Raw genomic sequence first — 55,920 nt, forward strand, 5'->3', positions numbered from 1 at the left:
GGAGAGCCCCCGACTTGGTCATGCCGTCAGATCGAACTGCTTGAGCCAATCCGGATCGGCGTCGCCAACCGTCGCAACCAGGCCGCCGCAGAGCATCACCATGTACAGGGTGAACGTGATCGGGTTGCCCCCGTAGTGCTCGATCCCTTCGTTGAGCGTCAGATTCGGCGCGTCCGGATGGCCGATGAACCCTGCTGCTTGGACGAGGTCATCGTGTTTGATTCCCAGGCTGTCGGAGACCCACGTGACGGCGTCGCGCGCCTGGTCCTCGGTGATCTGCTCCCGTGCCCCGACAAGCCAGCCCATCAGGATCGCCCAGACTGCAGTGGGATCTGAAGGGTGCTCACCCTCAATGAATGAGGCCCCCGGCCCCTTGGAGGGGTTCTCCATCCACGTTGCTATATCTGCGCGCAGGCGCTTCGCGGTCCGGACGCGGGAGATCTCAGAGAGGTCCGGCCTGACATCGCGCCCTGCCTTGGCAGCTCGTGCGCTCCGCCGGCGCTTGCTGTTTCGTCCCATGGACCGAGCATGACGCCCGTGCCCGCCAGAGGGAGTGGAAATGGCCCAGAACACGGAGATCTGCTATCGATCAGGCGGGACGCCGCGGCGCGGTTCTAGCTCGCAGTGCGGTCGTGATCATTGCGCTCCTTCGGGTCGATGGCTTGAGCAGATGCCACGCAGGAGGGGTGACTGACCGTCGCAGTCGACCTCATCTCGCTGTAGCGGAAGGGGAGTTGCGCGGGAGGGCTCCGACTGAGGTAACCTGCCCGCCATCGACCTTTGTCGACTGGGCGCAGAGGCCCAGGAGCTCCGGCGTGCGGGCCCGGTACTGAAATCGCCGTCTCACGGGTGTTAGTGCACTCACTCTGTGGAAGCGGTGCAGGAAGCATCTGTTTTGGCGTGCCACTCAAACGCTACCGGGGGCGAGTGAGGTTTTTGCGTGTCAAATTCAGTGAAAAAGCAGGCCGCACGCTCCCGTATGAAGTACTCGGGTGAGCTGTATAAAGCGGCACTTGCGGGAATCCCCAACGATCGTTCGCACGGCTTGGATTCTTTCGCACCGCAACAGCGTCAGTTGAATGCAATGCTAGCCCTTGGCCTGTTCAATCGAGGCGACGAGGGTGCATCGCCGAAGCAATGGACGATCAACACCCTGACGTGGTATACGATCAAGGTTTCGCCGCGTTGGAACCGTTTGATCTTTATCGCGGACGCCCCGATGAACGTTGCGCAGTATCTCGTCCCGGACAGTGAAGATTACCTGCGGGTTCCAGGTATGCGTCTTAGGGGTGGAGTGTTCGGTTCTTGCTACGTGTTGGAGCATGTTCCGACAGGTGGGGAACTGGTAGTCACTGACGATCCAAACGGTAAAGTGGTTGGACGATTGAGCGACACCGATCGTCGAATGCTGTCGCTCGATACCCCCTTGCTGCCGGAGGAGAAGCGTCTCTGCGAGGCACTACCAGTCATGACCGCTGATGCTCAAACCCTGCTAGCCGGCATTGCTGTGAGGATGTCTATGACTGACCCGGGCCGGCGCTGGGCCACGGGTAACTGGTATTGGGACCCGCTGGAGCGTATGGGGCATACGGAGGTTGAGGGGTACGACGACCCCCAGCGGCGACTCTGGGGGGAGGGCGACGAGTGGGCAGCGCAATGGACGGGATATCCCTACGCGCAGGATGTTGCGCTCGCACTGACTGACCCCGTGATCGGAGTGCGCGATGCGAAAATCTCTACCCGGCGGCACGGATATGAGGTAACCCTGAAGGGATCGGTACTCAAGATTCGACGCTGATCGGACCGGATGGCCGAGTCGATCAACCTTCCCATACGGAGAGTCGTTGAATCATGATTGAGATCCCTCAGAGTGCGATCGAAGGGATGCCGTGGTGGGCATTCCTACTCATCGTTTTTCTCTTCTTCCTGCCGCTGGCTTTGGTACGGCTACTCATGCCAAAGGAATCCCGATATCGCTATCTGTGGTGGGTGGCTTGGTGGGAGCATCGGCGGAAGCGCGCCGCTATGAGGGGCAGACTGCGGGAGCGGGACTAAATTCCCTCGTCTCCATAAGGGCCCGATGGACTTCGGCCTGTACGCGGGTGCTGTTTCGACCCGCGTACAGGATGAGCCTCCTCGTGTCGGTGCCCGCAGCCTCAGCCTGCCTTAGCGGATGTGACTGTGACCTACGCATTGCGCGCGACTTGAGCGGCCGAATCATTAGCGGCCGGACGCGACCTGGGGATCAACTTTGCTGCCTTCTCGGCGATCTCACGGTCCAGCTCAGGCAGCAGGCTCGTGTACGTGTCCGAGGTCAGCGTGATGGTGGAGTGCCGCAGCGTCTCCTTCACCGTGTGGATGTCGCCGCCGCCTCCGTGCGTGAGCGTCGCGGTGACGTGGCGCAGGTCCCGCAGGGTGATGGGCGGCAGGTCGGTCATGGCGAGGATGCGGCGGAAGGTCTCGGAGACCGTCCCCGGGTGGAGCCACGAGCCGTCTTCCTTCGTGAAGACCTTGCCGGTGTCCTGCCAGGCTTCGCCCCACTGGGCGCGCTCCTTCTCCTGGCGGGCTTTGTGGTCGCGCAGTTCGGAGATGGTCGTGCTGTCGAGCGCGATCGTGTTCGCGCTGCCGTCCGTCTTGGGCTCCGACTCGTAGGGGTCCCAGCCGTCCACCACGATCTCCTTGGCGGGCGTGATGAGGCCGGCGTCGAGGTCGATCTCGTGCCAGTCCTGGCCGACCGCCTCACCGCGTCGGAGACCACGGATGCCCATGAGGTGGAAGATCGCGTACAGCCGGTCGCCCTCGGCCGCGTCGAGGAAGGCGCCGAACTGCTGTGGCGTCCATACCATGACCGGGCCGGGGATCTGACCTGTCACTCGCCACCGCCGGACACGCTCATCGGTCCACAGAAGAGGCTTCGGGCGCCTGCCGGACTCCAACTCGACGTGGGACGCCGGGTTGAAGGTGATGAGCTGCTGGGCGATCGCGGAGTTCAGGGCCGCGCGCAGGGTGCGGCGGATCGCCTGACGGCTGGCCGGGCCGGTGATCTTCCGGAACGGCTTCATCTCGTCCAGCTTGGCCCGCTCGGCCGCGAGCAGCTTCCGCTCGGCTTCCACGGGGCGGCCGGGCTTGCTCGGCTTGCAGCGCGCGATCTGCTCGCGACGGGCTTCGTTCTCGGCCGCGATCACCTCGTTCTCGTCGGCTATCGCGTCGAACATCTCCACCAGGTGACCGACGTTGAGCCGGTCGAGGCGTACATGCCCGATGCGAGGCTTCAAGTGGACGCGGATGTGGGAGGCGTAGCCGTTGAGCGTGGTCTTGCGGCGCTTCTTCGCGGCGAACCACTGGTCGAGCCACTCACCGACGGTGAGGCTGCCGCGGAGCGCCAGACCCGCCCTCAACCGGCGCCGCGTCTCCTCAATGGCGGGGAGCGGCGCCTTCTCGACCGCGACCTCCTCCAGCATGTCGACGAGACGCTGGAGGCTGTCGGGGTCGTCCTTCTCCGCCAGGGCGAGCAGAGAGCGGACGTGGTCGAGGTCTGCCTGCGCGTCCTTGAGGGACTCGTAGCCGGCGCGGCTGAAGGAGCGGCGGGTGCCGTCTTCGTGCGGCGGGAGTTCCTGGCGTATGGAGTACGAGCCGTGCTTACGGTTGGAGAGCTGGGGGCACTTCTTGCCGAGCGGCTTACCGGTCTTGGGATCACGGCAGTAGCAGCGGCGGTGGGTGGAGCCCTTCAAAGGCGTTCCTCCGGGGTGGTGTTGGGGTCGGGTTCGGGCAGGTCGACGTCGCCCAGGGCGGGTGGGAGATCGGGCGGGGTGGCGCCTTCGTCGCGGAGGTCGCGGCGGAGGTAGCGGAGTTTGTACTTGGCGGAGATGGCCTCGTCGGAGTACTTGGTCCGCCTGCGTTCGGCTTCCTCCTGCTGGGCGCGGTTGCTTGCCGTCTTGGCCGCGAACCGTGCCTGTTCCGCTTCTTCGAGGGCGGCCAGAGCGGTGCGTACGAGGTTGTCGTGCGCTTCGAAGTCGGGGATGAGGCCCGCGTCGTACAAGAACGTGGCCTCGTCGCCGGTGAAGCGACGCAGTGCGTCCCAAGTGGGCACGAGGTCCTGGAAAGGGAGTTCCTGGGTTCGGTCGACGTAGCCGACCGGGAAGATCAGGCAGACCGGATACGTCTCCAGGGCGGCGGCCAGGACGATGACGTCAACCAGAGGCAGGGTGGCCCGGCGGCCGGACTCCATGTTGGCGATCACGTTGCGCGGGATGGGATGCCCGAGCTGCTCGCACCGGTCGGCCAAGTCCTGTGCGCTCCATCCCATTTCCTTCCTTCTGCGCCGGACCTCGCCGGCCACGTTGGCCTTGACCCGGTCCTCCCACTCGGGAACCTCGTCCTCATCAGCATCCACACCGCGTTGTGTCATGGAGACACATTAGCTTCCCGATGATGGTTATAGACGCCTGGAGCCGGACGTCAAGGCCACGTTCGCCGAGGGCTGTACAGAAAAGGGGCGCACTGCATGCGCGAAGACGCGACGGCCGGACGGATGAAGGACTCGAAGGGGATGAGCCGGGAGGAGCTTCTCGCCCTCCCCGTGTCCGTTGACCTGGACACAGGCAACCGTGCTCTCGGACTCGGGCGGAGCAAGGGCTATGAGCTGGCGAAGCGGGGCGAGTACCCGTGCAAGGTGCTGCGGCTCGGCAACGCCTACCGGGTAGTGACCGCGGATCTGCTCGATCTGCTGGGTCTGGCGGCGTGATGACGCAGCACCGTAGCAAAGAGTTCTGCGCTGAGCTGACACATAAACGCTGGACTGTTGCCGGGTGTGGACGTACGGTCCGTGTTCCCTCGCGATGGCCTGGTGCCCGCGAGGCGGGGATGGGCCCCCGGCGATGCAACGCCGGAGGCCCGAGCAACCCCAACCGGCCCGTGAAGAACCAACCCGGCGGCCAGGGCGCACACGCCCGCAGCCGCCAGACGAGGAGCTGCCCCGTGGAACATGCGGGAGCCGAGCCCTATTCCGACTCCGACAAGCCCTCGTGGCCGCCCGTCACCGTCCCCGGCCAGCTCGGCCACCGCACCGGCGAAGCCCCGCCGGCCGCCAACGACGGTGCGCCTGACGCCACTTCGGTGGAACAGCCTGCCGAGGAGACTGTGCCGGATCCTGAGCCGACGCCCGGCTCGGCGCTGCTGGACGAACTGCGTGCGCAGATAGCGAAGTTCGTGATCCTGCCCTCGCAGGAGGCGCTGGACGCGGTCACGCTGTGGGTGGCAGCGACGCATCTGCAGCCCGCGTGGCAGCACGCGCCGCGTCTGGCGGTGGTGGGACCGGCGAAGCGGTGCGGCAAGTCGCGGCTGCTGGACGTGCTGACCGAGACGGTCCACGAGCCCATGCTCACCATCAACACCACACCGGCGGCCATCTTCCGGTCGATCACCGAGGAGAACCCGCCCACGCTTCTGGTGGACGAGGCGGACACCATCTTCGGCACCCCGAAGGTGGCCGAGAAGAACGAGGAGATGCGCGGCCTGCTCAACGCTGGCCACCAGCGCAACCGGTACGTCACCCGGGTCGTGGGCAACGACCACACCCCGCACCGTTTTGCGACCTTCGCCATGGCGGCCATCGCGGGCATCGGTGACCTGCCCGACACGATCATGGACCGGGCCATAGTGATCCGCATGCGGCGCCGGGCCGAGGGCGAGAAGGTCAAGCCCTTCCGCTCCCGCCGCGACATCCCGGCCCTGCATGATCTGCGCGACCGTATCGCTGCCTGGGTCAGGCCGTTGCTGGACGAGGCGGCGGAACTGGAGCCGGTCATGCCGGTGGAGGACCGGGCGGCTGACACCTGGGAGCCCTTGGTCATCGTCGCCGACCTGGCCGCCGGGTTCTGGCCCCGTCGCGCTCGCGAGGCGTGTGCGCGGATGGTGGCCACTGAGGTCGAGGCGGAGGAGGAGCGGCCCGGCGGCGCGCGGATCCTTGCCGACATCCGCCGGGTCTTCGTCGCCCAGCGCGAGGCGGACAGCCTCTCCACGGACGAGCTGCTGTACCACCTGCGCCAGGACGCAGAGGCCCCGTGGGCGGAGTGGGGGCGCAGCGGGCTGGACTCCCGAGTTCTGGCACGGATGCTCAGCCCGTATGACATCAGGCCGGGCAACGTCCGCCTCGCCGACGGAACCCAGCGCAAGGGCTACATGCGCAACAAGTTCCTCGACGCCTGGCGGCGCTACTGCCCCACCGTCCACCCTGTGGACGCCGGGCCTAGCGCCTCCGCCTCGGGCTGAGCCCCGCATCCCCGGATAACCGTCCCTGCCGTCCCTGCCGTGATCCCGCAGGTCAAATGGCATGCAGACAAGACGGCAACTGGGGGCAAGACGGCAACGCGATCATGAGGGCCGCGTTGCGGGGCCGGGACCACGTCCCGATCCGTCTTGTGCCGTCCCGAGCGTCCCCGCCGTATCGCCTCAGGTCAGAGTGCCAGCCGCTGGGACGGCACATCACTACTAAGCCGTCCCGGCCGATGCCGGAGAACGCCTCCGGCATCGGCCGGGACGGCAGACCAAACCTCGTGCCGTACCTGCCCTGACCTGCGCTTGCAACGGCCAAGACGGCAAAGACGGACCACACCAACGCCCAGGAGCACCCCGCTTGACGAACATCTCCACCGCCAGCAACCCAGACGACCGCCTCGACGAGGGAGGGCCGACCACGATCCAGCAGGCCGCCGAGCGATTCACGCTCATCGCAGCGGGTGTGGTCATCGTGGCCCTTACGGCCGGCGGGTTCTGGCTCTCGTACGCGCATCTCGCCGAGGTCGCCGGACAACACGGGCTCAGGAACTCCCCGGTCCGCCAGTGGGCCTGGCCAGCGACCCTCGACGCGTTCATCATCGCGGGCGAACTGCTTATGCTCCGCGCTGGTTTGCGCCAAGCGACCGACGGGTGGGCCATCGCCCTCACCGCCACCGGATCGGTCGGCTCCATCGCACTCAACGTGGCGGGCGTCAGTGGCACGGGTGGCACCGGCGCCCTGCCCCTGCTCGACTACGTGGTCGCCGCGGTCCCGCCGACCGCCGCGCTGCTGGCCTTCGGTGTCCTGATGCGGCAGATCCACCAGCTCGTCGCCGAGCCCGCCGACGCCACTCAACGCCACAACGCTGCCGACAGCAGCCACAACGGCACCCAGATAGTCAGTCTCGCGGGAGACGGTTCCGGTCAGCCGCAGCCAGCTGCCCTCGAAGCGGCGGACCGGCACTCCGACGTGGCGCAGGACGCCACCAACCTGCCAGAGCTCCCGCATCCTTCGGACGAGCCGGAAGGCAAAGAGTTCAGCACGGTCTCCGAGGAGTTCCTCGCCATCGCCCGCACCGCGCCACTCGGACGGGGAGGCCGTGCTTCGCGCCGCCACATCGAAGCGGCGATACGGGGCGCGGGCCTGTCCATCGGCAGGGCCGACGCGGAAAAGGTCAAGGACGCCTTGCAGACCGAACTCGACGAGTCCGCCCCTCAGCGGCAGGCCGAACGCGACAAGACTTCTGCCCGCGCCTTCTGAGTCCACAGCTTCCCGCCCCACGAACGCGCCACGGAGAACCCCCTCATGCATAACCCGGGCTACGAACTCCCCACTACTCAGCGGGAGATGACCACCACCGCAACCCAGCCAGCAAGGTATCCCGTTGGACCGTCCAAGGGCCGGTCCAACGAGGGTGCCTCCGCCCCGGGGGTGGCGGAGGGGCTCGGGCACCAGGGGGTGCCCGAGGAGGACAAGCTCGTCGAGACCCCCGCCTTTCCACTGACACGAGCAGCCGATGCCGCCGCGCTGCACCGCGTCGCCCGCCGCCGTCAGCGCGAACCCGTCCAGCGCAAAGAGCGTGTCGACGTGCGCTACAGCCTCGACGAGAAGACCGCGATCCTCGCCAAGGCCCGGTCCTTGAACATCGCCGGCGCCCACTACGTCGGCGCCGTCGTCATGGCTCACCTCCACGGCGACCTCGCCCTGCCGGGCCAGCGCACCCCGCTCGACGACTACATCGACGAACTGACCGCCCTGCGCAGGGAGGTCGCCAGGATCGGCCACAACATCAACCAGATCGCCAAGAAGCTCCACTCCGGCGGCCATCCACACCCTGGGGACAACGCCATGCTGGCCCAGGTCGAACCCACCTTGGACGCAGTAAGCGCCACCGTCCGCCACATCGCGTCCGCCGCGAACCAGGCCGTCGCGAAGAAGCGCGCTCGATGATCGCGAAGATCAGCGGCGGCAAGGACACAGCTGGTCTGATCCGGTACCTGTTCGACACGAAGAAGGCCAAGAACCACACCGACCCCCACCTGGTCGCCTCCTGGGACGGCTTCGCCCCCGACCCCGGCCGCACTGACGACTTCGAAGCCACGAAGAGGCTCCTCGTGGCCGACCTCGACCTGCACGTCAAACAGGCCCGGCGACTGGGCCGCGCCCCCGAGAAGCACACGTGGCACTGCTCGATCCGGGCGGCCGAATCCGACCGCCACCTCAGTGACGAGGAGTGGGCCGACATCGCCCGCCGGGTCGTCGCGGCCACCGGCATCGCTTCCGTTGACGATCCGGACGGCTGTCGTTGGGTCGCCGTCCGCCATGCGCCGGACCACATCCACATCGCCGCCACCAAGGTCCGTGCCGACTTGCGTACGGCCCGCCACTGGAACGACTACCTCACTGCCGACCGTGAACTCGCCGCCATCGAGAAGGAGTGCGGACTCTTCCAGGTCGTCCGCGGAGACCGCACCGCCGCCAAGCGCCCCACCCGCGCCGAACAGGAAAAGGCCCGCCGCGCCGGCCGCGACACGACCGCTCGCGAACGCCTGCGCGCCACCGTCCGCACCGCCGTGGCCGCCGCCTCCACCATCGACGAGTTCGTCGACCTGCTCAGCCGCCTCGACGGCGTGCTCGTCGAGGTCGTGCACTTCCCCGCAGGCGACGTACGGGGATACAAGGTCGCCGTCGCGGACGACGCTCAGGGCCCTATCTGGTACTCCGGCTCCAAACTCGCCCCGGACCTGTCCCTCCCCAAGATCCAAGAACGCCTGGCGAGCATGGGGCCGCAGCCCACCGGCCAGTCGGGCAGGCGCAGGCCCAACCCCTGGCACCAGGCCGCCGCCGCGGCCGAACGCATCCCCCACCACTTCGACCAACCCGACGACGAAGCCTCCCAAGGTCACCTCGCCGCCTTCGGCGAAGCTCTCGACGCCCTTCCGCTTGTCACACCCCACACCGTGCGAACCCAACTCCGAGAGGCGGCAACCGCGTTCGAGCGCGCCACCCGCTCCCGCATCCGCGCCCATCACCACCACGCCCGGGCCCTGCGCGGCGCCGTACGCGCGATGCTCCGAGAGCCCGCCCCAAAGGACGGCGCTGTTCTGGCGATGTTCCTCGATGCCGCGATCCTCGTCGTCATCGCCGCTGCCCGCTGGCACCAACTCCGCCACCACGACCAGCAGGTCGCCGCCGCCCACCAGACCCTGGTCCACCTTCAGGCTGCCTATGACCAAGCAGCCGCCGTACCGCTGGCTGCCCTCGCCCAACGCCGACCACCGCAGCAGACTGTGGACCGGCACATCTACCACCTGCGCCAAGCTGTCCCCGACCATGCCGAGCAGGTCGTCGAAGACCCCGCCTTCGGCGCGCTCACCGCCGTCCTCGCCGAGGCCGAGGTAGCAGGCCACGATCCGCAGCAGCTCCTCCAACAGGCCGCCGACCAACGCGCCCTGGACGACGCCGACTCCCTTGCACGGGTCCTGACGTGGCGAATCCAACGCCTCAGCGCACGGTCGGCACCCAGCCCACGAGCCCGAGCAGCACAGTCCCGCAGCACTGCCGCACAGCACACCGGCGCTTCGGCTCCGATGACAGCAGTCGCTCCAGCCTCGCAACAGCCGACCCAAGCACGGCCGCGCTCCCGGTGACGCCCAACGCCGGAGTTTCGGCGGAATGTCACCTACGCCGTCGGTATCCCCACAACACGGAGGCGCCTTTCGGTCATTGTTCGATCCGAATGCCCTAGTGCGCGGCTTGTGCGGGTTTGTGGTATGGCAGCGCTTGCCATGCGCGAGGACGATGCCCCTCTGCGTCCGCCGTATTCAGGTGTCGCGGTGGGGCATCGGAGACACGGGGGTGGGGGACTTGTCCTACGGGGAGCATCAGTCTGTCTTTTCGGCACCAGCGGTGCCGTTGGGGACTGCGGCTGATGCGCGGGAAGTGATCAAACATGGGGTCTATACCGAGGGAGTCACCCGCCGATTAAGCGCTGCGGCCTTCGCCCGTACGGACTGGCTGGCCGTGTTGCGCGCCGAACTGGCCCGACTCTGGAAGAAGTTGAAAGCAGCCGTAAAGAAGCGGCTGCGGTGGCTCTTTCCTCCCAAGGAGGCGGAGAAGGCCGCCGGTTCCTCCGAGCCGGTACCGCCGTCGGTCGTGGTGGGTGAGGATTACGCGGTCTGGGTTCGGCGGAGGATCAAGAAGTCGAAGCGGCCGGTGCCGGTGTATGGCTTCCACCAGGAACCCGTGGTGGAAGCCTCGGACCGCGCCATACGACATATGCGGAAACGGCGATGGGCCGTCGCTGCGATGGTCGCGGTTGTCGTCTGGCAGGCCATCGCCGGCAGTCTGACGGTGGGATGGGCCGCCCTCACCCTGGTCGTCGGGGTGTGGGGCGTGTACCTGGTCGAGCGCTACCTGGCACAGACGCGCCTCAACGCCCTGTTGGCCGGTGAGCTGCACGCGGCTCCGACAGCCGTTCAGGCACACGCTCTGCCGTATCTCCGCGAGCGCCGCGACAGCGGCGACCGGGACCGCTTTCTCGGAGCGGGTCTTCAGGCATGGCCGCCCGCGGTCATCGGCATCGACGTCGAACCGGCCCCCGAAAACCAGGATGCGGGAGACGACGACACCGGGCTGCCTTCGGGACTAGGTTCGCCGGCACAGCGCCAAGGCCAGCCCGACATGGCCGAGGTGGCAAAAGCCGTTCTGGATGCCCTGTCTCAGCACAACAAGCCAGTGGCCCGCAAGCCGCTGAAGCACTTCACCGTGGCCCAGCTGCACACCCATGTCGCGCGCCGACTGGACGACCCGGCACCCGCCCATCACCGCGATCACCCCATCCCGCGCATGGAGGTCATCGGCATCGCCGGCATCCACTACAAGCGCTGGGATCAGATCGACGACGACGCCTGGCGCACCCTGCACGCCCTCGCCGAAGACAACATTGGCGACAAGCCCGTTGAGGAGATCGCCCGCCGCTATATCTGGGCCCGGGTCACCGCCTGGAACGGCGAACTCATCGCCGCCGTCCTGGTTCACCTCGCTTACCAGGGCGGCTTTCTGCGCGTCACCGTCCGGCCGCACATCATGGCCCCGCTCAACCCGAAGGTCGCCGGTCTCAAGCCCGCCGACCCGCGGAGCCTGAGATGGCTAAGCCGCACCGCGTTCAACGCTCTCGGCGACATCTACATCGGCCTCGACCGGCTCATACGCCGCACAGCCCGCAAACGGCCCGAACTGGACATGGGCAGCGGGCCGGTCAGCCTCCGCGAGGTCTACAGCGTGCGCTGGATCGAGGACATGCACACCAATGACGACGCTCGTTACTACGTGCAGATGATGCAGCGCCGCGTCTTCGACTCCACCGAGATCTTCCTGCGCGACCACAACGTCGACATCGCCGCCTACCAGCAACAGGCCACTGCGATCTACAACTTCGGCGTCATGAACGGCGGCACCATGATCGGCCCCGCACAGGCTGCCCCGTTCTCCCAGAACCCCTCCCAGAAGAACTGACCCGCGTCCTCACCAGGAGCCTCGCATGGCCATTCGCCGCCAGCCCGACCCGGCCCCCAACGGACCCAACTTCGGCATCATCAACACCGGCAACATGACCGGACCCGCCCAAGCCGCTGCGTTCTCGCAGAACGTCAGCCAGACCAACAACATCACCAACGAAGCCGTGGACAAGGCTCGCGAGAGCATCGACGACCTTCGACGGCGCCTGGAAGAACTACGCGGCCAGTACCCCGAGGTGGACGCCGCCCTGCGCGACCTAGCCATGATCACCCCGCGCCTGGACGAACCCGAACGAGACCCCGGCACCCTGCGCTACATGCTCCAGAACCTCGTCGAGCGCTGCGGCGGATTCCCCAACCTCTTGGCCGCAGCCCAACTCGTCCAGTCCACCGTTATGGCACTACTGCCTGGGTCCTGATCACCCCTGGTTGTGGTTACCGGGAGAGCCGGGGCTCCAGCAGATCCAAGGCTTCCTCCCAGCGGAAGCGGTCTGCTCCGCCGCCGGCCTTGGGCCGGTGGGGCTCGTAGCTGCCGATCAGGACGCCCATCCCGCGCAGCCGTTCCAGACTCTGCTGGTATGCGGGGTGGGCGGCCTGGGCCATGTTCAAGTACGGCAGTACGGCTGCGGGGATATCCATGCCGTATGCCTCGCAGAGGATGCCCAGGGCGAGGGTGTCAGAGATGCCGGCAGCCCACTTGTTGACCGTGTTGAAGGTCGCCGGGACAACGGCGATGGCGTCCGCAGGCGGGAGCGGTCGGGCCTCGCCAGGCGTTCGCCAGGCCGAGCGGATCGGGTAGCCGGTCTGGATCTCGACCGCCTCGGCGTCGAGGAAGCCCAGCCCCTGGGGGGTGGCGACGACACCGACGTCCCAGTGCCGTTCCTGCGCTGCGGTGATCAGCTTGCCGACGTCGCCGGCGATGCCGCACGCGCACACGACGACATACAGGAAGGGCTTCTTCTCCGGAGCGGTCGGCTCGGTCACGCAGGGACTCCTAGTTGGCGGCTGAAGTGGTGCAGTTCGGGCAGGGTACGACGGCGGTCGCGGGCGGCCATGTCGGCAACCAGGTCGCGTACGGCGGGGCGGCGAACGTCCTGGGCGGCGCAGGTCTCGGCGATCCGCAGGGCTTGGTAGCCGTCGGAGAGGCGGCCCTGCTGGCTGTAGGCGCGGGCCGTCTCCACCCACAGGGCCGCCCGCCGTTCGGGGACGGGGATGTGCCGGCGCATGAGCGGGCGGGCCGCTTGCAGGGCGAGGCCCGCGTCGCCGAAGGCCACCAGAGCGCTGAGCTCGTGGAGGGCGACGTTGGTGGGGCTGAAGTTGGCCCAGGCGTCGGGACGGTCGAGGGAGACGTACCGGGCCACTTCTTTGGCTTCGGCGAGGAACTCCTCGGTGGCCGCGCGGTCGCCTCCTCCGCTGGCCGCGGTCACGCCCCGCAGCAGCAACAGCCCTACGGCTGCAAGGTACTTCGGGGAGCGGCGGTCGTAGGAGCCGGTGAGGTGGTCGGCCGTATGCCGGACGAGGGTGATGGCCTGGGTGGTGTGCTTCTCGCGGGCCAGGACATGGGTCTGCACGCGGACGCTCGAGGCGAGGACCACCGGGTCGCCGGAGCGTTCGGCCTCAGCCATGGCACGACCGACCGCGAGCCAGGCGCTGCCCTGGTCGTGCTGCTTGAGCAGCAGGCTGGTTGAGGTCTGATATGCCGTGGCCAGGAGTGCGGACAGCACGTCGCTGTCCTGCGTGCCGGTGGAGGCCAGCCGAAGATCGGCGATCAGGCTGGGCAGGATGCGTTCCAGCTCCGTGTAGTCGCAGGTGTAGAAGAGCCTGCGGGCCGCTCCGACCCGTTCGCGGAGAACCGTCGTATCCATGACGGCGCCGGTACTCGCCGGGCTCAAGCCAGGCAGGAGGGCCTGGACCAGGTCGTTGTGAGCGGCGGCCGAGGCAGCCGGGGTTGCGAGCGCGGCGATGCTCGCGGCGAGGAAGGTACGGCGGTGCATGTCTTCTGTCTCGGAATCGGCGGCGGAGGCATCGGGGAAAGCGGCGAGACCCAACTGGTGGGGCGCGATGCCGAGTTCCTGGGCTACGGCACGCAGGACGCGGATGTCCTCCGTGCCGCGTCCGCTCTCCAGACGGCTCACCTTGGACTGGTGGTAGCCGAGCGCGGCGGCAACGTCCTTCTGCGAGCGCCGCTGTAACACCCGTGCCTGACGGATCGCTTCACCGATCCGTCTTGCTTCGCTGTGTGCTTCGGCCATCTGCCACGGCCCCTTCCGCCGTCGCCGATCCTGCCTGCTCAACCGAGCGTAACCGAGCGGCAATTGACCGCGATGCAGCTCCTGCATAAGTGATGCAGCGACGGCACACGGCGTGGTCCAGCTTGCCTCCGAAGCGGTTGCGTGGAGTTGCCACACCGATCCAGGAGGCCGCTCATGGAAGCGCATCAGATCCATTTCCCCGTTCACGGCACACCTGCTGCCGCCAGCTTCGCGCGCCAGCAGCTCGCCATCGGGATACGGGCCTGGGACGCCTCTCTCGATCAGGAACTCCTGGAGACAGCGGAGTTGGTCGCCGCAGAGTTGCTCGCCAACGCGGTACGGCACGCGGGCCACGGCCCTATCTCGGCCGGCGCTCGCCTGAACGACGAACGCCTGCTGATCGAGGTGACCGATGCCAGCTCCAAGGCCCCACAGGTCGGACTGCCGGACGTGGACGAGGAGGGCGGACGCGGCCTATTCATCGTCGCCGCCCTCGCGGACCGCCACGGGATCGACCCGCTGCCGTCCGGCAAGCGGTGCTGGGCCGAGTTCAAGGTCAGCGGCCCGGACCAGCCCTCACGATGCCTTCCCCTGCAAAGGAGTTGACGGTTGACAGCCGTACGGATCCCCCCAGTCGCCGCCGAAGTGGTCGCCATCCGGCCCGGCACTCCCCTTGCCGGTTCCGTAACTGTCGACGGGTCCAAGAACGCAGCCCTGCCACTTCTGGCCGCCGCCGCGGCCATGCACCGCCCAGTGCACCTGGGCAACGTCCCGACAAACACCGACGTCGAAACGATGCTCACCCTGCTCCAACAGTCCGGCTGGCACACGGCTCGCCCCGTCTCCGATCCGCACACCGCGGTCATCCTGCCCAGCGACAGGCCGCAAGCGGGGCCCGACCCCGAGACCGCCGCACGTATCCGAGCCTCGTACTACCTCGTACCAGCGCTGCTCGGTGCATACGGACGGGCCCGACTTCCCTGGCCAGGCGGATGCCGGATCGGGGAACGCGGCATGGAACAACATTTCACGGTCTACGAGTGCTTCGGCGACCGTACGACCGTCGACGACCGGGGCTACCTCGTGGAAGCAGCCGCCGGACTGACCGGAACGGTTTCGATCATGCTGCCCTTCCGCTCCCGAGGCGCGACCATCGCCGCCGTCCTGCGCGCCGTCGTGGCCGGACGGCCACTGCGGCTGGGCGGGCCCAACCTCTCGCCGGAAGTGCTCAGCGTCGTAGAGGCGCTACGGCTGGCCGGATGGCAGTGCCGAGTCAGCGAGTCCCTCCTCTCGCTCGCACCACCAGCGTCTGCCCCTGCGGAGACCATCGCCTGGAAGGTACCCGGCGACAAGATCGAAGCCGGGACGCTGGCCTGTGCGATCGCAGCAACGGGTGGCGACGCACATATCTGCGGCGTTCGTGGCGGCGACATCGTTCCGCTGATCAGAGCCCTGCGGCAGCTCGGTGTGCCAGCCGGCACCGACGACGACGTACTGACCATCCATGCCCAAGGCAACCGGCTCAACAGCCGGCCACTACGAGCCGTCGCCTCCCTCGCCCCTGGCGGCCTGGACGCCGACTTCGAACCGCCCCTGATGGCGTTGGCCCTCACCCGCCCTGGCACCCATCTCTTCTCCGACACCATCAACCCCGGCCGCCACGGCAACCTACTGCCTCAATTCGCTCGTCTTGGCGCCGAGATCCACGACCTGTCGCCCACCAAGTGCCGTCTCACCGGCCCGCAGCAGTTGACCGGGACCGGAGTGGAGGCCACCGACATCCGCACGGGCTCCGCCCTGCTCATCGCCGGCCTCACCGCACGCGGTGTCACCACGTTGGGTGGCCTCGACCAACTCCGGCGCGGACACGCCGACCTGCCCACCAAACTGCACGCCCTCGGCGCCGACATCTGCGAGGTCACCCCATGAGCCGACGGTTACGGAAGATCATCGCTACGACCGACGTCCACTCCGCCTTCGACGCGGCCACGCCGATGCTCACCCACCTCCACACCGCCAGGGCCGAGAGCTTGATCGTGGACTGCGGCGACTTCTTCGAAGGGAGCGGCTACTACCGCTTCGGCAAGGGCCGGATCGAGCGCGAGATCCTCACCAGCCTGTACGACCTGCTCGCGCCCGGGAACCACGGCTGGCCGCACTACTTCGAGCCAGGGCTGCACGAGATGACCGTGTGCGCCAACGCCTCCGACACCAACGGCAAACCCCTCTTCGACCGGGTACGCATCAAGCGGGTCGGCGGCCAACGCGTCGCCATCACCGCGGTGATCGGTCCCCAGGCGTTCAACACGATCCCCACCCGCGATCGCAACGGCCATCACGTCACCAACCCGGCTCACGCCCTGCGCGAGGTGATGCTGGAGAACCACCACCGAGCCGACGCCTGGATCGTGTTGTCCCACTCCGGCTTCGAGGAGGACCTGAAGCTGGCCGCCGCCTGCCCATTCGCGGACGTCATCTTCGCCGGCCATTGCCACAGCGACACCTACGGCCCTGTGCGCATCGGCAACACCTTGGTCGTCAAGGGACGCGAACTCGGCGTCGGCTACGCCACCGCAGAACCGGGCGGCAGCGGCTGGGCCGCCCGCACATGCACCTTTCCCAACGCCACCGCAGTTCCCGAAGACCTCGCCACGGTGCGGGAGAAGATCTCCCTCTTCAGCCGGAAGCTGGCGAGTCCGCTCGGAACCGTGAACGAGCCCTACCGCAATGGGGAGTTGGACCGCAGCCGTCTGCTGCGAGAGATCGCCAGCCGACTCCACTCCGGCCTCGGCGCAGACGCGGTGACCCTCAACGAGACCGCGCTCCGTTCCGTACCGCTCGGCGAAGTGCTCACCCTCGGCGACCTGTTGGCCATCGAGCCCTTCGACAACCAACTCGTCCACGCCGTCCTTCCTGACGAGCACGCCCAGGACCACGACAAGCTGCTCACGCAACTCGCTGAATGCGTGGGCCCGTTGGTCATCGCTCCCACGCCTCTTCCGTCGGCGATGAGCAGCGTGCTGACGACGGGCTACCTCGCCGACAGCCATCTGGGCGGCCGAACACATCAAGCCGGGCTCCGGCTCAGCCAAGCAGTACGCCGCGTCCTGGCCACCACCTTGCCCGGCGGTGCCACCGAGGGAGGCGAGCAGTGATCCTCACCGGCCCTGAGATTACCGCCGCTGCCCGCGACGGTCGCCTGACCATCGACCCCTTCGAGCTGGAGCAGGTCAACCCCAACAGCTACAACGTCCGCCTCGGCCCCACCCTGCTGACCTACGCCGACACCGTGATCGACTCCTACCGCCCCAACCTCACGCGTGAGATGGAAATCGGGACGGACGGACACGTGCTCCAACCCGGCGAGTTGTACCTCGGGCACACCCTCGAACAGGTCGGCTCCAACTCCTTCGTACCGCTGCTGTTCGGCCGCTCCTCGGTCGGCAGGCTCGGCCTCTTCGTCGAAATCACCGCCCCCATCGGCGACATCGGCTTCCACGGCCAGTGGACGCTGATGCTCTCGCCAGTCCGTCCGCTACGGGTGTACGCCGGCATGAAGATCGCGCAGATCATGTTCTTCGTCTCCACCGGTGAAATCGACCCCTACCAAGGCAAGTACCAGGCCGCCACAGGTCCGCAGCCGTCGAGGTACTGGCGGGACGTCGCTCCGGTGAAGGCGGTCGCCTCGTGATCCTGACCCGCCCCGCGATCAGAGCCGCCCTTCAGGCTGGCGAGATCACGATCGAGCCGTACGATCCCGCCCGTCTCTCCCCGAACGCCTACGACTGGCGGCTCGGCGACACTCTTCGCGTCTGCGCCGGTGAACTGGACGCCGCCACCCCCACCGCATTCGTCGAACAGGTCATCCCCGCAACGGGCTTGGTGCTCAAGCCGGAGGTGCTCTACCTGGGTGTCACGCTGGAGAAGACCGGTTCGGAGACGTACGCGCAGATGCTCAACGGCGATCGGACCATCGGCACCCTCGGCATCTGGGTCCATGTCTCCGCCCCGCTCGGCCACCAAGGCCACGCCATTCGCTGGACGTTGGAGATCCGCGTCGCCAAGCCCGTCCGGGTCTATCCGGGGATGACCTTCGGCAAGCTCGTCTTCCTCACCGCCTTCGGCACGCCGACCAGCTACCAGCAGCAGCTTTCCAAGTACGCGGATACGGACGGCATCGACATCTCCCGCCTCTACGAGGAGATCCCCGGAGGAGTCCTGTGAGTCCCCGCCCAGCCGTCGGGCCACTGGCCGCCACCCTGCTGGACCTGCCCGCCGGAAGTCCGGGCGGCAGCGTCGAACTCTTCCTCGACCTCTACACGGGCGAGTGCCCCCTCATCCCCGCACGGGCGTTCATGCTCGGCCCGTCCAACCCGAGGCGTCTTCTCCCCGCTGGGCTCGACCTGCTGCCCGTGGCCGGCAAGTGCCTGGAAGGCCCGGCCTTCGGCAGCTACGTCACAGCCCTACGCAGGGCCCTCACAGCCGCGATCGACCCAAACCAGATCGGCGTCCTGCACCTCCAGCACCTGACATTCGGCGCCACCCCAGCCCTGATCCGAGCCCTGCCTCTGCATCCCCGCATCGCCCTGGTCCACGGCACCGACCTGATCTTCGCCGAGACCCACCGCGATCAACTCCGAGTCCTGCGCGAGACCGCCAGAGCCGCCGACGCCATCGTCGTACCGACAGAGGCAATGGCCGACCGCTTGCTCAAGCTCGCCCCGCAGACCGACCGTCGGAAGATCACCCACATCCCCTGGGGCATCCCCGACCACCTGCTCACCGCTCCGCCGCCCCGACCAACCCACGCCTCCACCAGCCACCTACGACTGCTGTACGCAGGACGGCTGACCGCCGAGAAGGGCGTGGCGGCCCTGATCAAGAGCTTGGCCCCTGTGCCAGGTGTCGAGCTGAGCATCGCCGCGCCCCGGGCCCAATTCCACGCCCTGGCCCCGCTGTTGAAACGGGCCGGCGTGAGGGCCCACTACCTTGGGTGGCTACCCCGTCAACAACTGTGGAAGGCGTTCGCCGAGCACGACGTACTGGTCATGCCGTCCACCACCTTGGAGGCCATGGGCTTGGTCGCGCTGGAGGCCCAAGCCTGTGGACTGCCCGTCCTCTACCAACCCGTACCGGGCCTCAGCGAGGCCCTCGCCGCGACCGGCGTAGCCACCGACTTCACCAACTCGGCCGCCCTCGCCCGCGATCTGGATCGGCTGCGAACCTCTCCCGGCCTGCTCTCCGCGCTGCGGCAGGCGGGCTACGCGAACGCCACCCGTTACCCGCTCTCGACTACCGCGCAAGCCCTCATCGACCTCGGCCACCAACTCTCCTGAGCAGGTTCAGAAACGGGACCGTTCGGCACAGGAGGTAACCGGCCTGCCATGAGGGCAGCTCAGCACGCCGTTCCTCCACTCATCCCACCCGCGTCACTACGCTGACCGACGGGATGCCCACTGCGAACAGGGAGACCATGACGTACCGCACCGACCGCATCGAACAGCTCCTGAGTGAAGGCGTCCGCGACAAGGTCTACCCCGGCGCTGTATGGGCCGTCGGAGACGCCGCCGGAACTCATGTTCACGGCACCACAGGGGTCCTCGACCCCGAGCAACCGGACGTGCCGATGCGGCCCGACACCGTCTTCGACGCTGCCAGCCTCACCAAGATCCTCGCCGTGTGGTCCTCGATCGGCTCCCTCTGGGAAGAAGGCAAGCTCGACCTCGACTCTCCCCTGGGCACCTTCTGGCCCGAGGTCGAAGGCCACGCGCTCGGATCGGTAACCGCCCGCCAGCTGCTGACCCACACGGCCGGCGTCCCCCTACGGGCCCAGCTCAAAAACCTCTACGGCAGCGACCCGCAGGACATCCGCGATGGCGTACTGAGGGAAGCACTGCACCGCCAGCCCGGAGAGGCCGTCGAGTACACCGACCGTGCCGCCCTCATCCTCGGCTACCTCGCCGAACACCTCTCGGGCCAGCGCCTTGACCAACTCGCCACGGAGCGGATCTGGCAGCCGCTCGGTATGAACACCACCCGGTTCGGGCCGCTGTCCTCGGAGATCGCCGCACGGTGTGCGCCGACCGAACTCGACCAGGACACCGGCACTCACCTCAAAGGCGTCGCCCACGACTTCTCTGCACGACTCCTGGGCGGCGTGTGCGGCATCGCCGGTGCCTTCACCGTCCTCGACGATCTCGCCGCTTTCCTGCGGTACATGCTGGGCGGCACCTCTGCATCTGAGCAAGCCGGCTTCGGGTCGACCTGGGCGACTGAGTCGCTGACGATCCAGACCGGTGAACTGGAGCCGGTGCGCGGCCTGTTCTGGCATCCGGCTCCCGGTACCAAGCCGACCCAGGATGTCTGGGTGCACTACGGTTTCACCGGAACCGGCATGTGGATCTCGCCCGACCAGGGGCGCTGGGCCGTACTGCTGACCAACAAGCTCTACTACACCCGCGACCGCCAGCCCCTCACCGAGATTCGCAACACCTTCCGTGAAGTCGCCTTCGGCTGAGACAGAGGACCGAGTCACGCCGCCGGCTCGAAGGCGACTCCAACTGCGGCTGGCTGCACCAAGGTTGAGGTCGCGAGGATGAAGGAATCAGGCACAGTTCTGAGGTGGACCACGCCTCGCAACTGGCTGCGAGCGACGAAGGGACACCAGCCGTGGCTCAACGGACCACCGACGACCAGCCCAAGGCCCTACCGCCCGCCCTCGAATCAATGCCCCTCCTGGTTGTTGCCGTCATCGTCCACGGCAAGGCCGCCAACCGCATCGTCCTCCTCCAGCGCACGGTTTCGGGTAGCTGAGCGTGATCGCCGACAAGGTCCTACTGGTGGAGCCAATGCCGGTGAACCTGCTGTGCGTCGGGCTTCCAAAACGTCACGCAGTTCGTTGTCGCCTGTCGGCACATCCAGTCCTAGCGAGGTGGCGACTTCGCGATAGGAGGCTGCCATGCCGGGGTCTCCTGCGGCGATCAAACTTGACAGGAGAGGCTGGTCTTTCGGCGTTTGCTGGTCCACCAGGATGAGGACCGTGATGCGTTCGGCCGAGGTCATGCTCGGTAGTGCCGATCCGAGTTGGCGCCGCAAAGTGGCCCAGTTGGTGGTGGTCTGTGCGCGGGCGGTCTTCTTCAGTGCCCCGCGAACGGCGCTGGCGGCGGAGCGCAGGCTGTCCGGAACCGATGTGCTGCGATCGTGGGGTGTGCTGGTGGCCTCCGGCTGGGTTGGGCGGTCGATCCAAGCTCGTGCCTTACGGCGTTCACTTGGTGACAGCCAGTCGCCTGCGGCGTCCAACGCTGTCGCGAGATCCCAGCCCATCTGCTGCATTTCTGCATCGGTGAGAGGCTCAGGTTGAGCCAGACGCTGCAGGACGTTCCTGACTTCACGGACTGCCGCCCGACGGGCCTGCCTCTCTTGGCGCGGTCCCTTCGCCACCGGGGCGACACTGCGCTCTGCGACTGGCGTGGGGGCGGAGACCAGCGGGAGGCGTTTCGGTTTACGGGGCCCGGACCGCTTGACTGCGGCCGGAGCCTGAGCACCCACGCCGCGGCGAAGGAGCAATAGCGTGTCCGAGGCTTGCCGGATGAGCTCGGTCTCCTCCGCAGTGGCTCCTTGCCGAGTGGCTTCCTCTAGCCGATTTAGGCAGCGCTGCAGAGGCGTCAGGCTGGAGTGGTCGGCAAGGGCCTGACGCAGGTCTTCGGCCAACACGGAGCGGCCTACAGGATGATCTGACGGTGTTGCAACTGGCCGGAGTGGGGCCGCGGGGGCGGCCGTGTGACTACCTTGGCGCACACCGATTGGCACTGTGTGGCTTCGCTGGCGGCGGACCTCTTCGACGGCCGGGGTGGACAGCCCGTCAGAGAGGAGCTGCACGTTGTCCGGTGTGAAGTCGTACCAGTCGTAACGGCCGCCGCTGCGCTGGGTGCCGATCTGTACTTTGCGATGCGACCCTTCGGGTACACAGCGGACTCGATTGATGTAGCCCAGCTCGTGCAGAAGACGGGGGCCAGGGTCGACGTCCGGCCCCAGGATCGTCGCGGAGCCGATCTCGCTGGGATCAGGCAGCGCGCTGTTGTCCAGGATGAAGCGCATGGGCTGGTGTCCCTTGGGCTCCGCGGTGACCTGGGCGCCCAGCCAGCTCTCTCCGGAGGGATCTCGCGGGATGTGGGCTTCCCCGGTGAGGCCCTGTCCTGCCATCCAGTCCTTGATCGCGGCTTTGATGTAGAGATGGTCGGCGCTGCCGGATCCAGAACTCTTCGAGCTCGTCCTGCGGCAAGGTGAGTCGGGTGCATTCGGATTCGGGACGTGTGCGAAGTGGCAGACCTTCTCCGTGCAGAGCCTGGTCGTAAGTCGGCCTCCGCAGCCGCGCAGCCAAAGTCCGCACCAGAAAGTGCGCTCCGGGTGGGCTTGGAGAAACAGTGTCAGGCCCACCGGATCCATGGGAAGTTCCACAGGTTCCTCGGAATCGGCATGGTCGAGCACCGCTGTTTGTACGCGCCGTGAATCCCTGGCCATGTTGCCTCCCGGTCCTCCCGTACTTGTCCCACAACTGAGGGTACAAAGGGCCACTGACAGTCGACCTTGCTCCAGCCAGCCGCTGGCTTCGGCCGACATCAGAAGATGGACCCGCGATCACTACCGCGGCCGAGACGTCCGCTTCGGGTGCACCAGCGGCAGTCGGTGTCCTGACGCGGGTCTTGCAGGTCGCGCTGACGGGTGCGAGGTCGGTGGATTACAGACGCGTGGTCGCCTTCCTCGTGGTGCAGACCGGAGGTGGCGAGGACGAAATAGTTCAGGGCCTCTGAAGCGGCTAGGGAGTTGAGCGTGATCACGCTTGGTACCGGGACGTCTGCGATGTACTGGGCCGCCTTCCGCTCCGCTTCAGGGTGCATGTCGATGGCCAGCCGAGTCGGATCGATGAGGCGGTTGCACCACAGACAGCCGTTTCCGGGAATCATGATCCGCGTGGCCGTGTGAATCTGGCCGACTTCTCCTTCCGACGTCACTGGGATTTTGACTCCGACCTGGATACCGGGGATCAGGTACTGCTGGACCGCAGCGTTGACCCAGTGGCGCGCGGAGTCGCTGTCGGCGGCCAGGAAGATCCAGTCGCAACGCACGATCTCCTTGAGCGCTTCCGGATGTTCTACGCGCCGCACTACGGGCGTCAGGTGGATGTCGGGATTCGCGCGGTATGCATTGCGAACCGCCGGTTCGGTCTTGGGTCGGCCAACGTCGCTCGGTTCTGCGGCAATCAGGCGAGGCAAGTTGGTGGAGTCGACGGTCTCGTCATCGATGAGGACAAGTTCGCCGACGCCGAGGCGGGCGAGCTGCTCAACGAGGATGCTGCCGACGCCGCCGAGACCGACGACCGCGATACGTAGTCGACGCAGGGTTTCCTGACCGAGGTCGCCAAGGAGTCGAGCCTGGCGGTCGTGCTGAGAGTCGATTAGGTGGGCCAGAGCAGGATTGGATCGGAGGCGCAACATGTTGCCGGCGGGCACGACGGCCTCTGCCAGCGGTACCCGGTCCCCCTCGGATAGCCAGAGGTCGCCGGCGGCAGCATGGGGGGTCAGTACGAGGCCGCCGACTATCTGGCCACTGATCTGTTGCAGAGCCGGATAGCCGCGCTCGTGACTGGCGAGATCGATGCGGGAGAATCCGACCCGGTTCAGCCCAGGGTGCGCATGGACGGCCAGGTAGGCCAGCTTCTCGTCGCGGGCGCGAACGATCGCATCGCGGACGAAGGCAGGAGCGAGAGCTCGGTGGCCATATTCGCCTGGGACATAGTCCGTGCCCTCGGCCGCAATGATCAGGTCTCGGGCCAGTAGGCGCGGTCCTCGCGGACCGTCGGCGCGGCCAGCGAGTAGTACAGCTCCGTGCTCGCCGCCGTCATCCTGGAATAGGTGCTGGGACAGGTCCGCCCAAAGCCTCGGCGGGATGGTCAGGCTCAGCCCTGCGGCCGGTGGGTTCACTGGTCGGCGAGCCATCGGCGGACCCTCTCAGCCTTCAGTGCTGCGCTGTCGACGGCCGGGTCGCGGTGTGGGGAGCGGCGTGAGATTTGCATGGCCTGGCGGTCGCGCCAAGGCACAGCTTGGATGGCGGGTCCATGGGGCTGTCCGTCGTTGCGCACGACCGGCCCGGTGTAGTGAGGGTAGACGTCAGCGTCCGGATAGGCCGCGTTGATCTGGAAGCCGAGCCATGTGACTGAGGGGCTGTAGGAAGCACCGATCGGAACCTGCTCGATGGTGACAAACGCCCCACCGGTGCCGTCCGGGACCACTTCGACCGGATGGCCAGCGAAGTGGAGCCGAACGGCCTCGATGGCTTCGGCGATCGCCGTAGCGATGCTGATCACGAGTTGTCGTCGGGGGGGACGGCAAGGAAATCCTGGCGTGGGTGGACCCGGATGGGCTCAGCGTCGTCGACGACCTCGTAACGTCCGTGGCTCCGCTTGACCGACAGCTGGAAACCAGCGTCGATCGGCAGACCCTGGGCGATCGCCGCCTGCTTGATCTCCAGGCCGGTGACCTCGCGGTCGGGAAGTACCACGGGCTGGTTGTTCACAGTGACCGTGACCGCGGCGTGCCGATGCGTATCCGGCTCTGCCGTCAGTCCGATGGGGGTCTCCATGGTCCACCTTCTTTCTGATCTTGCTTGCATCGGCCTGCGGTGCAGACTGACGCGACTGTGTCGAGATCTTCGCACCGTTTGAGATGTCGAACATCTGAGGCTCAAGGTACCACGGAGATGTTTGAGATGTCGAACACTGATAGAAAGGGGGAATACTGGACTGGCTGAGGAGGAGGGCGATGGCCCGGACCCGTGTGAACGTGGCCGCCTTGTACGCGGCCCTCGACGCCGCGAGGACCACGAAGAAACTTTCGTGGCGGCAGCTGGCGGCGGAGGTGGGAGTGAGCCCGTCGACGATGACGCGTCTGGCCAATGGCAACCGGCCGGACGTGGATGCTTTCGCGGCACTCGTGCGATGGCTCGGAGCCCCGGCTGAAAGCTTCATGATCGATGCCGAGGGGGAAAGTGAAGGAAGCCAGGCCGGGGAGCCCGAACTGCTGGTGCAGCTGGCCCCGCTCCTGCGAGCCCGCAGTGACCTCGGGGAGGAAGACGTGAAGTATTTGGAAGAGGTGATCGGCGCCGCTGTGCGTCGGTTCGCCTCCGAGCGGGACTCTCGCGTGAGGTGAGGCGTGGGACAGCGATGGACGAAGAAGGCGCTGGAAGATCTCGCTCTGGAAGAACGTGCCCGTATAGGGGCGACTCCTCATGTGCCCCTAGACCTGGTGAGTCTCACTGACGAGTACGGCATTCCGGTCTACGCGATCAGCGACCTGGCTGAACATGGATGCTCCTCCGAGGCGTTGGGGCACTTCGCCAACGAGGGATCTCGTAAGTGGTCAGCAGCCCTCGTTCGAGTCGGCACTGGATACTTCATTGTCGAAAACTGCTCCCACACCTCTCAGCGCCGCCGCTCGAACGTGGCGCACGAGATGGCGCACGTTCTCTTGGAGCATGAATTCGGCAAAGCCCTGTTCACCGACGGCGGTTGCCGCAACTTGGACCCGGCCATGAAGAAGCAAGAGGATCAGGCGCTCGCGCTCTCGGCGGAACTCCTGGTTCCTAAGACGGCGGCGATCAAGGCCGCGATCGCCAACTGGTCGGACGACGATGTTGCCCGACACTTCGATGTAAGCATCGAATTCGCCCGCATGCGCATGAACCCCTCCGGCGCCCGGACCATCGCCCAGCGCTTCCTGGCCAAGCAGCGGTAGGTGCGCGAATGTCCTGCTCAGCGTCCTGTCCGTGCGTGAGCGATGCGTGAGCGGACGATGCGGCAGACACCGTCACGGTGCGGACTGAGTGCAAGGCGATACCTGTCCTGACTAGGTGGTTCCGGACACCGAAGAACCGTCCGGAACCACTCAGCAAGCTTTGGCCAGGACTTTTAATCCATTGGTTGTGGGTTCGAGTCCCACAGGGCCTACCGAATCGCCCCCAGCTCAGAGGTACTTCGAGCTGGGGGCGTGTCCGTTTTGGTGAGACCTGGCGATCGTCAGCCGGCCGCTGCCGGCCCGAGAGGCCGCCCGGCCCGGCGGCCGTCGGCGCATCCCCCGTGAGAGCTACCCCCACCGTCCCTGCGCGGGTGATTCGTGGAATCCCGTGGATTTCTAGCGTGGTCGTCAGGTCGGTCGCCGTCGGAGTGGCCGTTGCCGCAGGGAGGTCACGATGAGTTCGCCGTCCGCCGCACATGACGACGCAGGAACCCGCCCGGACGAGGACGGGGGTGGCCGGGGTGGTCGTCTCGGCCGGGTCGTCCGTGCTCCGCTCGGCTGGATGCTGACGGGGCTGGTGGGTGTCGGCCTGGTCTCGGCGTTGACCGCGACCGGCCCCGGTCCGGTGCCGGCGTTGGGCGCGGTCGCGGCGGTCGCCGTGTACTGGGTGGTGATGCGCCGGGTCGCGGGACGCTCCACCCCGGAGATCGCCCGTCAGGGTGCCGGACGGGAGGCGCTGTACGGGGGTGCGGTCGGCCTGGGGTTCGTCCTGGTCTCGGCCCTCCTGATCACGGTGTTCGGGGGCTACTCCTTCTCCTGGGCGGGCAACGGCTTCTTCTCCGTCGTCTGGTCCGCGGCGATGGTGCAGGCCGGTGCCGCGGTCACCGAGGAGCTGATGTTCCGCGGTCTCGCCCTCCAGGCTCTGGAACAGCGCTGGGGCAGCCGGGCCGCCATCGTGATCACCGGGCTGTTCTTCGGCGTCGCCCACCTCGCCGCCCCGGGAGCCGGCGCGTGGAGCGCGCTCGCCATCGCCCTGGAGGCCGGTGTGATGCTCGGTGCCGCGTTCCTGTGGCGGCGTAGCATCTGGTTCGTCGCGGGCCTGCACTTCGCCTGGAACGTCGCCGAGCAGCTGCTCGGCATCCCGGTCTCCGGACACACTCCCAAGGGCCTGTTCACGGTCGACATCCACGGCTCCGCCCTGCTCAGCGGCGGCACCTTCGGTCTGGAGGCATCGATCGTGCCCGTCCTCCTCGGTGTGCTGCTCACCGTCCGGATGTTCGTCCTCGCCGGCCGGAGCGGCGGTCTGCGGCCCCGGCGTCTCGTCCGGCGCTGAGGCAGACCACCGCACGGGACACCAGCTGATCGGAGGAAGAGGCAAGTGATGTTCCGTCAGGGCCTTTCGCGGACACCGTGGTTGCGGGTACCGCTCGAACAGTGGAAGGAGCAGGACGCCTTCCTCAAGGACGGTGTCCTCGCCCTTGTGCTCACCTTGCTGGCCTTCGTGCCGACCCTCTCGGCCATCGGGGCGCAGATCGGCGATCTGCCCGAGCGGCCGGCGAACGCACTGGGTTTCGGGCTGGTCCTGGCCCAGACCCTGCCGCTGGCGGCGCGCCGTCGCTGGTCCGCGGGCTGTCTGGTTGCCGTGGCCGCCGCGTTCGCCGCCCACCAGGCGCTGGGTTTCGCGACGACGTTCGGCAGCTTGGGGCTGTATCTGGCGCTGTATTCGGCCGGAGCCCACCAGGTCCGCTTCCGTCCGGGTCTGGCGGGCGGGGCGAGTGCGGGGTACGTGGTGCTGGCCGTCGTACTGCACCGGCTCGGCTCCCCGCAGGACGCGATGGCCTACGTCGCCTTCTACCTGGTGCTGGCCGCGGTCCGGCTGGTCGGGAGCGGTGTGCGCAAGCGGCGCGCCGAAGAGGCGGAACGGCGGCGGCTGGCCGCCGAGTTGGCCACGGCCGCCGAACGGGCACGGATCGCCCGTGAGCTGCACGACGTGGTCACCCACCATGTGACGGCCATGGTGGTGCAGGCGGACGCGGCACAGTTCCTGATCACGTCCGCACCGGAACGGGCCACTACGGGAATGGCCTCCGTCAGCGACACCGGCCGCCGGGCCCTGACGGAACTGCGGTATCTGCTCGGGGTGTTGGAGGCGACCGGCGAGTCCGTGTCCGACGGGTACGCGACCGGTGAATCCGTGTCCGCCGGGTCCGCGACCAGTGAGTCCGCGTTCGCCGGGTCCGCGACCGACCGGCCCGGCCGGGAGGGCTCCTCGCCCGGGAGCCGGGGACCCGCTCTCGGCCGGGTGGGAGACCTCGTCGAGCAGGCCCGCAGGTCGGGTCAGCCGGTGGAGTTCAGCGAGCGGGGCGAGCGGCGGCCCCGGAGCGTGGACGTGGAGCTGGCCGCGTACCGGGTGGTGCAGGAGGCGCTCACCAACGCGATGAAGTACGCGACCGGGCAGCCGACACGGGTCCTGCTCCGGCACGGGGACGAGCACATCGAGATCGGGGTGACCACCGACGGCCCCGCCTCCGCCCCCGCGCCGGCGGCCGTGCCCGCCACCCGCGAGCCGGGCCCCAAGGGGGGACGAGGCCTGGCCGGGCTGCGTGTCCGAGTGCGGATGCTCGATGGCGAACTGGAGGCCGGACCCCGGCCCGAGGGCGGGTTCGAGGTCCGTGCCACGATTCCGTCCCAGCTCCGGTCCCCGTATCAGCCCGAGCCCTAGCCCCAGTCCGAGCCCCAGCATCAGCCCGAGCCCGAGCCCGAGCCCGAGCCCGAGCCCGAGCCCGAGTCCCAGTCCCAGTCCCAGCCCGAGCATCAGCCTCAGTCCGAGTCCGAGCCCGAGCCCGAGCCCGAGTCCCAGTCCCAGTCCCAGCCCGAGCATCAGCCTCAGTCCGAGTCCGAGTCCGAGCCCGAGTCCGAGCCCCAGCCCAAGTCCGAGCACCAGTCCCAGTCCCAGCCCGAGCCCCAGCCCAAGTCGGAGCACCAGCCCCAGTCCGAACCCCATCCCTAGCCCGTTCAGGAGTGATTACGTGAGGGACGCGCCGCCACCGATCCGTGTGCTCGTCTGTGACGACCAGGAACTGGTGCGGACCGGCTACGTCACCATCTTCTCGGCCCAGCCCGACATGGAGGTCGTCGGCGAGGCGGAGAACGGGCACGCGGCGGTGGAGGCCGCGCGGCGGCTGCGCCCCGACGTGGTCGTGATGGACATCCGGATGCCCCTTCTCGACGGCATCGAGGCGACCCGGCAACTGGCGGGCCCCGACGCCGGGCAACCACCGAAGGTGCTGGTCGTCACCACGTTCAACGTCGACGCCCATGTCTACGACGCGTTGCGCGCCGGAGCCAGCGGGTTCCTCCTCAAGGACGCGCCGCCCGCGGAGCTGGTGAACGGCATCAGGACCGTCGCCCGGGGCGAGGCCCTGCTGGCGCCCGCCGTCACCCGTCACCTCATCGGCCACTACGCCGAGCATCTGCGCCCGGCCGAGTTCTCCCGGCCGGCCAGAGAGGACGTCGTACGCGCGTTGACGCCCCGCGAGTTGGAGGTGCTCCGGCAGATGGCCGAGGGGCTGTCGAACGCGGAGATAGCGGCGGAGCTGTACATCACCCCCGAGACGGTCAAGACCTATGTCTCGCGGATCCTGGCCAAGCTCGCCCTGCGCGACCGGGTCCAGGCCGTCGTCCTCGCCTACCGGGTCGGACTGGCGTCCGGCACACCGTGAACCGGCGGGAGCGGACCGATCGGGATTGGACCGATCGGGATTGGACCTCGCCGCCTGAGGAACCTGTCCTGACCGACCACAGCTGGTTCCGGGCGCGCGTCCGGATGCCCGATGAAGGGCGCGGGAGATGGCGGGAGATGTCGGAGGGGTCCGGTGCCTGGCGGCCTCAGCGGACGCCCGGCGCGATCTCCTCGATCAGTTCCTCGACCAGCACCTTGATCTCGTCGCGGATCGGGCGGACGGCCTCGACGCCCTGGCCCGCCGGGTCCTCCAGCATCCAGTCCAGGTACCGCTTGCCGGGGAAGACCGGGCAGGTGTCGCCACAGCCCATGGTGACGCAGACGTCCGACTCCTTCACCGCGTCCACGGTGAGCATCTTCGGGACCTCGGCGGAGATGTCGATGCCCACCTCGGCCATGGCCTCGACGGCGGCCGGGTTGACGCCCGCGCCCGGGGCGGAGCCGGCGGAGCGGACCTCGACACGGTCTCCGGCCAGGTGGGTCAGCCACGCGGCGGCCATCTGGGAACGGCCGGCGTTGTGGACGCAGACGAACAGCACGGAGGGCTTGTCGGACATCAGAGGTCTCTCTTGTCTCGCGACGGCATCAGGCACGAATGACATCAGGCACGTACAACAGCGGGCACGAACAACAGCGGGCACGAGCAACATCAGGCCCAACGACATCAGACACGAACGGCATCAGCGTGTGGTGATGTCAGCTCCCGCTGATGTGAAAGTATCAGCGCATGCTGACGTCAGTCGACACTGACCTGATCCGGGTGCTGGCCGACCCGCTCAGGCTCCGGATCGTGACCCTGCTCGCCCGAGAGACGCTGTGCACCACCCACCTCGTGGAAGAGACCGGTGCCAAGCAGACCAACCTCTCCAACCACATGAAGGTGCTGCGCGAGGCCGGGGTCGTAGAGACCGAGCCGTGCGGCCGGTACACCTACTACCGGCTCAGGCCCGACGTCCTCGCCGCACTCGCCGGGCAGTTCGCCGAGCTGGCCGCGTCCGCGCGCACCGCCGCCGGGAACAAGAGGGCCTGTCCATGACCGCCGCCGAAGCCGTTCCGCCCGCGCGGACCGCGACAGCCGCTTCGGCACCCGCCTCCGTCGGGTCCGCGCCGGGTGCCGCTCCGCCGCGCAGTCCCCTGGTCGCCCGGGCCGCCGCCGAACTCCTGGGTACGGCGCTGCTGGTGGCCGTCGTGGTCGGCTCGGGCATCCAGGCCACCGAACTCACCAGGGATGTCGGCCTGCAACTGCTGGCCAACTCGATGGCCACCGTCTTCGGTCTCGGCATCCTGATCCTCCTGTTCGGCCCGGTCTCCGGCGCCCACTTCAACCCGGTCGTCACCCTGGCCGAGTGGTGGACCGCCCGGCGCGGTGGCGCCGGGGGCACCCTGCGCGAGGTGGTCGTCTATCTGTCCGCGCAGATCGTCGGCGCCGTCGCGGGCGCGATCCTGGCGGACGCGATGTTCGCCGAGCCGCTGGTGAAGTGGTCCACACACGACCGTTCGTCCGGGCACCTGTTGCTGGGTGAGGTGGTCGCGACGGCCGGTCTGATCCTGCTGATCTTCGGCCTGGCCCGCACCGACCACACGCGGTACGCCCCCGTGGCCGTCGCCTCCTACATCGGCGCCGCGTACTGGTTCACGTCCTCGACGTCCTTCGCCAACCCCGCGGTGACCATCGGCCGCGCCTTCACCGACACCTTCGCGGGCATCGCGCCGGGCTCGGTCTTGGGGTTCATCGGCATGCAACTCATCGGCGCCATAGTTGGGTTGGGGCTCGTGGCCCTCGTCTTCATGCCCGGCCGCGCGGCCGAATGACGTGCACGACCCGCGTCATCCGGTTCCGGTCGGCGCGCTCGGGAGGATGGTCCCGCTGGACGCGGTGGCCGAGCAGGGCGTGATGCCACCCGGTTGCCGATCACCGCTCAGGCCGCGGTCGGAGCGACGACCAGCAGCCTGCCCATCGCCGCCAGCACGGAGGGCTCGACGCGGTAGTAGACCCAGGTGCCGCGCCGCTCGGAGGTGAGCAGGCCGGCCTCCTTGAGCTTCTTCAGGTGATGGGAAACGGTCGGCTGCGAGACGCCGACGTCGGAGATGTCGCACACGCACGCCTCGCCGCCCTCGTGCGAGGCGACCAGGGAGAACAGGCGCAGCCGGACCGGATCGCCGAGCGCCTTGAACATCCGCGCGGCCGTTTCGGCCTCCTCCGCGGTGAACGGGCGCTCGGTGAGCGGCGGGCAGCACGGCGCCGCGGCCTCGCCGGGGGCGGGGTCCAACAGCGGCAGCGCCTGAGTGTTCGACATACGTCTATGTTGACATACGTCGAACCAGTCGCCGGGGGGCATGACCGGCTCCCTCCCGCGAGGGGCTTCGAGCGAGCGCGCCACCGCGCCACCGGGTGCCCATCTGATCGGCAGTAAGCCGAGCTGACGACCTCCATGCCAAAGCCGAGCCGGCGATTTCCGTGCCAAGCCGAGCCGGCGATTTCCGTGCCAAGCCGAGCCTACGACCACCACCACTCGTGAATTCGATGAACGTCTATGTTGACCCTTGTCGAATCAAGTGCCAAGCTGGCCGCGTAAGCCATCGACAAACGTCGAAGTAAAGGGGAGTCCAGTGAGCGCGCTCACCACCGACCAGTTGCCCGTCGTGGTCATCGGCGCCGGTCCCATCGGCCTGGCCGCCGCCGCCCACCTTGTCGAGCGCGGCATCGAACCTCTGGTCCTGGAGGCCGGCCCGGCCGCCGGGAGCGCCGTACGCGAGTGGTCGCACGTCCGTCTGTTCTCCACCTGGGGCGAGCTCACCGACCCGGCCGCCGAGAAGCTCCTCGCCCCGACCGGCTGGCTCCGCCCCGACGCCTCCGCCTACCCGACCGGCGGCGACTGGGCCGAGCGCTACCTCCAGCCCTTGGCCGACGTACTCGGTGACAAGGTCCGCTACGGCACGGCGGTGACCGGTGTGGCCCGGGCCGGCCGTGACCGCGTCGTCGACGCGGGCCGCGACGAGCAGCCCTTCACCGTGCACGTCCGGTCCGCCGACGGCCACGAGGAGCGGATCACCGCCCGCGCCGTCATCGACGCCTCCGGCACCTGGTCCACCCCCGGTCCGCTGGGCGCGGACGGGCTGCCCGCCCTCGGTGAGAAGGCGGCGGCCGACCGCATCTCCTACCGGGTCCCCGACCTCAAGGACCCCGCCGTGCGCGCCCGTTACGCGGGCAGGCGCACCGCCGTCGTCGGCTCCGGCGCCTCCGCCTTCACCGCCCTGGCCCTCCTCGCCGACCTGGCGGCGGAAGAGACCGGCACGCACGCGGTGTGGATTCTGCGGCGCGGCATCGGCTCGAACACGTACGGCGGTGGCGACGCCGACCAGCTTCCCGCCCGAGGCGCCCTCGGCCTGCGCGCCAAGGCCGCCGTGGAGGCCGGTCACGCCAGCGCGGTCACCGGCTTCCGTGCACAGGCTGTGGAACGCGACGGCGACCGACTGGTCCTCGTCGCCGAGGACGGGCGCCGCCTCGACCCGGTCGACGAGGTCGTCGTCCTGACGGGCTTCCGCCCCGACCTCTCCTTCCTCGCCGAACTCCGCCTCGGCCTCGACGAGCGCCTCCAGGCCCCGACCGCGCTCGCCCCGCTCATCGACCCGAACGTCCACTCCTGCGGCACGGTCTACCCGCACGGCGTCAACGAGCTGTCCCACCCCGAACAGGGCGTCCACCTGGTCGGCATGAAGTCCTACGGCCGTGCCCCCACCTTCCTCGCCATGACCGGCTACGAGCAGGTCCGCTCCATCACCGCCGCCCTCGCAGGCGACCGAGAGGCCGCCGAACGCGTCGAGTTGGTCCTCCCGGACACGGGTGTCTGCGGCGGCGCGGGCCTGTTCGACGAGCCGGAGAACGCCGAGCAGTCCGGCGGCGGTTGCTGCGCCGCCCCGACCACCCTCCAGATCGGCACCGGCGCCCCGGCCGCCACTACCGCCGGTGGCTGCTGAGCCGTGGATGACCGACCGTGGCGCCGGCTAGGAAGAGAGCGAGGACGGGAGCGAGGACGAGGGCGCGTACGCACAGCCCGTCGGGGCCCGTCCCGTCCGTCACGCACCGCACGTCGAGCGGGCCGCCCGCGCTCGAAGCGCTGGGCGACCCGCTGCGGCCGTTAGGCGGAACTCCCGCCGACACCGATCGTGTGCCGATGTGCTCAGTTCGTGGTGAGCATGCCCGCGCGGAGCTTGGTGAGGGTGCGGTTGAGGAGGCGCGAGACGTGCATCTGGGAGACGCCGAGGTGTTCGCCGATCTGGGCCTGGGTGAGTTCCTCGACGAAGCGCATGTGGATGATGCGCCGTTCGCGGTCGTCGAGTTCGGCGATCAGGGGGGCCAGGGCGTTGAAGTCCTCGACGAGTTCGAGGGCGTTGTCGTCGAGGCCGATGAAGTCGGCCAGCGCGGCTTCGCCGTCGTCGCTGGAGCTGATGGTGGCGTCCAGGGAGGCGGAGTTGTAGCCGTTGGAGGCGAGATGCGCCTCGTTGACCTCTTCCTCGCTGAGGCACATCAGCTGGGAGAGTTCCTTGACGGTGGGCATACGGCCGAGCCGGCTGCGGAGCTCCTCGTTGGCCTTGGCGAGCTGGACGCGGGCTTCCTGGAGGCGGCGGGGTACGTGCACGGCCCAGGAGGTGTCGCGGAAGAAGCGCTTGATCTCACCGGTGATGTAGGGGATCGCGAAGGAGGTGAACTCGACCTCGCGGCTGAGCTCGAACCGGTCGATGGCCTTGATCAGTCCGATCGTGCCGACCTGGACGATGTCCTCCATCTCGTCCTGGCTGCGGCTGCGGAACCGTGAGGCCGCGTACCGGACGAGGGTGACGTTCATCTCGATGAGGGTGTTGCGCGCGTACTGGTACTCGGGCGTGCCCTCTTCCAGGACGGCGAGCTGGTCGAGGAACAGCCTGGTCAGCTGACGGGCGTCCTTGGGCGCGACCTGCGAAGGGTCCGCGATCTCCGGCAGCACCCGGGTCTGTGCGTCTGCCGTCTTCGTCACCGTCATGTCAGGCCCCTCCCTAGTAGATCCAGCCCCCGTGCCGCCGGTTCCTTGTCCACCGACAATGATCGGCCTACCCGGGTTCCCGGAATGCATTCCCACTGATTTCAGATTGGTCCGCCGGCTGTCGTAGGAACGGGTACGCCGGTCCGTCCGTCCCCGTCCACGGCGCCTGCCCGGCCTGCCCCTTGGCCCTGGACGACGCAGGCGGGGCCGGCCGGAGCATCTCCGGTCGGCCCCGCCTGCGGGCTGGTGCTTGTGTCAGACCACGCGCTGGGTCTGGTAGTAGTCGGCGACCTGCTGGTGGTAGGCGGCGTCGCCGATGTGCCTGTCCTTGTCGAACTCGGGGGACTCCCTGATCTGGTCCCGCGTGAGGCCGACGTAGATCTTCCGCTCGTCCGGGTCGACCGAGTTCACCGTCCCGGCGGGCAGCAGGACGTGCTGGCCGAAGATCCATACACCGGTGTCGACGACGAGGTACGCGGCGGCGACGTCGTCCGAGTGCTTGTCGACCTTGCCGATGCTGCCGTCGGTGGCCTCGACGGTGTAGCCGATCAGGTCGGTGCCCGTGATGTGGCCGGTGGTCGGCTGATAGCCCCAGATGGTGTCACTCATGGAGAACCGCTCCCTCGTCGATCTCGTCGAGATTGTTTATTGCTCTCGTATTCGAACCGTGAAGTCGTGCGGGTGGCGTCGAATTCGACGACGTCTCCGCGTCTCCGCGGGACTTCGGAAATCCACGTGCCCCGGCCCGCCGCTCCCACACATTCACATCGGGAAGGAATGTGAGGAGAAGGAGCGCCGGCCTACCAGCGGTACCAGCGGCCGCGCTTGCCTCCGCTCGCCGTGGGGCGGATCACGAAGCCCAGGACCCATACGACCAGCACGATCACGGCGATCCACCACAGGGCCTTGAGTGCGAAACCGGCACCGAAGAGGATCAGGGCGAGCAGCAGAACGAGAAGAATAGGAACCATTGTTATCAACCTCCGATCATCCGGTTGCCCGGTGGAGCGATCTTCACTCCTGCGGATTTTCTGTGTTTCTCCGGTGGCCGGGAACCGCCGGGGGACGTGCGGCAACCGTCCGGTTTGAAGGTCGGATATGCGGTGAGACGGGTGGCGAACCTATTCCGAGACAGACAGGGGTGAGTGGTTGTGACCGCGGAAGAGAAGGCGAAGGCCAAGGCCGAGGAGGCCGAGGGCAAGGGCAAGAAGGTCGTCGGCGGAGCGGTCGGCAATGAGTCCCTCGAGGCCGAGGGGCGCGCCGAGGAGGCCAAGGGCGACCTGCGCGCGGCCAAGGAGAAGGCCAAGGACGCCATCAAGCCCAAGTAGGACACCACTCCTGACCACGAGTCCCGGCAGCCGACTGGCTGCCGGGACTCGTGCTGTCCGGGCCCCCGCAGCGCGTGAGGGACTTGTGCTGTCCGGGGTCCCGCCACCCGTGCGGGGCTCGTGCTGTCCGGGCCCGCATCACGCCTGGCGGGGGTGGGAGGGCCGGCTTCCGTGGCCCGTGCCGGTTCCCGGCGTCGGTCTCACCGGGCGAGGAAGGCCCTCACCGTCTTGCCGCCCGTCGGCTGGCGGGTCACCGAGGTGGTGTCGGCGAGGCGGTTGACCATGGGCCAGCCGAAGCCTCCCGTGCCGCCGTTCAGGTCGGGGGTGCGCATGCGGGGCACTTCCGGGCTGTCGTCGTGCACGGTCACCTCGATGCCGTCCCGGTGCGCGGTCAGCTCCAGGGTGCAGCTGCCGCCGCCGTGCCGCAGGGCGTTGGTGACGAGCTCCGAGACGACCAGGACCACGCTGTCGGCGCCCTCGGCCGCGAGCGGACGTACGAGACCGTCGAGAAAGTCCCGGGCGCTGTCGCGGGCGCCGGCGACGGAGGTCGCGGAGCGGGCGGGCGCGACGTCGAGGCTCATGGTGTTCATCGGGTCTCCCCGGTCTGTGGATCGTCTATGTCCGGTTCTGCCTGCCGTGTCTCGTTCCCCGGCCCGTGGCCGTTAACCAGGCGTTCAAGCCCTTCCCCCCGCGTCGTCCCTGTTCGAGGCCGATTGCCTCTCCGTCGAACACGCGGAAATCTGCGTTTGTCAGAGTAGACATTGGGCGGTGAGCGTGATTATGGTTCTCTCGTAGCTCGAAGAGACAGCAGGGCCCGGCAGACATGAACTGCCGGGCAGCAGTACACGCAGTTGCAGTACGCAGGACGGTGCGGTGGTGGAGTCGCGAAGCCAGAGCGGTTGCAGGACGGCGACGTGGCTGACGACCGTACCGGGTGGCCCGCGGTGATCAGGGGCCGCCATCAGCAGGACCGCAGTGCAGTACCCCATTTGTCAGCAGTTGATTCCAGAGGGAAGAACGGAGGAGCGAAGCGCCATCAGGATCGCCCGGGCCGACATCTTGAACCCGGGTACCGCAGGACATCGATAGTGAGGTGGTCTCCGGTCAAGCAACCGCGATCCCAGCAGCCCCGACACGATTCAGGTCAGGGCCGCCGAAACAGAAGGCCGGTGCCCGAACAGGGCCGGCAGATGGTGTAGCAGTTCCTTCGGGGCCTTGGTGCCGTTCGGCACCAAGGCCCCTCGACGCGTTCCACAGAGAGGTGCAGATGACAGCAGACGACTCGTTCGGCCGTATCGACGACGACGACTATCCCGCTTACACGATGGGCGGAGCCGCCGAACTGCTCGGCACCACGCAGGGCTTTCTCCGCGCTCTCGGCGAAGCCCGCCTGATCACCCCGCTGCGCTCCGCCGGCGGCCACCGCCGCTACTCCCGCTACCAGCTGCGCATCGCCGCCCGCGCCCGCGAACTCGTCGACCACGGAACCCCCATCGAGGCCGCCTGCCGCATCATCATCCTCGAGGACCAGCTCGAAGAGGCCCGGCGTATCAACGAGGAACACCGCAAGGCCGCCAAGTCGCAGCGCGCGGCGGAGGACTGACCCCTCGGCGTACGCCGGGTCGGCGGCCAGGTCAGAGGAAGCGTCGTATCGGCTGGACGGCCGCCTCCTTGGCGCGCTGGAGCAGGGCGCGGCGTTTCCACCGTCCCGCGCTGATGAGTTCGCTGTGCTCCAGGTCCTCCGTGAAGTGGCGGTCCAGTGTCGCGGTGAACGCGGGGTCCAGCACGGCGAGCATGACCTCCTCGTCGTGGTCCAGGGAGCGGCGGTTGAAGTTCGTCGACCCGATGAGGGCCGTGGCCCGGTCGACGGTGACGACCTTGGTGTGGAGCATGGTCGGCTGGTACTGGAAGATCTTCACCCCGCAGGCGGTGAGCTGCTCGTAGTAGTGCTGGCCCGCTAGCTGACAGACCCTCTTGTCGGTGTACGGACCCGGCAGCAGGATCTCCACCTCGACCCCCCGGCGGGCCGCGGCGCACAGCAGCTCGATGAAGAACGCGTCCGGCGCGAAGTAGGCGGTGGCCAGCCGGATTCTCTCCTCCGCCGTCTCGATCACCACGCGGAACAGGGTCTGCATGTCCTGCCAGCCGAAACTGGCCGAGCCCCGCACCACCTGCACCACGGACCCGCCCCGGGGGGTGTGGTCGGTGAACCGGTCGCGGTCGTCGAAGAGTTCGTCGTGGCACTCGGCCCAGTTCTGGGCGAAGGCGGCGGCCAGCCCGTCCACGGCGGGCCCGGTCACCTGCACATGGGTGTCGCGCCATTCCTCCGGGCCGCGCGCGTCCCCGCACCACTCCTCGGCGATGCCGACACCGCCGGTGAAGGCCGTCTCCTCGTCGACGACGAGGACCTTGCGGTGACAGCGATGGTTCTGCTTCAGCGGGGACAGGTACAGCGGCTTGCGGAACCAGGCCACCTGCACGCCGGCCCGCTCCATCGCCTCCAGCTGGTCCTTCTCGATCAGCCGGCTCCCGAAGCCGTCCAGCAGCAGCCGTACCCGCACGCCCGCACGCGCTCGTTCCGCGAGCGCTTCGGCGAACTGCCGGGCGATCTCCCCCTTCCAGTACACGAACGTCATCATGTCCACGGTGTGCCGGGCGGAACGGATCCGGCCCAGCATGGCGGCGAAGATCTCGTCCCCGTTGCGCAACGGGAGCAGCGAGTTGCCTTCCGTGGCGGCGATTCCTATCAGTCGTTCCAGCCGGCGTCTGGTGTGCCGGGCCCGTTCGTCGAGGACGCGATCGAGCTCCCGCGCGCCGCCGGTCTCCCCGGACCTGACGGCCCCCGCCGTCGCGACGGATACGGCTTCCGCGTCGGCTGTGTTCTGCGTGTTTGCCATGGCTGCACCTTCCTGGACATCGAGCTGACGACAAAACCGGGATGCCCCCGTACTTCGAGGGCATTCGGACGGCATGGCTACTGGATCGGCAACGGCACGCGGACAGGGACAGGCCCGCCGTGCGGCGAACAGCAAGACGGTCGCGGCGGCGGCCCGTGCGGGCTTCGTCGCCCGCGGGGTCATCTACGTACTGATCGGCGTCCTCTCCGTGCGGATCGCCTTCTTCGGCGGAGGTGAACAGGCCGACCGGGGCGGTGCGATCGCGGAGATCGCCCAGAAGCCCTTCGGCACGGTGCTGTTGTGGCTGCTGGGAATAGCCCTGGCCGGGATGTCCCTGTGGCGGCTGTCCGAGGCCGCCTTCGGACAGGCGGGTCCCGACGGCGACAAGCCGAGCAAGAGGGCGATGGCGGCGGGCCGTGCCGTCTTCTACGGCTTCGTGTCGTACTCCGTGCTCTCCTACGCGGCCGGGGACAAGAGCAGCGGCAGCGGCAGTTCCGACAAGAACTCCCAGGACGTCACGGCGAAGGCGCTGGACTGGCCCGGCGGGCAGTGGATCGTCGGCATCGTCGGTGCCGCGGTGACCGCGGCCGGGGTGTGGATCGCCGTACGGGCCCTCAGGCGCAAGTTCGAGAAGCATCTCAAGATGACGGAGATGTCCGCGAGGACGCGTCAAGTGGTCACGTTCCTGGGCGTGTTCGGCGGCACGGCCCGAGGTGTCGTCTTCGCCACCGCGGGAGGTTTCGCCATCGCCGCGGCCGTGCAGCACAAGCCCGGCAAGGCCAAGGGCATGGACGACACCCTGCGGACGTTCGCCGACACCCCGGTGGGCCCGTGGCTGCTGACGGTGATAGCGATCGGCCTCATCGCCTTCGGCGTCTTCTCCTGGGCCAACGCCCGCTGGCGCAAGGTCTGACGGGCCGCACGTCGTCGGCAGGGACGCCGGTGACGACGCGGCGGACGACTCCTCCGCCTGACGCCCCGCGAACGACGGCCGGTCCGCGCGTCACTCACGCGCTCGACCGGCCGTGTCGGCGGGGTCAGGCGGTCAGGCCGGCACTGGTCAGCCAGATGAGTTCGCAGGTCGCGGATGCCTTCTTCAGGTTCGTACGGGACTCCTGCGAGGCGTGGTAGAAGGTCCGCTCGATCATCCAGCACAGGGCGCGCCCCATCGCCGGCGCCTGGTCCGGGTCGGGGCCTGACGGGATGCCGGCTCGCTCCAGGACGGCGGTGATGGCCGAGCTGAACAGGTCGGCCGTACGGCTCCACAGTGCGCCGATCTCCGGCACGGTCAGGGACAGGTCGATCGCCGTGCGCATGACCAGGCCGTGTTCGTTCCACAGCTCGACCGTGCGCCGCATGGCCGCCGCGATCGCCTGGCGGGGATCGTCGGCCCGCGCGGTGACCCGGGACCGCTCCCACAGGTGCTCGACCGTCCGGGCCACGAGTGCCGTGACCACTTCCTGCTTGGAGCCGAAGTAGAAGTACAGGGCGCCGCGGGTGATGCCGGCGCCCTCGGCGATGTCGCCGACGGTCATGGCCTCGTAGCCCTTCCGCGCCAGCAGGGCTTCGCAGGTGTCCAGGATGGCCCGCTCCCGGACATCGCCCTTGCGTTCGGTGGCGCGTCGGCTTCGCGCGGGGTGGTGGCCGGGCATCAGAGCTGCGCACCCTCGGGAAAGTCGGTCGTACGCGAGAGCGTCTCCCAGGCGCGGATGTCCTCGTCAACGGCCGCGCGCGCGGCGGTGACCAGGCGCAGCGCGTCCGAGCCCAGGACCAGGTGGGCCGGCGGCCGCTCCACCGACGCGATCTGTACGACGGCGTCGCCGGCCTTGGCCGGGTTGCCCAGCTGGTTCCCGCTCGCCTTCTGCCGTGCTGCGCGGATCGGGGCGAACAGCTCGTCGTAGTCGTCGATGGACTGCGGGGTGCGTGTCATGGACCGTCCGGCCCAGTCCGTGCGGAAGGAGCCGGGCTCGATCGCCGTCACGTGGATGCCGAAGGGCGCGACCTCCTTGCCTAGCGCCTCAAGGATGCCTTCGAGCGCGAACTTGCTGCCGCAGTAGGCGGACAGACCCGGCACGGCCATGAGACCGCCCATGGAGGTGACGGCCATCAGGTGTCCGCGGCGGCGCCTGCGCATGTGGGGCAGCGCCGCCTGGAGGGTGGCCACCGCCCCGAGTACGTTCACCTCGAACTGCCGCCGCACCTCGGCCAGCGGGGTCTCCTCGAAGGTGCCCTCCAGGCCGTAGCCCGCGTTGGCGATGACGACATCCAGGGCGCCGACGCTCTGCTCCACCTCGTCGATCACGTCGGAGACGGCCTCGCCGTCCGTCACGTCCAGGATGCGGGCGTGAGCGTGCCCGGGGCCGAGCTCTTCGAAGGCCCGCAGGTCCTTCTCCGAACGGACCGTGCCGACGACGGTGTGTCCGGCGGCCAGGGCCGCCTGGGCGAAGGCCCGTCCGAGGCCCGTGCTGACACCGGTGATGAGCCACTTCTGTTCCCGCATTGTTCCTCCGGCCGGGACCTGGGAGGAGCCCGGTTGCTCTCCCTCACCCTAAAGTCTACACCGCGTCGATTTTTATCATCGCTGTGCAGATTATTGGGCTGCCTGGTCGATGTGCCCCCGTCAGAGCGCCGAATTGATCATGTGCAGGACCGCGTCCGCCATGCCCCGCTCGCCCCGCGCGTTCGGGTGCACCGGTGCCGCCGGGTTCTCCGGGGCGAGGGGTTCGATCCAGCGGGTGTCCTTCGGCGTGCAGGCGTTGTGGCCGGCGGAGGGGGTGTACGTGTCGACGTAGGTGGCCTTGGCGTCCGAAGCGCGCCGACGCAGCATGGAGTTGAGCTGCTCCTCCTTCTCGCGGAGGAAGGTCACGTCGCCCGGTGCGAGGGACATCTCCCGGCCGCAGTCGGCGCTGTCGGACGGCAGGATCGCCGGGTACGAGACGACGTAGACCCGGGCCCCGGGGGCGCGGCGCCCGACCTCGGTGAGCACGCGGGTGAGGCGGTCGGCCGCCGTGTCGATCTTCGCCGTGACCGCGTCGGAGCCGCCGTTGACGTAGGCGCGGGCGCAGGGGGCGTCCTCGGCGACGTATGTGCCGCTGCCGGCCAGTCGGTACAGGGCGCCCATCGCCACGCACCGCTTGATCATCGAGCCGAAGCCGATGTCGTTGCCGCCGATGCCGATGGTGACCAGGCGGGTATCGGACGAAAGGGCCCTGAGCTGCGGGGAGTTGGTGCCGTCGGCCGTATTCTGGGCGGAGGTGACGTCGGTGGTCGTGGCGCCGCCGCAGCTCACGTCGTGGAAGTCCCCTCCCTTCAGGCCGAGTCCGGCGGCGACGAGGGCCGGGTAGTTGCCGGCGGAGCGGTCGCAGCCCGCCGGGGTGCCGGTGGGGTCGGTGATGCCGGGTCCCGCGGTGTAGGAGTCGCCGAGCGCCACGTACGGGCCCTTCGCCGGGGCCGAGTAGGCGAGGCCGGCGTGGCCGCCGTCGCCGTCGCGGGTGACCAGGACGACCGTGAGCAGGGTGCCGCAGGCGAGCAGTCCGGCCACCCCGGCCTGTAGGGAGGTTTTCATCATGTGCCCTCTCTGGAAGGTGAGTCGGGGACGTCCACGGGCCCGGCGACAGGCGGGGGGAGTGTCCCGTCGCCGGGCCCGGGAGGTGCGCCGGTCCCCGTCCCCACGGAATCCGGGCACCACGAGGCCGCCACCGCTCTCGGCGGCCCCGGTCTGGGGGTCCCTAGGATCGGGGTGAGGCGGGCGGGGGTGTCGGGCACCGGTGCCGGGACCCCGTGGGTCAGGGCGCCGCCGCCGGCCTCGACGGTCGGGCCCGCGTCCCGGGCGGTGTCGACGGCCCGTTCCAGGTGGGTCTTGGCGGCGCCGGTGAGGTCGTCGGCCCTCACCTCGAAGGTGACGGTGGAGTACGCCGTCGTCGCGTCCTTGCTCACCGCCCGCGCGGTGAACGGGTCGTTGGCGGAGGCGACTTGGGAACCGTCGGCCGCCTCCGTGACCAGTTTCCCGATCGCCGCCCTGTTGTCGGCCGCGGTGACCTTCTCGCCGTTCGGGGCGACGAAGACGATCCGCGCGCTCGCACCGTCCGCCGCGGTGCCGGGAAGGCGCCGCTCCAGCAGGTCGAAGGCGCGCCGCGATTCGATGCCGGGCATCGTGAAGCCGTCGTCCGGGGCGGCGGGCGCCTGGGTGGCCGCGAAACCGACGGCGCCGAGGACCGCCACCCACGCCAGGGTGACGCACCAGCGCCACCGGAAGGCCGAACGGCCCAAGCGGTAAAGGAGAGTTGCCATGGCTGGGGAGGGCCTCCACGTCGGCGGTCGGTCGAGAGACAGATCCGGATCGAGATCCGGAACAGATCCCGGTCGAGTCCGTGATCGTGGTCTCAAGCCTTCCGGCGGCGGCCCCGCGGCACGAGGGGGTGCCCTCCCGAAGGGATGGTGCAGCCCGCTACACCACCGCCGCGCGGCTCAGCCCCGCGCCGGCATCGTCACCCCGCGTGCAGCTCGGTCAACTGCCCCAGCGGCAGGGTGTGTTGGGTCTGGAGGACCTTCGCGCGCAGATACCGGACGTTGTGCGGCGTGGTGAACACACCGGTCGGCACCCGGTCCCGCACGTCGATGCCGAGCCCGCGCAACTGGTCGGCCTTGTCGGGGTTGTTGGAGAGCAGGTCCAGGGAGGTGATCCCGAGGGCGGTGAGCATCTGCGCGGCGGCCGTGTAGTCACGGGCGTCCTCGGGCAGGCCCAGCGCGGTGTTCGCGGCGTAGGTGTCGAGGCCCTGGTCCTGGAGGGCGTACGCGTCGAGCTTGTTGTAGAGGCCTATGCCGCGGCCCTCCTGGCGCAGGTAGAGCAGGACGCCGCCGCGCTCGGCGATGCGCTCGACGGCCTCGCGCAGCTGGGGCCCGCAGTCGCAGCGGGCGGAGCCGAAGACATCGCCGGTGAGGCACTCGGAGTGCAGCCGGACCAGCGGGGTGGTGCCGGGGGCGGGGTCGCCGAGGACGACGGCCACGTGTTCCTGGCCGTCGGTCAGGCCGTGGAAGGTGACGAGTTCGGCGTCGACGCCGTAGCCGTCCTGGAAGCGCAGCGGTACCCGGACGCGGGCACGCGGGGTGGCGGCGGGGAAGTCGTGCATGCGGGTCTCCGTGGTCCGGCGGCAGGAACTCCGGGATGTGCTTCAGTTTTGAAGCACATCCACGATCACGGAGACTACCTCATGCTTGAAATTTGAAGCAACAGGATTGTGGGACGGGTCACGGACGCCGTACCGACACCGAACGCCTTGCGAACACAAAGGGGGCGCCGGACGCCCTACGAACACAAAGGGGGCGCCGGACGCCCTACGAACGCGAAGGGGACGCCGGACGCCTTACGAGCACGAGGGGGTGGAGCGCCGTCGCCACGGCACGTCCTCCGGCTCCTCCAGCGCCCGCGCGATCCCCGCGCTGATCTCCTCCAGCTGCCCCACTTGTTCCGGGGTGAGGTGATCGAAGACCGCGGCCCGTACGGTCTCGACATGACCCGGCGCCGTACGCTCCAGCACGGCCATCCCCTCGTCCGTCAGGACGGCGGTGCTCCCGCGCTTGTCGGAAGGACACCCCTCCCGCCGTACGAGCCCGTCCTTCTCCAGCCGGGTCACGGCGTACGTCAGCCGGCTCCGGGTGATCTTCGACTTCTCGGCGAGGTCGGTCATCCGCAGCCGCCGGTCCGGCGCCTCGGAGAGGTTGGCGAGGATGGAGTAGTACAGGTGGGGCATGCCGGCGTCCTGCTGGAGCTGCCGGTCGATCGCGTCCTCCAGGAGGTGCGTCGCGGCGATGTACGCGCGCCAGGCGCGCTGCTCCTCGGCGGTGAGCCAGCGGGTCGTCATGCCCCCAGTGTAGTTTTGTTTCAAACTTGAACCAAGCCCCGCCGTTCCGCCCCGCCCGCCTCGGAGAGAGAGCGCGTCGATGCCCCACCCGTACGTCCCCTACGTCCTGCTGTCCGCCGCCGTCTCCCTCGACGGCTACCTCGACGACACCGGCCCCGACCGCCTGCTCCTCTCCAGCCCGGCCGACTTCGACCGCGTGGACGAGGTCCGGGCATCGGTCGACGCGATCCTCGTCGGCGCCGGCACGATCCGCGCGGACAACCCGCGACTCCTGGTCAACTCCCCCCAGCGCAGGGCGAGTCGGGTGGCCGAGGGCAAGCCGGAGTACCCCCTCAAGGTCACGGTCACCGCCTCCGGCGAACTGGACCCGGCGGCCAACTTCTGGCACACGGGCGGCGAGAAGCTCCTCTACACGACGGACAAGGGCGCGGAGCGGGCCCGCGAACTGGCCCTGGCGGCGGACATCGTCTCCCTCGGCCCGCACCTCACCTGGCGCGCTCTCCTCGAACACCTGCACACGGCGAGGGGAGTCGACCGCCTGATGGTCGAGGGCGGCGGCACGATCCACACCCAGCTCCTCCAACAGGGCCTGGCCGACGAACTCCACCTGGTCCTGTCCCCGCTGTTCGTCGGCGACGAGAAGGCCCCCCGCCTCTTCGGCCCCGGCACCTACCAGCCCGGCCGCCTGCGCCTGCTGGAGACCCGCCCCATCGAAGACGTCGTCCTCATGCGCTACGAACCGACCGCCCCCGGCACCGACGCCCTCCCCTCCGCAGCCGACCGCCACTGGCTCGCCCTCGCCTGCGACCTGGCGGCGGACTGCCCGCCCTCGGAGACGGCGTTCAGCGTCGGCGCGGTGGTGGTGGCGCGGGACGGCACGGAACTGTCCCGGGGCCACTCCCGAGAGGCGGGCGACCCGGTGGTCCACGCGGAGGAAGCGGCCCTGGCGAAGCTGGACCCGAAGGACCCGCGCCTCCCCACCGCCACCGTCTACACCAGCCTCGAACCCTGCACCCACCGCGCCTCCCGCCCCAAGTCCTGCGCCCGGCTGATCCTCGACGCGGGGGTCCGCCGCGTGGTGACGGCGTGGCGCGAGCCGGACACCTTCGTGGAGGCAGCGGACGGGAGCGGGGCGCTGGCCGCGCGGGGGGTGACCGTGGTCGTACTCCCGGAGTACGAGGAGGGGGCGAAGGCGCCGAACAGCCACCTGCTGGGCTGAGCACCACGCGGCCCGTCCCTCTCCTCCCGACCCGGGCGGGCATGACTCGGCCCGCCCGCCCCCACCACGACCAATCGGCCCAACAGATCCTGCGCCCCACCCCTCGCCGCGGCACGCTCGCAGGGAACCGGTGACCACAGGCGGAGGTAGGACACATGAGGGCAGTCGCGGTGCTGGGCGCGTCCGTAGCCGTAGGGCTACTCGCCTCGTGCGGAACGACGGACACCGGTACCCGGACCATGGCGAGGGCGCTCCCCGCGAGCGCCGCGTTCACCCACCCCGGAATCCTCGTCAGCAAGCCCCAACTGGACGCCGTACGAAAGAACGTGGCCGCCGGGAAGCAGCCCTGGCTGAAGGCGTACTTCGGGATGCGGGACAGCAAGTACGGCTCGTACAAGTACGCGCCTAAGCCGTACGCGGACGTCGACTGCCCCTGGAACGGCAAGGCCGCCCACGGCTGTGTCGAGGAGCGCGAGGACGCGATCGCGGCGTACACGCAGGCCCTCCTCTTCAGCATCACCGGCAAGCAGCACCACGCGCTGAAGGCGCGGGAGATCATGGACGGCTGGTCGGCGAAGATGAAGGAGCACACCTCCGACGACGCCGGCCTCCAGACCGCGTGGGCGGGTTCGACCTGGGCCCGGGCCGCGGAGATCGTCCGGTACACGCCCGGCGCGGGCTGGCCGGCCGACCGGGTCAAGCGGTTCGGGACCATGCTGCGTACCGCCTACGAGCCGGAGGTCACCAAGAACCTGCCGGACTACAACGGCAACTGGGACCTCGCGATGACGGACGCGGCGATCGGCATCGCGGTCTTCCTCGACGACCACAAGGCCTTCGACGCGGCCGTGAAACGCTTCCGGGACCGCGTGCCCGCCTACTTCTACCTCGCCAAGGACGGCAAGGTGCCGCTCACCCCGGTGGGCTCGAAGCTCACCACCCCGCAGAAGCTGACGACGTACTGGTTCAAGCAGACGACCTTCCGCGACGGCCTCGCCCAGGAGACCTGCCGCAACCTCAAGCACGTCGGCTACTCGCTGGCGGCGTCCGCGCACATCGCCGAGACCGCCTGGCACCAGGGCGTCGACCTCTACGACGGCGTCAAGGACCGGCTCAAGGCGGCCCTGGAGTTCCACTCCCGCTACCAGCTCGGCGAGCCCGCGCCCGCGTGGCTGTGCGGCGGCAAGGTCGACCGGAACATGGGCCCCGACGTGGAGGTCGCCGTGAACCACCTGGAGAACCGGCTCGGCATGAAGGTGCCCGCCGCGCACAAGCTCGCCGAGTCCACCCGCCCGGCCGGCAGCGACGACCTCTTCGTCTCCTGGGAGACCCTCACGCACGCCGGTAATCCGGCCGACTGAAACCCGTGTGACATCGGACCCCGCGAATGGCGTATAGTTGCAATCACAACGGCGCGGGGTGGAGCAGCTCGGTAGCTCGCTGGGCTCATAACCCAGAGGTCGCAGGTTCAAATCCTGTCCCCGCTACTGAAGGCCGAGGGCCGGAATCCAGAAACGGATTCCGGCCCTCGGTGTTTCTCCCCCTGTCGGCCCACCCCGCTCGCCGCCCTCCTCCCGCCGGGAAAAACTGGTTCCGTGGAGGAGGAGGGTCCGTATGTGCGAGCCGGCGGGCGTCTGCCCGGCGATCCCGTGCCCGACCCCGGCCTCGGCGACAGCCCCGCGCCCCGGCCCGAGAGCGAGGGCCGGCGGATCTCGTACACCCGCGCCGTCCTCCGCCGCCTCCCCGTCCTGCTGCTGATCGCCGCCGCGCTCTACGACTACCTCACCCCGGCCGAGTTCACGGCGGCCCCGCTCTTCACCGCCGCCCCGCTGGTGGCCGCCCCGCTCTACTCCCGGCGCGGCACCGTCCTCACCGGCCTCGCGTCCGTCGCCCTCGTCCTCGCCATCCACATCAGGCTCGGCATCGTCTACGACACCGGCGCGCTGACCGAGGTGGCCACCGTGTCGACGGTCGCCGTGCTCGCCGTCCTCATCAACCTCCTGGTCCGCCGCAGCAGCGAACAGCTCGCCTCCGCGCGCGAGATCGCCGAGGCCGCCCAGCGGGCCGTGCTGCCCGAACCGGCCGAGCGGATCGCCGGGTTCGAGATCGCGGCCCGCTACGAGGCGGCGCAGGAGGGCGCGTTCATCGGCGGCGACCTGTTCGCGGTGCAGGACACCCCGCACGGCGTACGGCTGGTCGTCGGCGACGTGCGCGGCAAGGGCATGGGCGCGGTCGCCGCCGTCGCCGTGGTCATCGGGGCGTTCCGGGAGGCCGCCGAGCAGGAGGCGACGCTGGAGGCGGTCGCGCAGCGGCTGGAGCGGGCGCTCGCGCGTGAGGGCACCCGGCGTGACGGGCTCGACGCGTTCGAGGGGTTCACCACGGCCGTCCTCGTCGAACTCCCGCACGGCGACGGCGTCGTACGGATCGTCGACCGGGGGCATCCGCCGCCGCTGCTCCTTCATGTGGACGGCACTGTCGGCACGTTGCAGGTCCGGGAGCCCGCACTGCCCCTGGGAATGGGCGAGTTGGGGGTCTGGCCCGACCGGGCCGAGGAGTTCGCGTTCCCGGGCGGGGCCACTCTTCTGGTGCACACCGACGGGCTGTCCGAGGCGCGGGACTCCCGCGGTGTCTTCTACGACCCGGCGGCGCGGCTGGCCGGGCGGACCTTCCGTACCCCCGAGGCGCTGCTCGGCATCCTCGCCAGGGAGGTGCGGCGGCACTCCGGGGGCTGGATGACGGACGACATGGCGATGATCGCCGTACGGCATCCCCAGCCGTTGTCACCAGGTGTGACCGTGCCGGTGCCCTCCGCATAACAACTGACATACCGTCAATACCCGAAGGAATTCCGAGACTTGGCCAACTCGCCCGTTTTTCGCCGGTGGTGGGCCGTTCGTCCAGCAAGGAAAGGTTAATGATCAAGCCGAACAGCTTGGAAACGGGCGCCCGTGTCTATTAACGTTCGATAACGCAGCGCGGTCGTCCCAGCCGTCACAAGAGACGGCTCCGTGCGCACGCGCCGAATCCCGCAAGGGAACCGGGGAACCACCACTTGGGGTGAATCGCTCGTCGACCGTCGTGGAGACACGTCCGGTTTACGCGCGTAGGAGACCTTCCTGCTCCGAACCCGTCAGCTAACCCGGTAGGCGAGAAGGAAGGAAAGGAGCACGCCCACGTGGCGTCAAACCAGGCTGCCCCTGAAGCCCCTGTCGTCTACGGCGGTTACCGCCCCGACGAGGGCCCCTGGGAGGAGTGGAATCCCAGCGCGGAGACCGTTTCCCCCAACCGCGGCAAGCACCGTGTCGCAAAGCAGCGTGGTGGCGGAGGATTCGCCCGCAGCTCCACCGTCCTGGGCGTCGGTGTCATAGCCGCCGTCAGCGCGGGCGGCATGGCCAGCGCCAACACCGGCAAGCCGCCGGTCTCCATCTCCCTGCCGGACCTGCCCTCGGTGGGCCACCTGCTCGACGACTCGTCCAGCAGCACCCCCAAGGGCTCCGCGACCGCGCTCAGCAGCGTCGGCGTCGTCACCACCGACACCGCCAAGGGCACCTCGGACGCGGGTGAACTGCTCCGCAACCGGATCATGGCGCAGGCCGAGTCGCAGCAGGTGCAGGTCGACGGCAAGGCGCAGGCCGCCGCCGAGGCCGCCGTAGCCAAGCAGACCGTCGACGCCGCCGCCAAGGCCGAGAAGGACGCGGCGAAGAAGGCGGCCGACGCGAAGAAGGCAGCGGAGGCCGCCGCCGCGAAGAAGGCCGAGGCCGCGAAGCTCGCCGCACTCGCCAAGCAGTACACGCTGCCGGTCGCCTCGTACACGATCACCGGCACCTTCGGCCAGGCCGGCTCGATGTGGTCCTCCGGGTATCACACGGGTCTCGACTTCGCCGCGCCCACCGGCACGCTGATCAAGGCCATCCACAGCGGCACGGTCACCGAGGCCGGCTGGGCCGGGTCGTACGGGTACCGCACGATCCTCACCCTCGACGACGGCACCGAGCTGTGGTTCTGCCACCAGTCCTCGATCAACGTCAGCGTCGGGCAGAAGGTCTCCACCGGCGAGGTCATCGGCCGCGTGGGCGCGACCGGCAACGTCACCGGGCCGCACCTCCACCTGGAGGTGCACATCAACGGCGCCGCGACCGGGAGCGACCCGGCGCCCTGGCTGCGCAGCAAGGGCCTCAACCCCTGAGCGGACCCTGAGCCGACCCCGTCCGCCCGTGCTGTGCCGGAATATCCGGTTCCGGCGCGGGCGTTGACGTATGGCATGACTTCTCTTCGCAAGCTGGGCCGGTCCGACCTGGAGATCTTCCCGCTGAACCTCGGCGGCAACGTGTTCGGCTGGACCGCCGACGAGGCGGCCTCCTTCGCCGTGCTCGACGCCTACACGGCCGCCGGGGGCAACTTCGTCGACACCGCCGACTCGTACACGGCGTGGATCGAGGGCAACAAGGGCGGTGAGTCCGAGACCGTCATCGGCAAGTGGCTCAAGGCCCGCGGCAACCGCTCGGACGTCGTCATCGCCACCAAGGTCAGCCAGCACCCCGAGTACCCGGGCCTGTCCGCCGCCAACATCAAGGCCGCGGCCGACGCCTCCCTGCGCCGCCTGGGCACCGACTACATCGACCTGTACTACCCGCACTTCGACAAGGAGGACGTGCCGGTCGAGGAGATCGTCGGCACGCTCGACGAGCTGGTGAAGGCGGGCAAGGTGCGGCACATCGCCGCCTCCAACATCTCGCCCGCACGACTCCAGGCGTCCCTGGACTTCTCCGACCGCGAGGGCCTCGCGCGCTACATCGCCATCCAGCCCCACTACAACCTCGTCTCCCGCGACACCTACGAGGGCGAGCTGCGGGACGTCGCCGCACGCGGCGGGCTGTCGGCCCTCCCGTACTTCTCGCTGGCGGCCGGCTTCCTCACCGGCAAGTACCGGCCCGGCACGTCCGTGGAGAGCGCGCGGTCCGGCCGGGCCGCGCAGTACGCCGAGTCGGAGCGCGGCCGGAGCGTCCTCGCCGCCCTCGACGAGGTCGCCCAGGCCCATGACGCGCCGGTCGCCACGGTGGCCCTCGCCTGGCTCGCCGCGCAGCCCACGGTCGCGGCCCCGATCGCCTCCGCCCGCACGGTCGAGCAGCTCCCCGCGCTGCTCGGCGCGGCCGAACTGAAGCTGACGGACGCGGAGATCGCCCGCCTCACGCAGGCGTCGGCCTGAGGGCTGCAGGGGTCGTACGGGTCGCCGGGGTGGGCCGTCAGGACCGGTACGGGTTGTACAGGGGAGTCCCGTACGCCCCGTACACCGGCGGCCACGGCGGTACCACCACCGGTACCGGGGGTGCCGTGCGGCGGGCCGCGTAGTCCAGGGCGGGGCGCGCCACCTCCCGGCGCAGCCACAGCTCGTGCAGCAACTCCCTTTCCCGTACGGCGAATTCGGGGCCGACGCGGCCCCGGGCCGCCCGGTGCCGCAGGAACGCGAGGCTGGTCGCACGGGCCTCGTACCGGGCGACCGAGCGGGCCGCCTCGCGGCCGAGGTGGTGGCGGGCGTACTCGCGGGCCAGGCGGCGGGCCCTCATCGAGCCGAGCACGAAGGGTTCGGACGGGGGCAGCCAGCCCGCGTGCACATAGACGGGCAACTCCTCGCGCGCACTGCGCAGTTCACGCTGCCGGGTCCACACCGCGAGCCAGGTCAGCAGGCCGAACGCGGGGACCATGAAGACGCCGTAGACCTCGAAGAAGCCGTACTGGCCGAAGGTCGAGGAGCCGTTCCAGATCGCGTGCATGCCCATCGCGAGGAGGAGGCCGGTCAGGGGGCCCAGGACGCGGCGGACGTGGTGGCGGTCGGGGGAGAGGGCAGCGATGCCGAAGCCGATGCCGGTGAGGACCGTGAACAGGGGGTGCGCGAACGGGGACATGACGATGCGCACGAAGAAGGTCGCCGCGGTGACGGAGGTGAAGCCGCGGTCGCCGGTGAGCTGGTCGGTGCCGAAGGACGTGCCCAGATAGAGGATGTTCTCGGTGAACGCGAAGCCGGTGGCGGTGACCCCGGCTATCACCACCCCGTCGACGATCCCGGTGAAGTCCCGTCTGCGGAACAGGAAGACGAGCAGGACGGCCGCCGCCTTCGCCGACTCCTCCACGATGGGTGCTATCACCGTCGCGCCGAGGGTGTCCGCGCTGGTCGGGTCCGCGGTGGTCGTCGCTATCCATCTGGTCGCGAAGCTGTTGGCGACGATGGCTATCAGGGCCGCGGCGCAGGCGCCCCACGCGAAGGAGAAGAGCAGGTTGCGCCAGGGCCCGGGGTCGACCCGGTCCAGCCAGCGGAAGGCGGCGAGAAGAGGCGGCACGGGCAGTACGGCGAGCCCGAGACCCACCAGGAACCCTTCCGTACCGGTCTGTTGGCGGACCAGCGCCAGGATGACGAGCCCGGAGACGGTCAGCAGCGTGATCAGCGCGACGTGCCGGACCCAGTTCCGCTGCCACCAGCGTCCGCGCGGCGCGTGGGCGGGGCGGCCGGGGTGTGGGGGGAGAGGCGGAAACGTGGCCACGGCATCGACCCTAACGAGGTAAGGGCACGGCCCGCGATGGAGCCTGGCGTCAGCGCTGGTCGTCGTGGGGTACGCGACGGAAGAGCAGATCGTTCACGACATGTCCCTTGTCCAGTCCCTGGCCCTCGAAACGGGTCAGCGGCCGGAAGTCGGGACGGGGCGCAAAACCGCCGTCGGGTTGGCTGTTCTCGAAGTCCGGGTGCGCGTCGAGGACGTCGAGCATCTGCTCCGCGTACGGCTCCCAGTCCGTCGCGCAGTGCACGGTGGCCCCTGGCTTCAGGCGGGTCGCGGCGAGGGTGAGGAACTCCGGCTGGATCAGGCGGCGCTTGTGGTGGCGCTTCTTGGGCCAGGGGTCCGGGAAGTACACGCGGAGGCCGTCGAGGGAGTCCGGGGCGAGCATCTCGCGGAGCAGGATGATCGCGTCGCCGTTCGCGACCCGGATGTTGGACAGGCCGTGGTGGTCGGCCAGGCCCAGGAGGTTGCCCTGGCCCGGGGTGTGCACGTCGACGGCGAGGATGTTCGTCGCGGGGGCGTCGGCGGCCATCTGGGCGGTGGCCTCGCCCATGCCGAAGCCGATCTCCAGCACGACCGGGTGGTCGTTTCCGAACAGTTCGGGGAGGTCGAGGGTGCGTTGGCCGTCGATGTCCAGGCCCCACGTGGGCCACAGGCGTTCCAGGGCGTCGGCCTGCCCGGCCGTTACGCGGCTCCGGCGGGGCTGGAAGCTTCGGATGCGGCGTTCGTGGTGGGAGCCGGCGGGGTCGGGCGTCGGGCCGCCGGGGAAACGGGGTTCGCCCCTCGGCCGGGTTCGCTGCGTGGGCTCTGTGGGGGTGGCGGGGGTGTTGGGGGAGTCAGACACAATGCGGTGATTTTACTGGGCGTGCGCCTACAGGGTTGCCTGGCTTGTGTTGTCTTGCGGGTGCGGCCCGGTGGGGGCTGGTCGCGCAGTTCCTCGCGCCCCTTGGGGGGTTGCGCTGGCCGGGGTGGGGAGCTCGCGGTGTAGCGGTTGCGCAGTTCCCCGCGCCCCTTAGGGGGTGGCGCTCCCTGGGGTGGGGAGAGGCCGGCGGTTCTGGTGGAGTGTTGCCAGGGCTCTGCGGGCTACCTCTCTGCCGATGGGGAGGGAGGCTGTGGCCGCTGGGCTGGGGGCGTTGAGGACGTGGATGGCTCGGGGGGCCTCCTTGATCAGGAAGTCGTCCACGAGGGTGCCGTCGCGGAGTACTGCCTGGGCGCGGACACCGGCCGGTGCGGGGGTCAGGTCGTCCGGAGTCACCGCCGGGAGGAGGCGTTGCACGGCTCCTGTGAACGCGGTCTTGGAGAAGGACCGGCGCAGCTCCCCCGCCCCGTAGCGCCAGTGCCTGCGGGCCATGTGCCAGGCGCCGGGCCAGGTGGCCGTGGCCGCGACTTCCCGGGGGCGTACGACTCCCCAGTCGTAGCCCTCGCGGGCCAGGGCCGGGACCGCGTTCGGGCCGAGGTGGACGGTGCCGTCGATGCCGCGGGTGAGGTGGACGCCGAGGAACGGGAAGGCCGGGTCCGGTACCGGGTAGACCAGGCCGCGGACCAGCTCGGGCCGGGTGAGGGTGTAGTACTCGCCGCGGAACGGGACGATCCGCATGCCGGGGTCGTCGCCGGTGAGGCGGGCCACCTCGTCGCAGTGCAGGCCCGCGCAGTTCACCAGCACACGGGCGCGGACCACGTCACCGCCGGTCGCGGTCACCGTACGGACGGCGACCCCGCGCTCCGGGCGGCGGTCGATGTGGGCGACCCGCGCGCCGTAGCGGATCTCGGCGCCGGAGGCCTCGGCCAGCCGGCGGGCGACCTCGCCGTAGTCGCAGATCCCCGTGGTCCCGACCTGTATGGCCGCCAGGCCGCGCACCTCCGGTTCGTACTCGGCGATCTGGGTGGCGCCCAGCTCCCGCACCGGTATGCCGTTCTCCCGGCCGCGCTGCACGAGCGCGTGCAGCCGGGGCAGCTCGGACCGCTCCGTGGCCACGATCAGCTTCCCGGTCACGGCGTGCGGCACTCCGTACTCCGCGCAGAACGCCACCATCTCGGCAGCCCCCCGCACCGCGTACCGCGCCTTGAGCGAACCCGGCCGGTAGTAGATCCCGCTGTGGATCACCCCGCTGTTCCGCCCCGTCTGATGCCGAGCGGGCCCGCCCTCCTTCTCCAGCACGGTGACCCGGGTCCCGGGCGAGGCACGCGTGATCGCATACGCCGTCGACAGCCCTACGATCCCGCCCCCGACCACAAGAACGTCACAGTCGTATCCGACCCCAGCCCGCACCTGCACCACCTCCCGGCTTCGATAGTGCACTGCGCCACTGACAATGCCTTCAAACCCCGGGGAGCCGAGTACCGCCAAGGGGCGCGGGACTGTGACATGTGCGGCCGCGCCGCGTGGGCGCCACACGCCACGACGGCGCCGCACGCACAGGACGGCACAAGCAAGGCAGACGCTCAGGCGGGAGCCATCAACAGCGGCCGGGCCCTCTCCCGCAGCTCGACCACCCGCGGCTCATCCCCGTACGGCTCCAGCCGGTGCAGCAGATCCTTCACGTACTCGGTGGTCCGGGCGGACGAGATCCGCCCGGCGACCTCCACCGCGCGCACCCCCTGCTCACACGCCGCGTCAAGGTTGCCCGACTCCAGCTCGGCCACCGCGGACACCACCAGCCGAAGCCCGTGCGACCGCACGAACTCCTCCGTCGGCTTCGACAGCGCCTGCTCGGTGAAGCGACGGACCTGCCGGGGCGCCTTCAGATCCCGGTAGCACTCGGCCGCGTCGGCGGCGAACCGGTCGTAGGAGTAGAACCCGAGCCAGGACGGGTCGTTGTCCCCGTCCCGCGCCCGCTCCAGCCATCCCTCGGCCGCCTTCAGCGCCGCGCCCGCCGCCTGCGCGTCCCCGGCCTTCGCATGGGACCGTGCCTCGACGAGCCGGAAGAAGCTCATGGTGCGGGCGGTCGCGAGGCCGCGGTTGCGCTCCAGTGCGGCCTGCGCGAGGTCGACGCCCTCGTCACCGAAGCCGCGATACGTCGCCTGCAACGACATCGACGCCAGCACATAGCCCCCCAGCGGGACGTCCGCCGCCGCGCGGGCAAGACGCAGCGCCTGGATGTAGTACCGCTGGGCCGCCTCCTGCTGGCCGGTGTCGAAGGCCATCCACCCGGCGAGGCGGGTGAGTTCGGCACTCGCGCCGAACAGGGCCCTGCCGACCTCGTCGGAGTACGAGCCGAGGAGCAGCGGTGCCGCCTCCACCCGGAGGCACTCGGGCACCATCGACGAACGCCAGTCGCCGCCCCCGTACTTGGAGTCCCAGCGCCTGGCGTCCTCCGCGGCCTCCCGGAGTTTCTGCACATCGCTGTGGCCGACTTTGAGCGGTGTCCCGGAGCTCTCCGCGGAGTTCGCCTCCCGTGCCACCGAACTGTCGGCCGGGGTTATGAGCCAGCGTGAGGCGGGCGTTGCGTATGCGCTGACTGCGAACG

The 55,920-nt window shown here is 69.0% G+C and carries 55 protein-coding genes, 1 tRNA gene, 2 pseudogenes and 1 riboswitch (1 of these 59 only partly in view); of the genes and pseudogenes, 33 read left to right on the forward strand and 25 right to left on the reverse strand.

The window, feature by feature from the left end; genetic code table 11:
- Positions 1-18: 18 nt before the first annotated feature.
- Complete coding sequence (locus ACIRB1_RS23215; protein ID WP_403466773.1) at positions 19-390, reverse strand: hypothetical protein; 372 nt, start codon at positions 388-390, stop codon at positions 19-21.
- A 550-nt stretch (positions 391-940) separates the two neighbouring features.
- Between ACIRB1_RS23215 and ACIRB1_RS23220 the strand changes: the two genes are divergently transcribed.
- Complete coding sequence (locus ACIRB1_RS23220; protein ID WP_403466774.1) at positions 941-1,798, forward strand: hypothetical protein; 858 nt, start codon at positions 941-943, stop codon at positions 1,796-1,798.
- A gap of 388 nt (positions 1,799-2,186) precedes the next feature.
- Here ACIRB1_RS23220 and xerC read toward each other — a convergent pair whose 3' ends face one another.
- Both xerC and ACIRB1_RS23230 read right to left on the reverse strand, forming a co-directional pair.
- The gene (gene xerC / locus ACIRB1_RS23225; RefSeq protein WP_403466775.1) at positions 2,187-3,731 is read right to left on the reverse strand and encodes a tyrosine recombinase XerC; all 1,545 of its coding nucleotides are present in this window, start codon (positions 3,729-3,731) and stop codon (positions 2,187-2,189) included.
- The gene (locus tag ACIRB1_RS23230) at positions 3,728-4,408 is read right to left on the reverse strand and encodes a helix-turn-helix domain-containing protein (RefSeq protein ID WP_403466776.1); all 681 of its coding nucleotides are present in this window, start codon (positions 4,406-4,408) and stop codon (positions 3,728-3,730) included. Before ACIRB1_RS23230 ends, xerC begins: the two co-directional genes overlap by 4 nt.
- A 96-nt stretch (positions 4,409-4,504) precedes the next feature.
- On the opposite strand from ACIRB1_RS23230, the gene ACIRB1_RS23235 reads away from it, so the two are divergent.
- From ACIRB1_RS23235 to ACIRB1_RS23265, 7 genes are all read left to right on the forward strand, one after another.
- Positions 4,505-4,744 carry a hypothetical protein gene (locus ACIRB1_RS23235; RefSeq protein ID WP_201054394.1) on the forward strand — a complete coding sequence of 80 codons (240 nt, stop codon included), beginning with the start codon at positions 4,505-4,507 and terminating at the stop codon, positions 4,742-4,744.
- A 233-nt stretch (positions 4,745-4,977) separates the two neighbouring features.
- Positions 4,978-6,270 (forward strand): DUF3631 domain-containing protein, encoded by a 1,293-nt coding sequence (locus ACIRB1_RS23240; RefSeq protein WP_403466777.1) that lies wholly within the window; start codon positions 4,978-4,980, stop codon positions 6,268-6,270.
- 373 nt (positions 6,271-6,643) lie between these two features.
- Positions 6,644-7,537 (forward strand): DUF2637 domain-containing protein, encoded by an 894-nt coding sequence (locus ACIRB1_RS23245; protein ID WP_403466846.1) that lies wholly within the window; start codon positions 6,644-6,646, stop codon positions 7,535-7,537.
- A 45-nt stretch (positions 7,538-7,582) separates the two neighbouring features.
- Positions 7,583-8,227 (forward strand): MobC family plasmid mobilization relaxosome protein, encoded by a 645-nt coding sequence (locus ACIRB1_RS23250; protein ID WP_403466778.1) that lies wholly within the window; start codon positions 7,583-7,585, stop codon positions 8,225-8,227.
- Positions 8,224-9,927, forward strand: coding sequence for a relaxase/mobilization nuclease domain-containing protein (locus ACIRB1_RS23255; RefSeq protein ID WP_403466779.1), 1,704 nt, complete (start codon positions 8,224-8,226; stop codon positions 9,925-9,927). The genes ACIRB1_RS23250 and ACIRB1_RS23255 overlap by 4 nt, the downstream gene beginning before the upstream one ends.
- A 217-nt stretch (positions 9,928-10,144) precedes the next feature.
- The gene (locus ACIRB1_RS23260) at positions 10,145-11,794 is read left to right on the forward strand and encodes a hypothetical protein (RefSeq protein WP_403466780.1); all 1,650 of its coding nucleotides are present in this window, start codon (positions 10,145-10,147) and stop codon (positions 11,792-11,794) included.
- Between the two features lie 25 nt (positions 11,795-11,819).
- Complete coding sequence (locus ACIRB1_RS23265; protein WP_384149750.1) at positions 11,820-12,215, forward strand: hypothetical protein; 396 nt, start codon at positions 11,820-11,822, stop codon at positions 12,213-12,215.
- 16 nt (positions 12,216-12,231) lie between these two features.
- Here the strand turns inward: ACIRB1_RS23265 and ACIRB1_RS23270 are convergent, their stop codons facing one another.
- Both ACIRB1_RS23270 and ACIRB1_RS23275 read right to left on the reverse strand, forming a co-directional pair.
- Positions 12,232-12,780, reverse strand: coding sequence for a flavoprotein (locus ACIRB1_RS23270; protein ID WP_403466781.1), 549 nt, complete (start codon positions 12,778-12,780; stop codon positions 12,232-12,234).
- Positions 12,777-14,048 (reverse strand): helix-turn-helix domain-containing protein, encoded by a 1,272-nt coding sequence (locus tag ACIRB1_RS23275; RefSeq protein WP_403466782.1) that lies wholly within the window; start codon positions 14,046-14,048, stop codon positions 12,777-12,779. The genes ACIRB1_RS23270 and ACIRB1_RS23275 overlap by 4 nt, the downstream gene beginning before the upstream one ends.
- Before the next feature lie 174 nt (positions 14,049-14,222).
- Here ACIRB1_RS23275 and ACIRB1_RS23280 point away from each other — a divergent pair, with 174 nt between their 5' ends.
- The 8 genes and pseudogenes from ACIRB1_RS23280 to ACIRB1_RS23315 all read left to right on the forward strand — a co-directional run.
- Positions 14,223-14,654, forward strand: a complete 432-nt coding sequence (locus tag ACIRB1_RS23280) for an ATP-binding protein (protein WP_403466783.1) — start codon at positions 14,223-14,225, stop codon at positions 14,652-14,654.
- A 39-nt stretch (positions 14,655-14,693) separates the two neighbouring features.
- Positions 14,694-15,977: a UDP-N-acetylglucosamine 1-carboxyvinyltransferase gene (locus ACIRB1_RS23285; protein ID WP_403466847.1), complete on the forward strand. Its 1,284-nt coding sequence runs from the start codon at positions 14,694-14,696 to the stop codon at positions 15,975-15,977.
- On the forward strand, positions 15,974-17,203 hold the full coding sequence (locus tag ACIRB1_RS23290) for a metallophosphoesterase (protein ID WP_403466784.1): 1,230 nt from the start codon (positions 15,974-15,976) through the stop codon (positions 17,201-17,203). Before ACIRB1_RS23285 ends, ACIRB1_RS23290 begins: the two co-directional genes overlap by 4 nt.
- Positions 17,200-17,739 (forward strand): dCTP deaminase, encoded by a 540-nt coding sequence (dcd, locus tag ACIRB1_RS23295; RefSeq protein WP_398854403.1) that lies wholly within the window; start codon positions 17,200-17,202, stop codon positions 17,737-17,739. Before ACIRB1_RS23290 ends, dcd begins: the two co-directional genes overlap by 4 nt.
- The gene (locus tag ACIRB1_RS23300; RefSeq protein ID WP_403466786.1) at positions 17,736-18,272 is read left to right on the forward strand and encodes a dCTP deaminase domain-containing protein; all 537 of its coding nucleotides are present in this window, start codon (positions 17,736-17,738) and stop codon (positions 18,270-18,272) included. Before dcd ends, ACIRB1_RS23300 begins: the two co-directional genes overlap by 4 nt.
- Entirely contained in the window at positions 18,269-19,384 is a 1,116-nt protein-coding gene (locus ACIRB1_RS23305) for a glycosyltransferase family 4 protein (protein ID WP_403466787.1), read from the forward strand. The genes ACIRB1_RS23300 and ACIRB1_RS23305 overlap by 4 nt, the downstream gene beginning before the upstream one ends.
- 137 nt (positions 19,385-19,521) lie before the next feature.
- Complete coding sequence (locus tag ACIRB1_RS23310) at positions 19,522-20,565, forward strand: serine hydrolase domain-containing protein (RefSeq protein ID WP_403466848.1); 1,044 nt, start codon at positions 19,522-19,524, stop codon at positions 20,563-20,565.
- Between the two features lie 152 nt (positions 20,566-20,717).
- Positions 20,718-20,846 (forward strand): annotated as a pseudogene (locus ACIRB1_RS23315) (DNA mismatch repair protein MutT); the annotation flags it as partial.
- Positions 20,847-22,666: 1,820 nt separating this feature from the next.
- Here ACIRB1_RS23315 and ACIRB1_RS23320 read toward each other — a convergent pair.
- Genes ACIRB1_RS23320 through ACIRB1_RS23330 form a run of 3 tightly spaced genes read right to left on the reverse strand, consistent with a single transcriptional unit; the run spans position 22,667 to position 24,686 of the window.
- Positions 22,667-24,043 (reverse strand): ThiF family adenylyltransferase, encoded by a 1,377-nt coding sequence (locus tag ACIRB1_RS23320; protein WP_403466788.1) that lies wholly within the window; start codon positions 24,041-24,043, stop codon positions 22,667-22,669.
- The gene (locus tag ACIRB1_RS23325) at positions 24,025-24,411 is read right to left on the reverse strand and encodes a hypothetical protein (RefSeq protein WP_403466789.1); all 387 of its coding nucleotides are present in this window, start codon (positions 24,409-24,411) and stop codon (positions 24,025-24,027) included. Before ACIRB1_RS23325 ends, ACIRB1_RS23320 begins: the two co-directional genes overlap by 19 nt.
- Positions 24,408-24,686, reverse strand: a complete 279-nt coding sequence (locus ACIRB1_RS23330; RefSeq protein WP_403466790.1) for a multiubiquitin domain-containing protein — start codon at positions 24,684-24,686, stop codon at positions 24,408-24,410. The genes ACIRB1_RS23325 and ACIRB1_RS23330 overlap by 4 nt, the downstream gene beginning before the upstream one ends.
- Positions 24,687-24,865: 179 nt before the next feature.
- On the opposite strand from ACIRB1_RS23330, the gene ACIRB1_RS23335 reads away from it, so the two are divergent.
- The 5 genes from ACIRB1_RS23335 to ACIRB1_RS23355 all read left to right on the forward strand — a co-directional run bounded on the left by ACIRB1_RS23335 (position 24,866) and on the right by ACIRB1_RS23355 (position 29,559).
- Entirely contained in the window at positions 24,866-25,252 is a 387-nt protein-coding gene (locus ACIRB1_RS23335) for a helix-turn-helix domain-containing protein (RefSeq protein ID WP_403466791.1), read from the forward strand.
- A gap of 3 nt (positions 25,253-25,255) precedes the next feature.
- Positions 25,256-25,837, forward strand: a complete 582-nt coding sequence (locus ACIRB1_RS23340) for an ImmA/IrrE family metallo-endopeptidase (protein WP_403466792.1) — start codon at positions 25,256-25,258, stop codon at positions 25,835-25,837.
- A gap of 454 nt (positions 25,838-26,291) precedes the next feature.
- Positions 26,292-27,170: a lysostaphin resistance A-like protein gene (locus ACIRB1_RS23345; RefSeq protein WP_403466793.1), complete on the forward strand. Its 879-nt coding sequence runs from the start codon at positions 26,292-26,294 to the stop codon at positions 27,168-27,170.
- A 48-nt stretch (positions 27,171-27,218) separates the two neighbouring features.
- Complete coding sequence (locus ACIRB1_RS23350; protein ID WP_403466849.1) at positions 27,219-28,559, forward strand: sensor histidine kinase; 1,341 nt, start codon at positions 27,219-27,221, stop codon at positions 28,557-28,559.
- A 307-nt stretch (positions 28,560-28,866) separates the two neighbouring features.
- Positions 28,867-29,559: a response regulator gene (locus ACIRB1_RS23355; RefSeq protein ID WP_403466794.1), complete on the forward strand. Its 693-nt coding sequence runs from the start codon at positions 28,867-28,869 to the stop codon at positions 29,557-29,559.
- A gap of 166 nt (positions 29,560-29,725) precedes the next feature.
- Here the strand turns inward: ACIRB1_RS23355 and ACIRB1_RS23360 are convergent, their stop codons facing one another.
- Positions 29,726-30,136, reverse strand: a complete 411-nt coding sequence (locus tag ACIRB1_RS23360; RefSeq protein ID WP_403466795.1) for an arsenate reductase ArsC — start codon at positions 30,134-30,136, stop codon at positions 29,726-29,728.
- Positions 30,137-30,306: 170 nt separating this feature from the next.
- On the opposite strand from ACIRB1_RS23360, the gene ACIRB1_RS23365 reads away from it, so the two are divergent.
- On the forward strand, positions 30,307-30,615 hold the full coding sequence (locus ACIRB1_RS23365; protein ID WP_352179677.1) for a metalloregulator ArsR/SmtB family transcription factor: 309 nt from the start codon (positions 30,307-30,309) through the stop codon (positions 30,613-30,615).
- A complete protein-coding gene (locus tag ACIRB1_RS23370) occupies positions 30,612-31,391 on the forward strand; it encodes an aquaporin (protein WP_403466796.1) in 780 nt (259 codons plus the stop codon). The genes ACIRB1_RS23365 and ACIRB1_RS23370 overlap by 4 nt, the downstream gene beginning before the upstream one ends.
- Before the next feature lie 107 nt (positions 31,392-31,498).
- Here ACIRB1_RS23370 and ACIRB1_RS23375 read toward each other — a convergent pair whose 3' ends face one another.
- The gene (locus ACIRB1_RS23375; protein WP_403466797.1) at positions 31,499-31,876 is read right to left on the reverse strand and encodes an ArsR/SmtB family transcription factor; all 378 of its coding nucleotides are present in this window, start codon (positions 31,874-31,876) and stop codon (positions 31,499-31,501) included.
- Between the two features lie 313 nt (positions 31,877-32,189).
- Here ACIRB1_RS23375 and ACIRB1_RS23380 point away from each other — a divergent pair, with 313 nt between their 5' ends.
- Entirely contained in the window at positions 32,190-33,557 is a 1,368-nt protein-coding gene (locus tag ACIRB1_RS23380; RefSeq protein ID WP_403466798.1) for an FAD-dependent oxidoreductase, read from the forward strand.
- Between the two features lie 203 nt (positions 33,558-33,760).
- Here the strand turns inward: ACIRB1_RS23380 and ACIRB1_RS23385 are convergent, their stop codons facing one another.
- The 3 genes from ACIRB1_RS23385 to ACIRB1_RS23395 form a co-directional block, all read right to left on the reverse strand.
- Positions 33,761-34,600: an RNA polymerase sigma factor SigF gene (locus ACIRB1_RS23385; protein WP_403466799.1), complete on the reverse strand. Its 840-nt coding sequence runs from the start codon at positions 34,598-34,600 to the stop codon at positions 33,761-33,763.
- A gap of 255 nt (positions 34,601-34,855) precedes the next feature.
- Complete coding sequence (locus ACIRB1_RS23390) at positions 34,856-35,209, reverse strand: PRC-barrel domain-containing protein (protein ID WP_352179672.1); 354 nt, start codon at positions 35,207-35,209, stop codon at positions 34,856-34,858.
- 191 nt (positions 35,210-35,400) lie between these two features.
- Entirely contained in the window at positions 35,401-35,571 is a 171-nt protein-coding gene (locus ACIRB1_RS23395; protein WP_266770719.1) for a hydrophobic protein, read from the reverse strand.
- Between the two features lie 180 nt (positions 35,572-35,751).
- On the opposite strand from ACIRB1_RS23395, the gene ACIRB1_RS23400 reads away from it, so the two are divergent.
- The gene (locus tag ACIRB1_RS23400; RefSeq protein WP_352179671.1) at positions 35,752-35,928 is read left to right on the forward strand and encodes a CsbD family protein; all 177 of its coding nucleotides are present in this window, start codon (positions 35,752-35,754) and stop codon (positions 35,926-35,928) included.
- A 200-nt stretch (positions 35,929-36,128) separates the two neighbouring features.
- Here the strand turns inward: ACIRB1_RS23400 and ACIRB1_RS23405 are convergent, their stop codons facing one another.
- On the reverse strand, positions 36,129-36,518 hold the full coding sequence (locus ACIRB1_RS23405; protein WP_403466800.1) for an ATP-binding protein: 390 nt from the start codon (positions 36,516-36,518) through the stop codon (positions 36,129-36,131).
- Positions 36,519-37,195: 677 nt separating this feature from the next.
- On the opposite strand from ACIRB1_RS23405, the gene ACIRB1_RS23410 reads away from it, so the two are divergent.
- Complete coding sequence (locus ACIRB1_RS23410; RefSeq protein WP_352179669.1) at positions 37,196-37,531, forward strand: MerR family transcriptional regulator; 336 nt, start codon at positions 37,196-37,198, stop codon at positions 37,529-37,531.
- A 31-nt stretch (positions 37,532-37,562) separates the two neighbouring features.
- Here the strand turns inward: ACIRB1_RS23410 and ACIRB1_RS23415 are convergent, their stop codons facing one another.
- Positions 37,563-38,825 (reverse strand): phosphatidylserine/phosphatidylglycerophosphate/cardiolipin synthase family protein, encoded by a 1,263-nt coding sequence (locus ACIRB1_RS23415; RefSeq protein ID WP_403466801.1) that lies wholly within the window; start codon positions 38,823-38,825, stop codon positions 37,563-37,565.
- 73 nt (positions 38,826-38,898) lie between these two features.
- On the opposite strand from ACIRB1_RS23415, the gene ACIRB1_RS23420 reads away from it, so the two are divergent.
- The gene (locus tag ACIRB1_RS23420) at positions 38,899-39,738 is read left to right on the forward strand and encodes a DUF1206 domain-containing protein (RefSeq protein WP_403466802.1); all 840 of its coding nucleotides are present in this window, start codon (positions 38,899-38,901) and stop codon (positions 39,736-39,738) included.
- 124 nt (positions 39,739-39,862) lie between these two features.
- On the opposite strand, the gene ACIRB1_RS23425 is transcribed toward ACIRB1_RS23420, so the two are convergent.
- From ACIRB1_RS23425 to ACIRB1_RS23450, 6 genes and pseudogenes are all read right to left on the reverse strand, one after another.
- Entirely contained in the window at positions 39,863-40,477 is a 615-nt protein-coding gene (locus ACIRB1_RS23425) for a TetR/AcrR family transcriptional regulator (protein ID WP_403466803.1), read from the reverse strand.
- Positions 40,477-41,325, reverse strand: coding sequence for an oxidoreductase (locus ACIRB1_RS23430; protein WP_403466804.1), 849 nt, complete (start codon positions 41,323-41,325; stop codon positions 40,477-40,479). Before ACIRB1_RS23430 ends, ACIRB1_RS23425 begins: the two co-directional genes overlap by 1 nt.
- A 120-nt stretch (positions 41,326-41,445) precedes the next feature.
- On the reverse strand, positions 41,446-42,393 hold the full coding sequence (locus tag ACIRB1_RS23435) for an SGNH/GDSL hydrolase family protein (RefSeq protein ID WP_403466805.1): 948 nt from the start codon (positions 42,391-42,393) through the stop codon (positions 41,446-41,448).
- Positions 42,394-42,611: 218 nt separating this feature from the next.
- A pseudogene (locus ACIRB1_RS23440) lies at positions 42,612-43,115 on the reverse strand (MMPL family transporter); the annotation flags it as partial.
- Between the two features lie 197 nt (positions 43,116-43,312).
- Complete coding sequence (gene ribA / locus ACIRB1_RS23445; RefSeq protein ID WP_352179663.1) at positions 43,313-43,954, reverse strand: GTP cyclohydrolase II; 642 nt, start codon at positions 43,952-43,954, stop codon at positions 43,313-43,315.
- Positions 43,955-44,188: 234 nt separating this feature from the next.
- On the reverse strand, positions 44,189-44,686 hold the full coding sequence (locus tag ACIRB1_RS23450) for a MarR family transcriptional regulator (protein ID WP_352179662.1): 498 nt from the start codon (positions 44,684-44,686) through the stop codon (positions 44,189-44,191).
- Between the two features lie 79 nt (positions 44,687-44,765).
- On the opposite strand from ACIRB1_RS23450, the gene ACIRB1_RS23455 reads away from it, so the two are divergent.
- The 6 genes from ACIRB1_RS23455 to ACIRB1_RS23480 all read left to right on the forward strand — a co-directional run bounded on the left by ACIRB1_RS23455 (position 44,766) and on the right by ACIRB1_RS23480 (position 51,111).
- On the forward strand, positions 44,766-45,905 hold the full coding sequence (locus ACIRB1_RS23455) for a dihydrofolate reductase family protein (RefSeq protein WP_403466806.1): 1,140 nt from the start codon (positions 44,766-44,768) through the stop codon (positions 45,903-45,905).
- Between the two features lie 155 nt (positions 45,906-46,060).
- Positions 46,061-47,266, forward strand: coding sequence for an alginate lyase family protein (locus ACIRB1_RS23460; RefSeq protein WP_403466807.1), 1,206 nt, complete (start codon positions 46,061-46,063; stop codon positions 47,264-47,266).
- A 52-nt stretch (positions 47,267-47,318) separates the two neighbouring features.
- Positions 47,319-47,392 (forward strand) — tRNA-Met (locus ACIRB1_RS23465).
- Between the two features lie 108 nt (positions 47,393-47,500).
- Entirely contained in the window at positions 47,501-48,721 is a 1,221-nt protein-coding gene (locus ACIRB1_RS23470; protein WP_403466808.1) for a PP2C family protein-serine/threonine phosphatase, read from the forward strand.
- A gap of 191 nt (positions 48,722-48,912) precedes the next feature.
- Positions 48,913-49,069, forward strand: a riboswitch (cyclic di-AMP (ydaO/yuaA leader).
- 11 nt (positions 49,070-49,080) lie between these two features.
- Positions 49,081-50,091, forward strand: coding sequence for a M23 family metallopeptidase (locus ACIRB1_RS23475; protein WP_403466809.1), 1,011 nt, complete (start codon positions 49,081-49,083; stop codon positions 50,089-50,091).
- Between the two features lie 75 nt (positions 50,092-50,166).
- Positions 50,167-51,111: an aldo/keto reductase gene (locus ACIRB1_RS23480; RefSeq protein ID WP_352179657.1), complete on the forward strand. Its 945-nt coding sequence runs from the start codon at positions 50,167-50,169 to the stop codon at positions 51,109-51,111.
- A gap of 37 nt (positions 51,112-51,148) precedes the next feature.
- Here the strand turns inward: ACIRB1_RS23480 and ACIRB1_RS23485 are convergent, their stop codons facing one another.
- The 4 genes from ACIRB1_RS23485 to ACIRB1_RS23500 form a co-directional block, all read right to left on the reverse strand.
- Complete coding sequence (locus ACIRB1_RS23485; RefSeq protein ID WP_403466811.1) at positions 51,149-52,441, reverse strand: PrsW family intramembrane metalloprotease; 1,293 nt, start codon at positions 52,439-52,441, stop codon at positions 51,149-51,151.
- A 49-nt stretch (positions 52,442-52,490) separates the two neighbouring features.
- Positions 52,491-53,297: a tRNA (guanosine(46)-N7)-methyltransferase TrmB gene (gene trmB, locus ACIRB1_RS23490; RefSeq protein ID WP_352179655.1), complete on the reverse strand. Its 807-nt coding sequence runs from the start codon at positions 53,295-53,297 to the stop codon at positions 52,491-52,493.
- Positions 53,298-53,465: 168 nt separating this feature from the next.
- The gene (gene lhgO / locus ACIRB1_RS23495) at positions 53,466-54,731 is read right to left on the reverse strand and encodes an L-2-hydroxyglutarate oxidase (RefSeq protein WP_352180082.1); all 1,266 of its coding nucleotides are present in this window, start codon (positions 54,729-54,731) and stop codon (positions 53,466-53,468) included.
- Positions 54,732-54,895: 164 nt separating this feature from the next.
- A protein-coding gene (locus ACIRB1_RS23500; RefSeq protein ID WP_266770753.1) for an MFS transporter crosses the window boundary here: on the reverse strand, positions 54,896-55,920 show its 3' portion. The gene runs 400 nt beyond the window's last position; 1,025 of the gene's 1,425 nt are visible here — the last part of the coding sequence; its start codon lies beyond the right edge, outside the window — the gene reads right to left on this strand; the stop codon is at positions 54,896-54,898.

The sequence above is a fragment of the Streptomyces sp. NPDC096013 genome (assembly GCF_044763565.1).
In the GTDB taxonomy this organism is placed as follows: Bacteria; Actinomycetota; Actinomycetes; order Streptomycetales; family Streptomycetaceae; genus Streptomyces.

Coding starts and splice junctions, on each gene's coding strand:
- ACIRB1_RS23215 (WP_403466773.1), bottom strand. CDS start 390: ATGGAGAACCCCTCCAAGGGGCCGGGGGCCTCATTCATTGAGGGTGAG.
- ACIRB1_RS23230 (WP_403466776.1), bottom strand. CDS start 4,408: ATGACACAACGCGGTGTGGATGCTGATGAGGACGAGGTTCCCGAGTGG.
- ACIRB1_RS23235 (WP_201054394.1), top strand. CDS start 4,505: ATGCGCGAAGACGCGACGGCCGGACGGATGAAGGACTCGAAGGGGATG.
- ACIRB1_RS23250 (WP_403466778.1), top strand. CDS start 7,583: ATGCATAACCCGGGCTACGAACTCCCCACTACTCAGCGGGAGATGACC.
- ACIRB1_RS23255 (WP_403466779.1), top strand. CDS start 8,224: ATGATCGCGAAGATCAGCGGCGGCAAGGACACAGCTGGTCTGATCCGG.
- ACIRB1_RS23265 (WP_384149750.1), top strand. CDS start 11,820: ATGGCCATTCGCCGCCAGCCCGACCCGGCCCCCAACGGACCCAACTTC.
- ACIRB1_RS23275 (WP_403466782.1), bottom strand. CDS start 14,048: ATGGCCGAAGCACACAGCGAAGCAAGACGGATCGGTGAAGCGATCCGT.
- ACIRB1_RS23280 (WP_403466783.1), top strand. CDS start 14,223: ATGGAAGCGCATCAGATCCATTTCCCCGTTCACGGCACACCTGCTGCC.
- ACIRB1_RS23290 (WP_403466784.1), top strand. CDS start 15,974: ATGAGCCGACGGTTACGGAAGATCATCGCTACGACCGACGTCCACTCC.
- ACIRB1_RS23310 (WP_403466848.1), top strand. CDS start 19,522: ATGACGTACCGCACCGACCGCATCGAACAGCTCCTGAGTGAAGGCGTC.
- ACIRB1_RS23320 (WP_403466788.1), bottom strand. CDS start 24,043: ATGGCTCGCCGACCAGTGAACCCACCGGCCGCAGGGCTGAGCCTGACC.
- ACIRB1_RS23330 (WP_403466790.1), bottom strand. CDS start 24,686: ATGGAGACCCCCATCGGACTGACGGCAGAGCCGGATACGCATCGGCAC.
- ACIRB1_RS23335 (WP_403466791.1), top strand. CDS start 24,866: ATGGCCCGGACCCGTGTGAACGTGGCCGCCTTGTACGCGGCCCTCGAC.
- ACIRB1_RS23345 (WP_403466793.1), top strand. CDS start 26,292: ATGAGTTCGCCGTCCGCCGCACATGACGACGCAGGAACCCGCCCGGAC.
- ACIRB1_RS23350 (WP_403466849.1), top strand. CDS start 27,219: ATGTTCCGTCAGGGCCTTTCGCGGACACCGTGGTTGCGGGTACCGCTC.
- ACIRB1_RS23360 (WP_403466795.1), bottom strand. CDS start 30,136: ATGTCCGACAAGCCCTCCGTGCTGTTCGTCTGCGTCCACAACGCCGGC.
- ACIRB1_RS23365 (WP_352179677.1), top strand. CDS start 30,307: ATGCTGACGTCAGTCGACACTGACCTGATCCGGGTGCTGGCCGACCCG.
- ACIRB1_RS23370 (WP_403466796.1), top strand. CDS start 30,612: ATGACCGCCGCCGAAGCCGTTCCGCCCGCGCGGACCGCGACAGCCGCT.
- ACIRB1_RS23375 (WP_403466797.1), bottom strand. CDS start 31,876: ATGTCGAACACTCAGGCGCTGCCGCTGTTGGACCCCGCCCCCGGCGAG.
- ACIRB1_RS23385 (WP_403466799.1), bottom strand. CDS start 34,600: ATGACGGTGACGAAGACGGCAGACGCACAGACCCGGGTGCTGCCGGAG.
- ACIRB1_RS23390 (WP_352179672.1), bottom strand. CDS start 35,209: ATGAGTGACACCATCTGGGGCTATCAGCCGACCACCGGCCACATCACG.
- ACIRB1_RS23395 (WP_266770719.1), bottom strand. CDS start 35,571: ATGGTTCCTATTCTTCTCGTTCTGCTGCTCGCCCTGATCCTCTTCGGT.
- ACIRB1_RS23405 (WP_403466800.1), bottom strand. CDS start 36,518: ATGAACACCATGAGCCTCGACGTCGCGCCCGCCCGCTCCGCGACCTCC.
- ACIRB1_RS23410 (WP_352179669.1), top strand. CDS start 37,196: ATGACAGCAGACGACTCGTTCGGCCGTATCGACGACGACGACTATCCC.
- ACIRB1_RS23415 (WP_403466801.1), bottom strand. CDS start 38,825: ATGGCAAACACGCAGAACACAGCCGACGCGGAAGCCGTATCCGTCGCG.
- ACIRB1_RS23420 (WP_403466802.1), top strand. CDS start 38,899: ATGGCTACTGGATCGGCAACGGCACGCGGACAGGGACAGGCCCGCCGT.
- ACIRB1_RS23425 (WP_403466803.1), bottom strand. CDS start 40,477: ATGCCCGGCCACCACCCCGCGCGAAGCCGACGCGCCACCGAACGCAAG.
- ACIRB1_RS23430 (WP_403466804.1), bottom strand. CDS start 41,325: ATGCGGGAACAGAAGTGGCTCATCACCGGTGTCAGCACGGGCCTCGGA.
- ACIRB1_RS23435 (WP_403466805.1), bottom strand. CDS start 42,393: ATGATGAAAACCTCCCTACAGGCCGGGGTGGCCGGACTGCTCGCCTGC.
- ribA (WP_352179663.1), bottom strand. CDS start 43,954: ATGCACGACTTCCCCGCCGCCACCCCGCGTGCCCGCGTCCGGGTACCG.
- ACIRB1_RS23450 (WP_352179662.1), bottom strand. CDS start 44,686: ATGACGACCCGCTGGCTCACCGCCGAGGAGCAGCGCGCCTGGCGCGCG.
- ACIRB1_RS23455 (WP_403466806.1), top strand. CDS start 44,766: ATGCCCCACCCGTACGTCCCCTACGTCCTGCTGTCCGCCGCCGTCTCC.
- ACIRB1_RS23460 (WP_403466807.1), top strand. CDS start 46,061: ATGAGGGCAGTCGCGGTGCTGGGCGCGTCCGTAGCCGTAGGGCTACTC.
- ACIRB1_RS23480 (WP_352179657.1), top strand. CDS start 50,167: ATGACTTCTCTTCGCAAGCTGGGCCGGTCCGACCTGGAGATCTTCCCG.